55 protein-coding genes (1 of these 55 running past the window's edge) are annotated in these 57,671 nt (G+C 42.3%); 29 read left to right on the plus strand and 26 right to left on the minus strand.

The window, feature by feature from the left end; all coding sequences use genetic code 11:
• Positions 1-272 precede the first annotated feature (272 nt).
• The 7 genes from WHS38_10110 to WHS38_10140 all read left to right on the plus strand — a co-directional run bounded on the left by WHS38_10110 (position 273) and on the right by WHS38_10140 (position 6,198).
• Positions 273-689, plus strand: coding sequence for a hypothetical protein (locus tag WHS38_10110; GenBank protein MEJ5301329.1), 417 nt, complete (start codon positions 273-275; stop codon positions 687-689).
• Entirely contained in the window at positions 673-1,035 is a 363-nt protein-coding gene (locus WHS38_10115; protein ID MEJ5301330.1) for a hypothetical protein, read from the plus strand. Before WHS38_10110 ends, WHS38_10115 begins: the two co-directional genes overlap by 17 nt.
• On the plus strand, positions 995-1,888 hold the full coding sequence (locus tag WHS38_10120; protein MEJ5301331.1) for a right-handed parallel beta-helix repeat-containing protein: 894 nt from the start codon (positions 995-997) through the stop codon (positions 1,886-1,888). Before WHS38_10115 ends, WHS38_10120 begins: the two co-directional genes overlap by 41 nt.
• Positions 1,889-2,009: 121 nt before the next feature.
• Positions 2,010-3,545 (plus strand): AAA family ATPase, encoded by a 1,536-nt coding sequence (locus WHS38_10125; GenBank protein ID MEJ5301332.1) that lies wholly within the window; start codon positions 2,010-2,012, stop codon positions 3,543-3,545.
• A gap of 20 nt (positions 3,546-3,565) precedes the next feature.
• Positions 3,566-3,877, plus strand: coding sequence for a hypothetical protein (locus tag WHS38_10130; protein ID MEJ5301333.1), 312 nt, complete (start codon positions 3,566-3,568; stop codon positions 3,875-3,877).
• 10 nt (positions 3,878-3,887) lie between these two features.
• Positions 3,888-4,508, plus strand: a complete 621-nt coding sequence (locus tag WHS38_10135) for a hypothetical protein (GenBank protein ID MEJ5301334.1) — start codon at positions 3,888-3,890, stop codon at positions 4,506-4,508.
• A gap of 100 nt (positions 4,509-4,608) precedes the next feature.
• Positions 4,609-6,198: a mucoidy inhibitor MuiA family protein gene (locus tag WHS38_10140; protein MEJ5301335.1), complete on the plus strand. Its 1,590-nt coding sequence runs from the start codon at positions 4,609-4,611 to the stop codon at positions 6,196-6,198.
• Here WHS38_10140 and WHS38_10145 read toward each other — a convergent pair.
• From WHS38_10145 to mqnB, 17 genes are all read right to left on the minus strand, one after another.
• Positions 6,195-6,524, minus strand: a complete 330-nt coding sequence (locus WHS38_10145) for a YbjQ family protein (GenBank protein MEJ5301336.1) — start codon at positions 6,522-6,524, stop codon at positions 6,195-6,197. The genes WHS38_10140 and WHS38_10145 overlap by 4 nt on opposite strands.
• 45 nt (positions 6,525-6,569) lie before the next feature.
• Positions 6,570-7,430 (minus strand): 3-keto-5-aminohexanoate cleavage protein, encoded by an 861-nt coding sequence (locus tag WHS38_10150; GenBank protein ID MEJ5301337.1) that lies wholly within the window; start codon positions 7,428-7,430, stop codon positions 6,570-6,572.
• Position 7,431: 1 nt separating this feature from the next.
• Entirely contained in the window at positions 7,432-9,492 is a 2,061-nt protein-coding gene (locus tag WHS38_10155; protein ID MEJ5301338.1) for a TRAP transporter permease, read from the minus strand.
• A gap of 61 nt (positions 9,493-9,553) precedes the next feature.
• Entirely contained in the window at positions 9,554-10,537 is a 984-nt protein-coding gene (locus WHS38_10160) for a TAXI family TRAP transporter solute-binding subunit (GenBank protein ID MEJ5301339.1), read from the minus strand.
• A gap of 31 nt (positions 10,538-10,568) precedes the next feature.
• The gene (locus WHS38_10165; protein MEJ5301340.1) at positions 10,569-11,903 is read right to left on the minus strand and encodes an aspartate aminotransferase family protein; all 1,335 of its coding nucleotides are present in this window, start codon (positions 11,901-11,903) and stop codon (positions 10,569-10,571) included.
• A gap of 273 nt (positions 11,904-12,176) precedes the next feature.
• The gene (gene gspD, locus WHS38_10170; protein MEJ5301341.1) at positions 12,177-14,537 is read right to left on the minus strand and encodes a type II secretion system secretin GspD; all 2,361 of its coding nucleotides are present in this window, start codon (positions 14,535-14,537) and stop codon (positions 12,177-12,179) included.
• Positions 14,538-14,541: 4 nt separating this feature from the next.
• Positions 14,542-15,168 (minus strand): hypothetical protein, encoded by a 627-nt coding sequence (locus WHS38_10175; protein ID MEJ5301342.1) that lies wholly within the window; start codon positions 15,166-15,168, stop codon positions 14,542-14,544.
• Positions 15,165-16,583, minus strand: coding sequence for a PilN domain-containing protein (locus WHS38_10180; GenBank protein MEJ5301343.1), 1,419 nt, complete (start codon positions 16,581-16,583; stop codon positions 15,165-15,167). Before WHS38_10180 ends, WHS38_10175 begins: the two co-directional genes overlap by 4 nt.
• Positions 16,584-17,441 (minus strand): hypothetical protein, encoded by an 858-nt coding sequence (locus WHS38_10185; protein MEJ5301344.1) that lies wholly within the window; start codon positions 17,439-17,441, stop codon positions 16,584-16,586.
• Positions 17,441-18,133 carry a prepilin-type N-terminal cleavage/methylation domain-containing protein gene (locus tag WHS38_10190; protein MEJ5301345.1) on the minus strand — a complete coding sequence of 231 codons (693 nt, stop codon included), beginning with the start codon at positions 18,131-18,133 and terminating at the stop codon, positions 17,441-17,443. The genes WHS38_10185 and WHS38_10190 overlap by 1 nt, the downstream gene beginning before the upstream one ends.
• Positions 18,090-18,482, minus strand: a complete 393-nt coding sequence (locus WHS38_10195) for a prepilin-type N-terminal cleavage/methylation domain-containing protein (GenBank protein ID MEJ5301346.1) — start codon at positions 18,480-18,482, stop codon at positions 18,090-18,092. The genes WHS38_10190 and WHS38_10195 overlap by 44 nt, the downstream gene beginning before the upstream one ends.
• A complete protein-coding gene (locus WHS38_10200) occupies positions 18,466-18,927 on the minus strand; it encodes a type II secretion system protein (protein ID MEJ5301347.1) in 462 nt (153 codons plus the stop codon). Before WHS38_10200 ends, WHS38_10195 begins: the two co-directional genes overlap by 17 nt.
• 11 nt (positions 18,928-18,938) lie before the next feature.
• Positions 18,939-20,129, minus strand: a complete 1,191-nt coding sequence (locus tag WHS38_10205; protein MEJ5301348.1) for a type II secretion system F family protein — start codon at positions 20,127-20,129, stop codon at positions 18,939-18,941.
• 20 nt (positions 20,130-20,149) lie between these two features.
• On the minus strand, positions 20,150-21,856 hold the full coding sequence (locus WHS38_10210) for an ATPase, T2SS/T4P/T4SS family (GenBank protein MEJ5301349.1): 1,707 nt from the start codon (positions 21,854-21,856) through the stop codon (positions 20,150-20,152).
• Positions 21,857-21,880: 24 nt separating this feature from the next.
• A complete protein-coding gene (locus WHS38_10215; GenBank protein MEJ5301350.1) occupies positions 21,881-23,053 on the minus strand; it encodes a hypothetical protein in 1,173 nt (390 codons plus the stop codon).
• Between the two features lie 3 nt (positions 23,054-23,056).
• A complete protein-coding gene (locus WHS38_10220) occupies positions 23,057-23,926 on the minus strand; it encodes a 1,4-dihydroxy-6-naphthoate synthase (protein ID MEJ5301351.1) in 870 nt (289 codons plus the stop codon).
• Positions 23,927-23,978: 52 nt separating this feature from the next.
• Positions 23,979-24,800 carry a futalosine hydrolase gene (gene mqnB, locus WHS38_10225; GenBank protein ID MEJ5301352.1) on the minus strand — a complete coding sequence of 274 codons (822 nt, stop codon included), beginning with the start codon at positions 24,798-24,800 and terminating at the stop codon, positions 23,979-23,981.
• Between the two features lie 94 nt (positions 24,801-24,894).
• On the opposite strand from mqnB, the gene ispH reads away from it, so the two are divergent.
• Together ispH and WHS38_10235 are read left to right on the plus strand one after the other, a co-directional pair.
• Positions 24,895-26,592, plus strand: a complete 1,698-nt coding sequence (gene ispH / locus WHS38_10230; GenBank protein ID MEJ5301353.1) for a 4-hydroxy-3-methylbut-2-enyl diphosphate reductase — start codon at positions 24,895-24,897, stop codon at positions 26,590-26,592.
• 3 nt (positions 26,593-26,595) lie between these two features.
• Positions 26,596-27,480: a glycosyltransferase gene (locus tag WHS38_10235; protein ID MEJ5301354.1), complete on the plus strand. Its 885-nt coding sequence runs from the start codon at positions 26,596-26,598 to the stop codon at positions 27,478-27,480.
• On the opposite strand, the gene der is transcribed toward WHS38_10235, so the two are convergent.
• The 7 genes from der to WHS38_10270 all read right to left on the minus strand — a co-directional run bounded on the left by der (position 27,477) and on the right by WHS38_10270 (position 33,576).
• Positions 27,477-28,835 carry a ribosome biogenesis GTPase Der gene (gene der / locus WHS38_10240; protein MEJ5301355.1) on the minus strand — a complete coding sequence of 453 codons (1,359 nt, stop codon included), beginning with the start codon at positions 28,833-28,835 and terminating at the stop codon, positions 27,477-27,479. The genes WHS38_10235 and der overlap by 4 nt on opposite strands.
• Before the next feature lie 24 nt (positions 28,836-28,859).
• On the minus strand, positions 28,860-30,140 hold the full coding sequence (gene rho, locus WHS38_10245; GenBank protein MEJ5301356.1) for a transcription termination factor Rho: 1,281 nt from the start codon (positions 30,138-30,140) through the stop codon (positions 28,860-28,862).
• 147 nt (positions 30,141-30,287) lie between these two features.
• A complete protein-coding gene (bamD, locus tag WHS38_10250) occupies positions 30,288-31,040 on the minus strand; it encodes an outer membrane protein assembly factor BamD (GenBank protein MEJ5301357.1) in 753 nt (250 codons plus the stop codon).
• 57 nt (positions 31,041-31,097) lie between these two features.
• Positions 31,098-32,021, minus strand: coding sequence for a thioredoxin-disulfide reductase (gene trxB, locus WHS38_10255; GenBank protein MEJ5301358.1), 924 nt, complete (start codon positions 32,019-32,021; stop codon positions 31,098-31,100).
• 70 nt (positions 32,022-32,091) lie between these two features.
• A complete protein-coding gene (gene trxA / locus WHS38_10260) occupies positions 32,092-32,424 on the minus strand; it encodes a thioredoxin (GenBank protein MEJ5301359.1) in 333 nt (110 codons plus the stop codon).
• 174 nt (positions 32,425-32,598) lie between these two features.
• Positions 32,599-33,138 carry a hypothetical protein gene (locus tag WHS38_10265; GenBank protein MEJ5301360.1) on the minus strand — a complete coding sequence of 180 codons (540 nt, stop codon included), beginning with the start codon at positions 33,136-33,138 and terminating at the stop codon, positions 32,599-32,601.
• 240 nt (positions 33,139-33,378) lie between these two features.
• On the minus strand, positions 33,379-33,576 hold the full coding sequence (locus tag WHS38_10270) for a hypothetical protein (GenBank protein ID MEJ5301361.1): 198 nt from the start codon (positions 33,574-33,576) through the stop codon (positions 33,379-33,381).
• Between the two features lie 277 nt (positions 33,577-33,853).
• On the opposite strand from WHS38_10270, the gene WHS38_10275 reads away from it, so the two are divergent.
• The 20 genes from WHS38_10275 to WHS38_10370 all read left to right on the plus strand — a co-directional run bounded on the left by WHS38_10275 (position 33,854) and on the right by WHS38_10370 (position 57,011).
• Positions 33,854-35,119, plus strand: a complete 1,266-nt coding sequence (locus tag WHS38_10275; GenBank protein ID MEJ5301362.1) for a CoB--CoM heterodisulfide reductase iron-sulfur subunit A family protein — start codon at positions 33,854-33,856, stop codon at positions 35,117-35,119.
• 4 nt (positions 35,120-35,123) lie between these two features.
• Positions 35,124-37,331, plus strand: coding sequence for an FAD-dependent oxidoreductase (locus tag WHS38_10280; protein ID MEJ5301363.1), 2,208 nt, complete (start codon positions 35,124-35,126; stop codon positions 37,329-37,331).
• A gap of 88 nt (positions 37,332-37,419) precedes the next feature.
• Entirely contained in the window at positions 37,420-38,574 is a 1,155-nt protein-coding gene (locus WHS38_10285; GenBank protein MEJ5301364.1) for a 4Fe-4S dicluster domain-containing protein, read from the plus strand.
• A 151-nt stretch (positions 38,575-38,725) separates the two neighbouring features.
• On the plus strand, positions 38,726-39,982 hold the full coding sequence (gene sat / locus WHS38_10290; protein ID MEJ5301365.1) for a sulfate adenylyltransferase: 1,257 nt from the start codon (positions 38,726-38,728) through the stop codon (positions 39,980-39,982).
• A gap of 17 nt (positions 39,983-39,999) precedes the next feature.
• On the plus strand, positions 40,000-40,299 hold the full coding sequence (locus WHS38_10295; GenBank protein ID MEJ5301366.1) for a hypothetical protein: 300 nt from the start codon (positions 40,000-40,002) through the stop codon (positions 40,297-40,299).
• A 258-nt stretch (positions 40,300-40,557) separates the two neighbouring features.
• Complete coding sequence (locus WHS38_10300; GenBank protein MEJ5301367.1) at positions 40,558-40,914, plus strand: NADH-quinone oxidoreductase subunit A; 357 nt, start codon at positions 40,558-40,560, stop codon at positions 40,912-40,914.
• Positions 40,905-41,387 (plus strand): NADH-quinone oxidoreductase subunit B family protein, encoded by a 483-nt coding sequence (locus WHS38_10305; GenBank protein MEJ5301368.1) that lies wholly within the window; start codon positions 40,905-40,907, stop codon positions 41,385-41,387. Before WHS38_10300 ends, WHS38_10305 begins: the two co-directional genes overlap by 10 nt.
• A gap of 9 nt (positions 41,388-41,396) precedes the next feature.
• Positions 41,397-41,858 carry an NADH-quinone oxidoreductase subunit C gene (locus WHS38_10310; protein MEJ5301369.1) on the plus strand — a complete coding sequence of 154 codons (462 nt, stop codon included), beginning with the start codon at positions 41,397-41,399 and terminating at the stop codon, positions 41,856-41,858.
• Between the two features lie 4 nt (positions 41,859-41,862).
• Positions 41,863-43,050, plus strand: coding sequence for an NADH dehydrogenase (quinone) subunit D (nuoD, locus tag WHS38_10315; protein ID MEJ5301370.1), 1,188 nt, complete (start codon positions 41,863-41,865; stop codon positions 43,048-43,050).
• A gap of 35 nt (positions 43,051-43,085) precedes the next feature.
• On the plus strand, positions 43,086-45,029 hold the full coding sequence (locus WHS38_10320) for an FAD-dependent oxidoreductase (protein ID MEJ5301371.1): 1,944 nt from the start codon (positions 43,086-43,088) through the stop codon (positions 45,027-45,029).
• 47 nt (positions 45,030-45,076) lie between these two features.
• Entirely contained in the window at positions 45,077-47,773 is a 2,697-nt protein-coding gene (gene fdhF, locus WHS38_10325; protein ID MEJ5301372.1) for a formate dehydrogenase subunit alpha, read from the plus strand.
• 3 nt (positions 47,774-47,776) lie between these two features.
• Positions 47,777-48,772 (plus strand): NADH-quinone oxidoreductase subunit NuoH, encoded by a 996-nt coding sequence (gene nuoH, locus WHS38_10330; protein MEJ5301373.1) that lies wholly within the window; start codon positions 47,777-47,779, stop codon positions 48,770-48,772.
• 15 nt (positions 48,773-48,787) lie between these two features.
• Positions 48,788-49,198, plus strand: a complete 411-nt coding sequence (gene nuoI / locus WHS38_10335) for an NADH-quinone oxidoreductase subunit NuoI (protein ID MEJ5301374.1) — start codon at positions 48,788-48,790, stop codon at positions 49,196-49,198.
• Positions 49,195-49,752 carry an NADH-quinone oxidoreductase subunit J gene (locus WHS38_10340; protein MEJ5301375.1) on the plus strand — a complete coding sequence of 186 codons (558 nt, stop codon included), beginning with the start codon at positions 49,195-49,197 and terminating at the stop codon, positions 49,750-49,752. The genes nuoI and WHS38_10340 overlap by 4 nt, the downstream gene beginning before the upstream one ends.
• A gap of 21 nt (positions 49,753-49,773) precedes the next feature.
• Entirely contained in the window at positions 49,774-50,079 is a 306-nt protein-coding gene (gene nuoK, locus WHS38_10345) for an NADH-quinone oxidoreductase subunit NuoK (GenBank protein ID MEJ5301376.1), read from the plus strand.
• A 13-nt stretch (positions 50,080-50,092) separates the two neighbouring features.
• A complete protein-coding gene (gene nuoL, locus WHS38_10350; protein ID MEJ5301377.1) occupies positions 50,093-52,162 on the plus strand; it encodes an NADH-quinone oxidoreductase subunit L in 2,070 nt (689 codons plus the stop codon).
• A 10-nt stretch (positions 52,163-52,172) separates the two neighbouring features.
• The gene (locus WHS38_10355; protein MEJ5301378.1) at positions 52,173-53,717 is read left to right on the plus strand and encodes an NADH-quinone oxidoreductase subunit M; all 1,545 of its coding nucleotides are present in this window, start codon (positions 52,173-52,175) and stop codon (positions 53,715-53,717) included.
• Positions 53,717-55,159: an NADH-quinone oxidoreductase subunit N gene (locus WHS38_10360; GenBank protein MEJ5301379.1), complete on the plus strand. Its 1,443-nt coding sequence runs from the start codon at positions 53,717-53,719 to the stop codon at positions 55,157-55,159. The genes WHS38_10355 and WHS38_10360 overlap by 1 nt, the downstream gene beginning before the upstream one ends.
• 101 nt (positions 55,160-55,260) lie before the next feature.
• Positions 55,261-56,562 carry a phenylacetate--CoA ligase PaaK gene (paaK, locus tag WHS38_10365; GenBank protein MEJ5301380.1) on the plus strand — a complete coding sequence of 434 codons (1,302 nt, stop codon included), beginning with the start codon at positions 55,261-55,263 and terminating at the stop codon, positions 56,560-56,562.
• 17 nt (positions 56,563-56,579) lie between these two features.
• Complete coding sequence (locus WHS38_10370; protein MEJ5301381.1) at positions 56,580-57,011, plus strand: ACT domain-containing protein; 432 nt, start codon at positions 56,580-56,582, stop codon at positions 57,009-57,011.
• A gap of 72 nt (positions 57,012-57,083) precedes the next feature.
• On the opposite strand, the gene mce is transcribed toward WHS38_10370, so the two are convergent.
• Complete coding sequence (gene mce, locus WHS38_10375; protein MEJ5301382.1) at positions 57,084-57,488, minus strand: methylmalonyl-CoA epimerase; 405 nt, start codon at positions 57,486-57,488, stop codon at positions 57,084-57,086.
• A gap of 16 nt (positions 57,489-57,504) precedes the next feature.
• Positions 57,505-57,671, minus strand: the 3' portion of a protein-coding gene (locus WHS38_10380; GenBank protein MEJ5301383.1) for a cobalamin B12-binding domain-containing protein. The gene runs 238 nt beyond the window's last position; 167 of the gene's 405 nt are visible here — the last part of the coding sequence; its start codon lies off the right edge, out of view; it ends in the stop codon at positions 57,505-57,507.

The raw sequence follows: 57,671 nt of genomic DNA on the forward strand, positions 1-57,671 counted from the left end.
CGTAGCAGAGCGAGCGGGCAATTGTCTGCGAAGCTCTCGTGATCAAGGCGAAGTGGCGTAAATTCGACTCAACTTCTCGAACCGCCCGGTGCGGACCCGCAGCCGGGTGGTGTGGGAGGGGATCGGTCAAACTGACCGCCTCTATCCCAATTATTACGGAGTTTTTAGAGCACCTTCTTACTCAAACTTGACACAAATAATGGCTTCTTACTATAATGCCGGTAAAATCACTGGCTTGAGCATGATAAAACTCATCAGTATGGGGGACGGAAATGGGACGTTTTATGGTTCCTCTTAAATTCAGCGATGGTGAGCTTGTCAAAAATACTGAACAACTCAAGAAAAAATACAACTCTTGCTACATCGATATAATTAAATTCATAGAAAGCGGGGAATTTGAAAGATTCTTTTACGGGCTTGCAAAGGATCAGATAAAAGATCAGATTGCCTCTATGAAGCAGTCCGGTATAAGTAGTGCAGAGATTGCTAAAAGTATCGCCGAAGCATTGGAAATACAGTTAAGTGATGATATAGAAAAAGACTTTGTTCTTAATTGCAAGGAGTCCATTGTAAGATCTATTGATGATCTTAAATCGGTATTAGAGGGCGGTAATGAAGATTTAATATTTCCAACGGACCTTTACAGAGAAAAAAGCGAAATTGTTATTAAACGTGGTAAAAAAAATTAAAGGCTCTGGACAGGATAAGACTGCGTTTTTCATAAACTCGTTAATAATAGACATTCCAGAGGAAGAAGTCGTTGAGATTGAATCAGTTACTTTCAAAAAAGTTGAAGATCTTGATACAAAAGGAACCATCATAATTCGTGGCGGCAAAGCGGTTTTTAGAAATACTATTTTTGAAGGAATTCAACTGATCGCTGAAAATAAAGGCAGTATTAAGGTTGAAAATACGTTATTCTCACTATTAGCCACTGATCCTGCTATTGCAATAAATGATAATGCAGAAATTCAAATTAGCAAACCGGTAAAGTTTGAAAAGGTTGGATGTCCACTTTTTAATTGGTTCGGTTAGCATCACAAATGTTGAGAATTATATAAAGGACAATGAGTTTTTGTTTTCGAGAAAAAATCCTGTTGCTTTAATTAAATATAATCTTATTGAATTTTCAGACTGTCTTACCCTTGTAAAAAATATGAAACTTTCGGGGGAGTTTGAGCTAAACAAGACTGTAGAGATAAATGGTGATTCGTTTTCTATTGAAGGTGAAGGAGAGCTTGTCATAAAGTCAAAGGTAGCAAACGCATTTAGAGTAACCAATGGGGGCTCGTTGGAGTTAAAAAATGTGAAGCTTTCCTATTTGGGGGATAAGGTAGATAGTGAAGATCCTTTCATATTTGTGGAAGGATCAAAATTAATAGCTGATGGTTCTGAGTTAAAGGGTAGTATATCAGATTGCATAAAAGCTATAAGGTCTGAAATAAAATTAGGCAATAGCTCTATTATAGGGATAGGCGGCAGTGGTGTTTATCTCATATCTTCCAGAGGGATTATCCAAAAAAGCAAAGTTACAGGTAACACAGGAAATGGAATTAATATTCAAGACCAATCCCATCTTGAAGTGAGTCAGTGTGAGATAAGAGGAAATGGAACAGAAGGAGAGGGTTATCCTCAAATATGGGTGAAAAAATCTGAACTATCCTTGATAGATTCTATAGTAGCTGATTCAGTGGGTGTCTGTGGTATTGTTCTTATATCTTACTCTATTGGAGTAATATCAAATTGTAAGTTAGATGAAATATATGTTGCTGATAACTCTGTTAAGTGCCTAATTCAGAATTCTATAGTGATGAGCAAGGCATATATAGGATCTAGCAATGTTAAAGTTGTTGATAGTTATATAGAAGGAGGTATTAAGCGTATATGATGAATACCCAAATGTTCGGCTGTCAGAGGAATTCTTTTTCCGGGTATTTCTGATTCAGGTTTAACGATTTCAGGTGGAGCTTTTTACGATAAACCATAACCTGAGCAATAAGGTGACTGTCATGATTACTCAACATAGAAAAAAGTTAGTCGAAGAAATAAGCACTTATGTGGCGGCTGACTATAAACTGCTTTATCTATATACTTCAGAAGAACTCAAGACTATGGAAATATTGAATGAAGTCGCTCGAGAAACAGAAACGCAGATGATATATACCTATGATGCCGTAAAGGGCTTGCAGTGTGATAATGATAAAAGACTCAAGTATAGGAAAAACGAGGAAAAAAACGATATTTACTGGGCGCTTGAATACATTGAAAATAACATAGATAAAAAATCCTTTGTTGTCTTTAAGGACATCCACGGTCTGTTCTCAATAGATCAAAAACTCGCAAGAGGATTCAAAAACTGTATTAACTACACACTGCTTAACCATATGCCTGTGAATTTATTTATCATATCGCCCATAATGTATATACCCCCGGAAATTGAAAAAGAAGTGGTTGTCCTGGATATTCCTCTACCTTCCAGGGAAGAAATAAAGGATATGCTGAATGATTTTCTAAATGACATAGGATTTGCCGGAGTAAGTGAAGGATTAAAAGAAAGATTAATTGAAGCGCTCAACGGACTAACAGAGATAGAGATAGCAAATATCTTGAAATTTTGTGTCCAGGACGGGGAGATTAACGAAGAAGACATAGACACAATAATTTCTCATAAACAACAGTTGATTAAAAAAAGTGGGGTGCTTGAGTTCGTAAAATCTCAAGAAAACATAGACAGCATAGGAGGACTTCAAAGGCTTAAAAACTGGCTGGAGCAAAAAAAGAAGATATTCGACCACATGGAAAAGGCAAAAAAGTCTGGAGTTGACATACCAAAAGGTCTGCTGCTGTTTGGAATGCCTGGATGCGGAAAATCGCTGTCGGCAAAGGTTATTGCAAGACATTTTGAAATGCCAATGCTCAGGCTCGATATGGGAATGATACTGGGTCCTTATGTGGGGCAGTCTGAAGAAAATATAAGGAAGGCAATAAAATTAGCCGAGGCGACGGCACCATCGGTTCTGTGGATTGACGAGCTTGAAAAAGCCTTTGCGGGAATAAGAGGCGGCGGTTCAAGTTCGTCCGAAATCTCTGCAAGAATATTCGGAACAATTCTTACATGGATGCAGGAAAAAACAAAACCTGTTTTTGTTGTTGCTACGGCAAATAGTATAAAAGGGATGCCGCCAGAGTTTTTAAGAAAAGGGAGATTTGACGAGATATTTTTCGTGGATTTCCCAAAAGGAGACGAAATAGAGCAGATTCTTAAAGTCCATTTGAAAAAACGAGGAAAGGAGCACTGGATCGGAAAAATTGACTTCGGGTCCATAGTTAAAGATATTGAAAACAGGAAGTTTTCCGGTGCTGATATAGAGGCGCTGGTAAAGGAAGTCATTGAAGAGGCTTTCATAGAAGGAAATGACTCCATATCGACAGAAAAATTCACAAACAAGCTGGACAGCTTCAAGACTATTGCGGAAACAATGAAAGAGGAGATCGAAGAAATGAGAAATAATGCTGAAAAGTATGGCTTTACACCAGCAAGTTGAAGATAAAAAGGGAGGCGTGGATGAGCACCAATCTAATTATGGATTTTATAAAAGAAATAATGGAAGATTATGAAAAACACGGCCAGGGAAAACCTCTTATGGAATGGTTCAGGGAAGCAATAAAAAGACATATAATTGATATTTCTGATGACGAGGTTGAAAATATATTAAGCGGAATAATAAAAGGAATAAAAGCCTACAGAGAAGAAAAGGCGAAGTTGAAAGAACATGGAAGTTCCGGAATTGAACATCCTGAAATAAATGAGGAAATCAATCTGATGGTAGAAAGCGTGCTGGACGATCTGGAAAGCGCAGTAAAATCGAACGAATGAGGAGAAAAATATGGAAGATGAACGATCTGATAAAGGAAAATTCAATAAAGGTCTTGAAAGAGAATCTTATAAGGAATTTGAACAGGGACAGTTGCTTGATAATACAAATCAAATAGATAGGGAGACGAATATAACATATGAAGAAGAACCTTATGAAAAATTTGATGATGCACCTGCCGTAGAGTTTGCAGAAGAGCCTGTTGAGGAGTTTGAACGGGAAGAAAGGTCTCTTGATCTTATAAATTCGCTGGCGGTTTATAAGGCAAAGGAAGCGGGTTTTTTCGGTAGAGAGAACATTGATGCGGAAGATGCTGGGATCATTGGAGCAACAGTCACAGAGTTTCAGAAAACCACCACGCAACTGGTTTCAGGAGAAATATCACGGGAACAGGCTAAGAGTGAGCTGGAAGAGGTCATAAGCACATCGGTTAAGTGTTTTATAAACAGAGTGGCAGGTGCGGTACTGGATGTAGCGGCTACGGTTATAAAGAACAGGATCCCAATTTTAGGCAAGGTTATTGATGGTGTAAAAGAATTTGTTAAAACAAAGGTTGTTGGCTATGTAGCTGATAAAGTGGCAACCGCAGCTAAGAAAGTATTTGGTTTCTTCAAAAAATTGTTTGATATTTAGAGATTCCAATCAATGGCAACTCTTGTAATTGGGATATATAAAAATGTGTAATAAGTGATGAAAAATTTTCCTGGACAGTAACCAATCTAAGGAGCGAATAATGAGGAACCTGGGCAAGATATTTATTTTGCTGGCTGTATTATTATCATATTGGGACTTTCCAGCCTGGGCTGAAAATATTTATTCCTCAATAAAACGGGTAACCGTGTTTTCTAACAATGCTTTAGTCACGAGAGAAGCAGTTGTTTCTGTCAGAAAAGGAGAAAACATCCTTAGAATTGCGGATCTTACGCCTTACATGGATGACAATTCCATACAGGTTGAACCAGAGTTAGATTTTGTGAAAATCGTGGATGTCAGGGTTGAAAAGAGCTTTCTTGAGAAAAAAGTTCAGGAAAGAGTTAATGAATTAAAGTCTAGGCTTAAGACTATAGATAATGAAATTAAAACGCTCGAAAACGAAGTAACAGGGCAAAAGGAATATGTTGACTTTATCAAAAGGCAAAAAACACCCCAGACACAATTTGAAGATTTTTCAAAGTTTATTAAGAACGCCATAAAATCTAGCTACAACAGGATTTCAGAAGCAGAGATAAAGATAGACAGGTTGAAAGAAGAGAAGGAGACTATTGAAAAAGAGCTGTCGCATATTTCATCTCCTGACAGCGAAAGTAAAATTGTCACGGTGACTTTACTTGCAGAACAAGATGGGGAAGCTACTATATTGCTATCTTATCTTGCTTCAAACGCCAGTTGGGTTCCTCAGTATGATCTGCTGGTTGACACTCAGAACGAGACTATCGAAATAGAATATACAGCAGTTGTTGTTCAAAAAACTAACGAGGACTGGAATAATGTGCTTGTCGAGCTATCAACGGCTAAACCACGATTTGGGGCTCTTCCTGAAATGAATCCCTGGTTTCTCGATGTGCGAAGGGCAAGAAAAATGGCTCTGGGTGCTGGTGTAGAAGACAAGGCAATGATGAAGGCTATGCCAGAAGGAGCAGCGCCTGAGATGGCAGAATCGCCAGCCCCAATGGAGACTGAGATAAAGGAAAGTAGAATATCTTTTGAATTTGCGGTTCCATACAGGGTTAACATACCTGCTGATAATCAGCCATACAGGATACTGCTCACTTCGATTAAGGTTCCCAAGGAAGAAACCCATATTCACTATAGTTCCATTCCGAAGCTTTCTCCTTTTGTGTATCTGGTTGGAAAGTTCAAAAATCCTTACAGTTTTCCTATGCTTCCTGGTAAGTTCAAAGTCTTTCTCGATAAAAAATTTGTGGGTTCAAATGCCGTCGCCAAAGTTATTGCTCCTGGTGAAGAACTTGCTGTCCCGCTTGGCGTTGATGAGTCCATAAAAGTTGAGAGAAAGTTAAAGGAAAAATTTACGGATCATCCCGGCATTATGTCGGATAAGGTAAGAACTAAATACAGTTATGAATTTAAGGTTATAAACGGCAAATCCAGAGATATAGCTCTGGACGTAATAGATGCCTTTCCAGTTCCAAGAGATGAACGGATTAAAGTTGTTCGGGAAGCCCCTGCAGGATCTGATGCTGAAATATCCCAGGACGGGATTATTACATGGAAACTTCGCCTGGGAAGCAAAGAAAGCAAAACTCTGACCCTGGGATTTACGGTTGAATATCCTAAAGATATTCAAGTAGTGGGTCTTGATTAGGGCTGAGCTATAACAGCCGTCCCTGTAGCAGTCACCAGGAGCATTCCCGACTTGCCCCCTCCTGTTATGGTCTCGTAGTCCAGGTCAACGCCGATAACAGCATTAGCTCCCAGGGATCGAGCCTGCTCAATCATCTCGCTTATGGCTACATCTCTTGCTTTTCTAAGTTCTTTTTCGTAAGCGCCGGATCTTCCGCCTATTATGTCTCTTATACTGGCGAAAAAGTCTCTAAATACATTAACACCTACTACGGCTTCTCCGGAAACAATGCCCAGATATTGAACAATTTTCTTCCCATCGATGACAGATGTAGTTGTGACCAGCATATGATTTCTCCTTTTCTTGCTCCCATGACCGATAATTAAGTTAATTTAACCAGTCTTCAACGCTAGCTTTTCCAGTATTCTGTCTTTCTTGGCCGGGTCAAGGGCAAGAATTCTTCTTGCTTCCTCTGGTGTTGCTATCTCTCTTCCTATTTCTCTTGCTATTCTAACGACTTTTTCCACTAGCTTTGGATTGGTAGCAAGAGATCCATCGGGCAAAAAAAGACTGTCCTCAAGCCCCACTCTTACATGTCCACCCATGGCTATAGCCAATGCGGCTATAGATAATTGAGCTTTACCAATGCCCGTAGCAGACCAGGTGGCACCTGAAGGAATACTTTCTGAAAGAAAAAGCAGATTTTTTGCAGTGGCTCCCATCGCTCCCGGTGCTCCAAGAACAAAATTAAAATGATAGGGAGGATCGAAATAGCCTTTTTTACCTAGAAAAATGGCATTATTTATCATTCCTGCCTCAAAAATCTCGAGTTCGGGTTTTACTCCCGTCTCCTTGAATACTCTTCCTAAAAATTCCAGAAAGGGCGGTGAATTTTCATAAACGATGCCCGGAAGGTTGGTTGAACCTGTTGTAAAAGATGCCATCTCCGGTAGCAGTCTTACAGGACCCGCTCTATCCTCCCAGTCCCTGCCAGCTCTTGCTCCCGTGGAAAGCTGAATTATCACATCCGGAGCCACTTCTTTGATTTTAGCCACGTTCTCGCTATAGTATTTTAGATCCAGAGTAGGTTTTCCCTGGTCATCTCGAGCGTGGACATGAAAAATGGATGCACCAGCATCAGCACACCTTCTAACATCTTCTGCTATTTCCCTGGCTGTCACAGGAAGATAAGGATTCATTTCTTTGGTCGGCACATTTCCTGTAAGGGCAACAGTAATAATGAGTTTTTCCATATTAGTTTTTTTCTCCCTCCCTTCTCAATCGCATTTTCTGGAAAAGATAAACGCTGAAAAAGAGTGCAATGCCTATGATATAAGAAAAGTATCGCTTATCATAGGAAAGGTTGAGGTAGGAAGCGACCATATCAGGTCTCATTAAAAAGAGGGTTGTTGCCAACAAAAAGGGTGTCTCGTAAAAGCGATTTTTCCCGACCATCCATCCTTGAATTGCTGCTACAAAAGCGAAATTTCCAAAGCAAGCCATAACGAATATCAGAATTCCCTGGGGCCAACTGTTTATGTTATGCAAAATCAATTCATGGTTAAATATGAACATGAAAGGTAGAATTGCCGTTCTAATGTCATATGAAAAAGACTGGATGCCTGTCCTTATAGGATCCGATCTTGCTATAGCCGAGGCAGCAAAGGAAGCAAGTCCCACGGGAGGTGTATCGTCAGCGAGAATGCCAAAGAAAAAGCAAAAAAGATGCGCCGCTATAAGAGGCACTGTGAAACCGTAGTTGCCTCCAACTTCAACTATGGCAGGAGCTGTAAGGGATGCCATAACTATGTATGTAGCTGTAGTAGGAAGTCCCATGCCGACAATAAGACTTGCAAAAGCTGTAATAATAAGGAGCAAGTAAATATTGCCGCCTGAAAGAGCTTCAACGGCACTGTTTATCATACCTCCCAGTCCCAGAGCGACCACTCCTACTATAATGCCTGCTGTAGCCGTTGCCATGGCAACATTGAGCATGTTCTTTGCGCCGGTAACAAATGATTCCAGAAGAGTTGCTACACCTTCTTTTAGAGCATGAATTATGGGTTGTCCCATTCTAAGGGATTCAAAAAATTTTTTTAAAATAACGATAACCGCCATTATCATTATAGCGTGAAAAGCCGAAAGTTCCGGTGAATGCCTCAGAACAACCAGTTCAAAAACCAGAGACACAAGTGGAATCAGATAATAAAATCCTTTCTTGAGAGTTCCCAAAAAAGATGGCAGCTCTTCTTTTGGAAGCCCTTTCATTCCTAATTTGGAAGCCTCAAGGTGAACAATGTAAAAGAGAGCAGCGTAAGAGGCAAACGCCGGTATGGCTGCAGCCTTTATTACATCGATGTAGGGGACATTTACATACTCCGCAATAATAAAAGCGGCGGCTCCCATAACAGGTGGAGCAAGCTGACCATCAACGCTCGCTGCTACCTCTATGGCTGCAGCTTTTTCCGGTTTGTATCCGACTTTTTTCATCAAAGGGATGGTGAAAGTTCCCGTCGTTACAACATTAGCAACACTTGATCCCGAAACCATCCCCGTTAACATACTTGATATAATGGCCGCTTTAGCGGGTCCCCCTTTGTAACCCCCGAAAATACTCAAGGAAAGCTCTATGAAAAACTTTCCCGCTCCGGCTTTCTCCAGCATAGCGCCAAACAAAACAAAAAAGAAAACCATGGTAGCGGACACATGGAGGGGGATGCCATAAATGCCCTCTGTTGACATGGTCATTTGACCTATAAAACGATTCAAAGAGACACCCTTAAAAGCCAGAGCTTCAGGCATATAGGGACCCAGAAAAGAATAGGCAATAAAAACTGCTCCTATCACCGAAAGGGTAGGTCCAACTACACGTCTTGATGCTTCCAGAAGGAAGCATATAAGCATTATCCCGAAGAGAACATCAACCTTGGAGGGATTGCCATAACGAAGCATAATGCCTTTATAATCTAAGACTATATACAGAGCCGACAGGGCTGCCAGCAGAGCAAATATCCAATCAATGACAGGTATAGAAGATTTAAGGCTTAGAAATTTCAATTTCTTTTTGGGTTTCTTGAACATTGGATAGCTGAGATAAACAAGGCTTATAGCACAAGCCAGATGAACAGCTCTGGTGTAACTCACATCAACTATAAGCCAGCTTGCAATAGAAAGTTGATAGAGAGTCCAAAAGATACATATTGCTGAAACCAGATGTTTTTGCCATCCAGAAAGCAGTCGTCCATAGCCGCTTTCTTCACTGATAATTTGGCTGAGAATATCTTTGTGGAGAGATTCTTTGAAGCCATTACCCATATCAAACTTTCCTCATAAGCCAGGATGGTGGTTTATTCCACCATCCTGACATGGCTCCGGGCTATTTCACCAGCCCGACTTCCTTATAATATTTCAAGGCTCCTGGATGGATAGGCGCGGAAAGTCCCTCTAACATCTTCTCTTTGGTAAGTTCGGCATAAGCGGGATGGAGGTTCTTGAATTCGTCAAAGTTGTCAAAGACCTCTTTGACAAGAGCATATACGACGTCATCCGGTGTTTTGGCAGATGTAACTATGGTGGCCTTCACACCTAAAGTTACCGCATCTTCTTTGTTGGCAGCGCCTGGATACATACTGGCGGGAATGACGGTTTTTGAATAGTATGGAAATTGCTTGATAACGGCTTCCATCACGGAGTTTTCCACGGATACTATGCGACACTTACGGGCTCCGGCGGTAGCCTCCTTTATCGCTCCACTTGGATGACCCACCGTATAGAAAAAGGCATCAATGCGACCATCCTGGAGAAGGGATGGAGCTTCCGAAGCCTTTGCCTGCTCTGCTTTTATATCCTTTTCCCAGTTAATTCCAGCAGCTGTGAGAATATCTATAGAGTTTTGAAGCTGACCCGAGCCAGGATTGCCGATGTTAACTCTCTTGCCTTTAAGATCAGCCACTGTCTTTATGCCGGCATCTTCTGCCGCTACCAGAGTAACCGCCTCACTGTGAAGACTAAAGACGGCTCTAAGATCCTTTTGAGGTCCCTTTTCCTTCCATTCTGCAAGTCCCTGAAGAGCCTGGTATTGACGGTCTGACTGCGCTATGCCGAAATCGATGTCGCCAGCAAGGACAGCGTTTATGTTGAATACAGACCCGCCAGTGGATTCTACGGTACAGCGAATACCGTAAGTATCCTTTTTCTTATTTAACATCTGGCAAATAGCCCCTCCCGTGGGATAATAAACGCCGGTAATGCCCCCTGTTCCTATAGTAATGAATTTGGTCTTCGGCTGATTTTCGGCTGCACCGGCCACTGTTCCTAAAAGCATCAAAACTGCCACTGCTAAAAATAGTATCCTCTTCATAACCTTCTCCTTTTTTTAAGGGTTCACGTTTTTATAATGAACGACTGACCGCCTCTATAGACTCGTCCAGTATTTCAACGATTTCATCAATCTGTTCGCGGTTTATTATGAATGGGGGAGCAAGAAGAATGTGATCGCCTCTTATTCCATCAGCGCCACCGGATCCAGGATAGGTTATTAGCCCTCTTTTAAAACTTTCTTCTCCTATCCTGGCACTTATTTTCAAAGATGGGTTGAAGGGTTCCCTGGTAGTTTTGTCTCTTACGAACTCAATTCCGACAAATAGTCCCAATCCCCTTATATCACCAACTAAAGGATATTTTTCAAGTTTTTCCAATCGTTCTAAAAAATATTTCCCCATCTCAAAGGATCTATTAACAAGACTATGATCTTCAATATATTTCAACACGGCAGCGCCTACAGCCGCAGAGAGAGGGTTTTGTCCATAAGTATGACCGTGAATAAAATTACCGGATCCGTTTTTTATGGTGTCGTATATTTCTTCCTTAACGATTACAGCTCCAAGGGGAGTATAACCAGAACTCAAACCCTTCGCTACTACTATGATGTCTGGCACCACTCCCCAGTGGTCCAGACAGAAATTCTTTCCCGTCCTTCCTAAGCCCGTCATAACTTCGTCTGCTATAATTTTTACGTCGTATTTATCGCAGATGTCTTTGATTTTCTCCCAGTAGCCGTCCCTTGGAATTAGAACGCCCGCAGTGGCACCGACCACCGGTTCCGCGATAAAAGCCGCTACAGATTCCGGTCCCTCGTATTTTATGGTTCTCTCCAGCTGATCTGCGCACTCCAGATTACAGTTATCAGGCGTCCTGTAGAAGGGACACCTGTAGCAGTAGCAGGGTTCTATGTGGGGAGTGTGCAGGAAAAGGGGCAGGTAAGGGTTCCTTCTACCCGTATGTCCCCCTAAAGAAAGTGCCCCTGTTGTATTTCCGTGAAAACTTATCCATCTGCTTATGATCTTGTATTTTTCGGGTCTGCCCAATTCTACCCAATACTGTCTGACGATTTTTACAGCGGTTTCTACAGCCTCAGATCCTCCCGAGACAAAATAAACCTTGTTAAGAGAACGATCTGGTGCGAACCGACAAAGCCTCTCTGCACAATCTTTTGCAGCTTCGCTTAAGAAATGACTACCGTGGGCAAAAGAGATCTTTTCAGCCTGTTTTTTCATGGCTTCAATTATTTCCTTGACGCCATGACCAATACTGACAACACAGGCTCCACCAGAGCCATCAATGTAGCGTTTTCCCTCTTTATCCCAGACATAAACGCCTTCACCGCGATCCACTACAGGATACTGTTTTCTTAAATTCCTACAGAATACATGATTGTTCCCATCCATGCTAAGAAAACCTCCTCTGATATCAATGGATATGATTGAATGATTCTGAAATACAGTTCCTTTTTAGGTTAACAATAGGAGAACTTCCACAGAAAACTAGGAATTTCAACTCCCTCAAGAAAATATACAATATAGTTTGGTTAGCACGAAACTTCTAATGCTTTCCGAAAATATACCTCAGGGACACTGTTGTGAGAGTCTTGGTTGAAAGATGTTTGTAAAAGGTTTTGCCGATCGTTAGTTACCTCCACAAACATCTTTTGTTTTGTAGAATCATTTTGAGCCGCCTGTTTTCTTTGGTTCTCCGGATGGTTGTTGAGATGAAGCGGGTGGAGGCAATTGACCTGGAGTTGTTGCCTCAGTTCCTGAAGGTGAAGGTTCTGACATAATTGCTCTTAAAAGATTAAGCTTCTGCAGGAATTCAGTTGAAGCATCATTTCCAGCATGATCAATTACATGGGGAGTAATGGCCACCAACAACTCTGTTCGTTCCTTTGACCTGTCTGTAGAAGAAAAAACTGATCCGAAATAAGGGATTTTGCTTAAAATGGGCACTCCCGATCTAGCTGTATTGCTCTTTTCCTGGATGATTCCTCCAATTACAACCGTATTTCCATCCTTTGCTAATAAGTTAGTGGTTATTTTTCGCTCTGTAAAAGCAGGGGAGTCAATTCCTGAGACAGTATTTTTCACAGCATCGCGAATAGTTTGTTCAACTTCCATTCTTACAATTCCGCCAGCATTTATATGAGGGGTGACATTAAGAATAATACCGGTATCTACATACTGCACGGTATTTATGAGGGTTGTGCCGGTTGTTTCAACTGATTGCTGGCTTATGATTGGTGTTTTACCACCTACGGTGATACTGGCCTTCTGGTTATCGGTAGCAAGTATGGTTGGTGCGGATAAGACATTAAAATGGCTAAGGGAAGACAAAAGGTTTATAAGCGAAGCAATATCTCCTCTCAATGTGCCCCAGAAAAAGCTTATACCCTGGGATGTTGCCGTCCCTAGATCAAAGTTTCTGTTAAATTGAGTCCCGTAATTCTGAACCAAACTATATGTTCCTTTCTTTCCTCCTATGTTCATGCCTTTGTTTTTGAGGAACCATTCCACACCATACTGAGTCTCGTCGGTGAGAGTAATCTCGGCGATAAGCATTTCAATCAGAACCGCTCTGGGTAGAATGTCTATTTCTTCAATGACTCGCTTGATCTTGGCGTAGTCCATAGGAGTTGCTTTGACAATGATAGCGTTATTTGTTTCATCAGCCATAATGGATACTTCTCCCGTAAGTTTAATTCCCAGTGACGAAACTCCCCCAGTAGTTGCTGTCTGAGTCTGTTGCTCCTGTGTGGTGCCTGATTTCCCAGAAGCAGGTTTTTCTTCAGCAGATACGGCTTTTTGAGGCAGATGCTGGGATGTCGTATCCTTTTTCCCCGTGAACAGCTCCCTCAAGATACTCACAATATTTTTTGCCAGACCATTTTTTACAAAATAAACGTAAAACTGCTCTCCTGAATCTCGCCCTTCAACATCAAGCGATTTTATCCATTCTTTCGCAGTCTTAAGTAAACTAGGATCAGAAGATATGACCATCAGCGAACTTACTCGCTCCAGCGGAAAGACAACCAGGTTTCTGGAAACCATGTCTTTGTAAGCGGGATTAATCTTTTGGATTACCTTGTCAAACGCATCAGTGATTTCCTTTGGACTGAGGTGTTCTAGCTGAATAACTTCAACCCCCATATCTTTCAATATGTTGGTATCCATTGTATGCAGTATGTCAACGATGGTCCTGATGTTGTCCATGGCATCAACAAAAATGACCGTGTTTGTGACCGGATCAGCAATTAAAGGACGATTGGGAGTAAGAAGTGTGCGAATGATATTTTGAGCTCTTTCGGCTGTAAGATATTGCAGCCGATATATACATAATCCTGGCCGAGGTCCACTATCTGACCTTATTTCCTCAGGTCTTAAAAGTCTTGCTCTGGTGGCTGTAGTGCGATTAAACGGTTGTATGTAATATATGCCGTTTCGTTCTAGTACGTCTATACCATGAGCCCAATATACTTCAGTGATAAACCTAAAAAGTTCGTCCAGGCTATATGTTCCTTCGAGATAAAAACTAAGAGGAATTTTAATAGTTGGGTCGAGAACATAGTTCAGCCCCAGATATTGAGCAAAAATCTGCTGAGTTACTTCGGCTATATCGGCTTTGTCGAAATTCAAAACAAGTTTTTGCTTTTCTTCGCCTTTAGGAATACCAACAGGCTGTTTTTGGGGAGCTCCTTTTGGAGCTAATACTCCGTATTTAATTTTTGGCTTTTGTTCGGGGAATTTGATAGTTTCCGCTTCTTTTTGGGCTTCTTGGCGAGATTCCTCGCCCTCCTTAGATTTTTCTGCTAAGCCTTTTCCTGGGATTGTTTCTTGTGATGATGGTTGCGGCTGAGCCGGGAGGGATTGTGAAGGTGAATAGGCTTGTCTTGCGGCATCTCTAAGCCCTTGTGGGATTATGGAAGGAGCTTTTTCTTTTTTGCCCCCCATTGAAGCACATCCTCCAAGAAATCCGAAAGATACCAGGATAATTAGACACATTCCGTATTTGACGTATCTCTTTACAGTCATGGCTCTATCCTTTTTTCTGCATGAGAACAGTTAAATTCAGGTTGATAATTAAATCCGTTGAACTATCTTTACCCCCTTTTGGTGCATAACGAATGTTTACTTCTCCAGCGCGAACCGAAGTGGGATAATTACTTAACCAGCTTAAAAATTGAGACAAGCCATAAATGTTTGCGTCAAGTGAAAAAGAGTATTGCACTTCTTGATAAAGCCCCAGCTCTCTGGATGACGTTATCTGGTAACTTTTTATTACCACATCTTTTCTATCACCAGTGGAAAGTGCTTCCTCAAGTTTTGAAGCAAATTGGTATGGATCATTGCTCGGGAAAAGCTTGCTTTTAATAGCTTCCAATTCTTGATGGCTTTTGGCTAGCCGATCCTTGAGTTGTTCCGATTCTGATAGTTTTTTTCTATATTTTTCAGCTACCTGCCGTTCCTGAGCGAGTCTGGCTCTAAATTCCCTTACTTGCTCTACTATGGGGGAAACAATCAATATATGAACTATAATAAGTCCTAGAATAAAACCTGCTATAACTAAAACGGCCTTCTTGTTACGTCTCCAGAACCGGACGTCTTTAGCAACGCTTAAGTTAAAACCCTTTAGCTTGCTTGTCCACACTCTTGCAGTATTCATTGCGCCTGCTGTGCCTTTCTGAAAGCATCCCAATCTACTGTAATTTCTATGTTAAAAAATTCCTTGTCCGACCCGGAGTCCTTACGCACGGGAGAAATAAACTTGACATTTGTAAATCCCGGTATTTTGGAAAGCTCTCCCATATATTGCACGGCTGACTTGCTGTCCCCACGGAGAATTACTTTGTTTCCCTGAGTCAGTATGAAATTGTTTATCCAAGTGTCTTTAGGGGTTTTTGTGGAAAGAACTTCCATAAATTCTCGTATCGGAATTACCTGAGTTGTTAAGGTCTCGAGATTTTTCTTATCCTGTTCCATTTGCTCCACAGTTTTTATCTGCTGTTCAATGGGCTTCCACTGTTCTTCCAGGGCAATTCTTTCTTTTTTAACCTGAGCTAGTTTGACTCTTAGGTGGTTTTTCTCAAAAATCATATAGCCTGAAAATAGGACGTAGAGCAGAAAAATGGCCAGGAGACCGTAGCACCACCGCGGCACTTTAGGTAGATTTACTCGTAGTGAATGATCAAAACCTCGAACCAGAGAATTATCCAGTATTTTAGAGAGTCCATGGTGGATGATTTCTTCGATAGCAACGGAGGAAAGTTGTGGCTTGCCTGAAACCTTTTCTGGAAAACTCTGCTCTTCAGAGAGTGCGCCTTCTGGATGTTCTTCACTACCGATTTCTTCTCGGTTTCCTATTTCCATAGATATAAGTTTTTCCAGATCGAGCGATTCCGAACAAAATATGATTTGGCTTTTTTGGAGTTTCTTTTTGAGTATCTCCCAGAGAAAGCTTTTTTGAGGGGTTACCGTAATCGATTCTGTGACACCCTGGCCTTTAATAAGGTGGATTGCATGAATGTTTTCGCCATTAGGAAAAAGTCCCCAAAAAGATCCGTTGGGCGATGGAACATAGTCTGCGCTAAAAATTAACCCCTCCGACAGGATTATCGCATCTGGAATTACCAAAAAATCCTCAAATTTTTCGACTTCTTGGGATAGATGTTCCAGCAAAGATTTCTTAACCCAGTAAAGAGCAGCAATAATAGATTCAGCTTCTGTTGCGGCACTTGTCGAAAGGACAGCACAGCCATTTTTGAAGAAAACATGTTCACTCTGATTATAAGCAAGAACTTTATCGATATTATCTTCAAGGTGTTTTGGATAAATCGCTTTTGTAAAAAAGTATTCAGACCTTGGAAGTATGAGCATTAAATAAGTCCGCTGCGGATTAGGCACGCTCGCTATGATCTTGGCGATAAGATCAATCCAGCTTTCTGAAGCTTCTTCATGGCGAGACTCAATGGATGTGATATTCCATTTACGCCTTTTCCTTTCGGCTGTAGTAATTAGTGTTTTGGTGCCGATCGGGTAAATAGCAACCAGGTTTTTCGCAACTTTAAAGGTTCCAAGCATCTACAGCAGTTCCTTCATATATTGAATCTGATAATAAGGATCCTGCCCAGGATTGTATTTTACCACAGTATAAACCACCACTCTACGGTTACCCCCACAATCTGCTCCTGCTACAATTCTGTAAAGCCCCCCCGGTTTCCACACCTGCTCTTCCGCCTTTTTGTCCTTCGCTTCTTCGGTTTCCGCTTCCAGGCCTTTTTTGCTACCATATACCGTGAATAAAGAAAAGAAGGATGTTTGGGATGGCAAGAAGGATGTTTCACTTCCCCTTGGGCCCCAAAATATTTTCCAGGACATGCCTGGCACTAGGAGAACGGTTTCTATGGCAGTAAGATGTTTGTTGTATGGTAAATACCCGAGCCCGGCTTTCTCATAGAAGTCTTTTTCCGCCCCTTGATCTCGCTTGTAATCGTCAGGATCTATAAAATCAAGAATCCTATCGGCAAGTTGAGATACCGAAAGGGATGAAAAATTTTCTATTTTAAGATGCTCTTGAAATATTTTTACCAGATCCTCTGACGAAACCACATTTATGTTTACCTTGTTTAGTTCATCCTCTGCTCTTACTAGCACTCTGCATCGGTCATATTTTATGACGTGGACAGTGCCGTCAGGTTTCCAAGGTTCTACATTCTTGGAGTCGAGAGCCATTTCGGGAGTAGAAGCAGGCATACGGGCAATTACTTCATATATTCCCCCAACGGCTGCGTAAAAACCGATGGTTTTCAAAGCAGAATTGGCACTGTCAGCGAAACGATAGCGAAATAAAAGAGCGGCATTTAGAGAAAGCCATAGCACTAAAGCACATATCCAGAGACAGGCTATAATGATAATCCCTTTGTTATTTCTCGAGACCATTATTTCTTTCCAGATTTAGTTGGTGTTTGATGGGTGGATGCTGGGCTAAGGTTTCCAAAAAGGTTGGGGTAGGAACTTCTAACTAGCATTTTTTCGCCTTCAGATGTTTGCACTTCCACTAGAATTTTGAATGGTATCGAGCCTGGTTTATCCCACTTTTCCAAAGCCTGTCCATCTATCTGCTCAAAATATTTAAGATTAAAAGCTCTTACTGAAGGAATGGTTATCAGAGCTTCAGCATTTTCCTGCATGGCTATGAAATCATCTATCAGGGTTGAACCTTCAGGAATATTCCCGGGAATAATCACCTGACGATAAGTAAGGGTCTGCTTTTCCTCATCAAAACGGTAGTGAACCATGACCGGACAGTTCATGGAGCGTCCAATGGGAGAAAAGTTTGTAGCAAAGAAGATTTCATTCTTCTTTCCCAGGAAAAGCGGTGCATTGCCTCCACGATAGGGTAAAGGTGACTGATTCAGGAAAATGATCTGAGTAGAAAAAAGTTCCATAAGATCATCAAGTTCGTTTTTAAGTGGCTTTTTTGACTGTTCCCAGGTCCGCACCGATAACGAAAGGGCGACAGATAGAATTCCCATAACCATTGCTCCAACGGTGATAGCTATAACAACTTCCATAAGAGTAAAACCTTTAGGGAGTCTGAGCTTTTTCGCTGACAATAATGCTAAAAGCAAGTGTTTCACCTCCGTAGTGAAGAGTGATTCTATATAGTTTGGCAGTTACTGCAGGATCTTCTACTGGTTGGACTTCAACCGAGACAGAGGGTTCACCGGGAAAGTCTTTAAGGATTATAGGAGTCGTAAGAGCTTTGCTAGGATCTCGTATGATTTCCTGAGCAGCAGCATCCAGAATAGGGGAAGCAGTTCTAATTCTGTCCATGTGCCGAACGTTTTTCATTGAAACGCCAACTAAAGCCATAGCACTTCCAATAAGGATCGTGGCAATGAGAAGCGACACAAGCACTTCAATCAGGGTAAAACCCTGGGAGCTAAGTGAACTAACCCGCTTAATCCTGGATTTCATACCAGTAAATGGATCCTGAAATGGGATTCAGTTCAATAAAAATTCTTCTTGAACCGTCAAAGACGACCTCCAGCTTGTGAGCTGAAGATGTGCCATCCGGGAAAAAGGTCAGATAATATCCATCTCCAGTTTCTGTGAGTCCCTGTCCGTATATATCCACATTCCTGGGGATTTCCACCAATTCGGGTTTAAGTATTAACTGGCGGTTTTCGCCATCAAGCCAGATCACAGTTGGGTATCCAGATACCATGGCTCTGGTTCTAGCGCGTTCCAAAAGGCTCTGAACCGTTATGACAAATTCTCGTTCCTGCATCTGACGGCTACCCACAACTATTTTGGGAGCGACTATAGCAATGGCGAGAGAGATAATCAAAAGCACAACAATCAATTCAACGAAGGTGAAGGCTTTTTGATCTCGCGAAGTCCTGGCAAAACTATTTATCATCACAAATAATCCTAGAACTTTATGTCGCTCACACTAACAATAGCAGAAAACATGCTTAACACCATCGCTCCAATAACCAAACCTGTCCCGATAATGACCGCCGGCTCCAATAAAGTTATGAGTCGGCGAAGGATTTTTTCTGTCTCTTGTTCAAAGTATGAACCTAAAGCCAGGAGCGTTTCCCCCAGCTCCCCCTTTTCTTCACCTACTCGTAGCATGGGAGCAATGCGTGAAGGAAAGATCTCTTTACCAGCAAAGACGCTACTTACGGGTTTTCCGGCTTTTACGTTATCGTAAAGCGGGGATAGTTCGGTCTTGATGACTGCATTTTCAACCACGTTGCGAGCCAGAGCGATTGCTCTCAGAAGAGGAACTCCTGCTCGCACCATTGTGCCCATAGCAAGAAAGAATCGGGACAAATTGGTGTAAAGTAGCAATCGTTTTATAAGAGGAATTTTCATGAGCAATCCATCAAGCTGTTTTCTTCCTTCAACGCTTAGATGAAGGCTTCTTACGGCAAAGAATAAGCCAATTAGCGCTATGGGTATAATCCATCCGTAGTGTTCCAGCATTGTCCCGGCCTTTAGAAGAACTCTGGTTACAAATGGCACGCCCTGCTGAAGATCTTCGAAGATCCTAGCAAATCTCGGAATTACATACACAAGGAGCACCACCATAGAAAGGAAGCTCATGCTGAGAAGTAGCAAAGGGTATATAGATGCCGAGAGAAGACTCTGTTTGAAAGCTCTTCTTCGTTCTAAATATTCGCCAAGTCGGCGAAGGACGGCTTCGAGCGCTCCACTTGCTTCGCCTGCTCTTACCATATGTCCGACCAGCGACCCGAAGACATCCTCCTGACTTTCTACAGCATCGGAGAGAGGCTTTCCTTCCTGGACATTTCGACCAATATCCACAAGGATTCTCTTGAATTCTTGATTATGTTCCTGGCCAGCCAGCAAATTTAAGCTACGATCAATTGGAAGTCCTGCCGCAAGTAGATCAGCAAGGTCTCTACAGAATCCTATGATTACTTCATCGGGAATTCTACGGCGGGTTCTGCCTCTACCGACAGGTTCTATCTTTGTCGGATAAAGCCGGTTACTACGGAGCTTTTTAGCCGCTTCTTCTGCCGTTGATGCTTCTATAATTCCCTTTGCAGTTACACCCGACGAATCAATGGCTCTATAGGCAAAAAATCCCATAGCTCTTTTTCTAACGCTCCCTAAAACAGACTTGTAACTCTAAGCACCTCTGATATGGTTGTTACACCATCAAGAACCTTTTGAAATCCGTGAAATATCAAAGGATGGTATCCGTATTTTCTAGCAAGTTTTGCAAGCTGAGTAGCTTCCTGACCCGCCACAATTGCGGATCGTATTTCATCTTTTATGGGAAAGAGTTCGTAAATGCCTTCTCGTCCGCGAAATCCCGTAAAGCCGCATTCTTTGCATCCGACGTGACGCCAGAGAGTAATATCTTCTGAAAGGTTTTCAGTCCATTTGCTTAACGCTTGTATGTCTTCCCTGCTGGCTTTATAGGGCTGTTTACAGTATGGACAAAGCACTCTTACCAATCTCTGAGCCATCACGGCAAGTAGAGAATCTGCTATCAGGAAGGATTCAATCCCTAAATCTCGAAGTCTTGTGATAGCTCCTGGAGCATCATTTGTGTGAAGAGTTGAAAAAACAAGGTGTCCCGTAAGAGCCGACTCGATAGCAATATCTGCCGTTTCATGATCTCGAATTTCCCCGATTAGCAACACATCTGGGTCCTGACGCACGAGAGATCTAAGAGCATTTGCAAAGGTTAGGTTTATCTGCGGCTTAACCTGGATCTGATTAATGCCGTCTATCTGGTATTCCACCGGGTCTTCAACGGTTATAATCTTTTTCGTAGATTTGTTCAGTCTTCTGAGCACAGCGTAAAGAGTGGTGGTTTTTCCAGATCCTGTGGGACCTGTTACTAAAATCATTCCGAAAGGACGTTCTATGAGTTCATATATTACATCCAGATGTTCTTTAGCCATGCCAAGGCGTTCAAGGTCATATTCAACGGCTTCTTGAGAAAGAAGCCTTAAAACCACACTTTCACCGTAAATGGTTGGAGCTGTGGAGACTCGAATGTCCACATCTCTGTAACCAAATCTTAATTTGATTCGCCCATCCTGGGGAAGCCTTCTTTCGGCGATATCCATATTTGCCATGAGCTTAAGGCGACTAATTATAGCCGGTTGCATGTTTTTAGGGGGTGAGTCCAGTTCGTATAAAACGCCGTCTATACGGCATCTTACCTTGAATGCCTTTTCGGTCGGTTCAAAATGAATATCCGATGCGCGCATATCAAGAGCTCTCGTAATGAGAACATTTACAAGCCTCACTACGGGTGCTTCCTGAGCCATCCCGCGGAGCCGTTCCAGATCGTCTTCATAAAGCTCAATCGAATCGCCGACTGTTCCTTCAAGGATTTTTCTTTCTCCGGATTCGGTCATTTCTGATCCGTAAAGGCGATCTATTGCTGTTCTTATTTCATCCCGATGCCCTAGATAATACCGAACGGGAATGTCGGCGAAATATCGTTCGAGTACTTCGAGTGGAGCGAGATCCCAGGGGTCGTTCATAATTATGGCTACGCTAGAATCATCATATGAAAGAGGAATTACTGAGTGATAACGAAGAAAATCAACCGAGATGCCGTCAAAAAGCACAGGTCGTTCGGGATACTCACTGCTTTTAAGAACCTTAAGTCCGTATGCATCTGACAGCATCGATAAAACTGTTTCTTCGTCTCTAATTCCAACTCTTTCTAATGCATCCATAAGAGGCATATTGAAATGGAAAAGATAGGTTGATAGGGTATTGATGGTTTCTTCTGAAAGCCCGAATTTTTTACCAATTATTTGTGCAATATCTTCCATGTATGTAGCTTCCATGCTTTTTGTTCTCCTAACCAGTGCCTAAAGATTTGGCACTTCTTCAAAAACAAGCATAGGTAAAGATTCTGCTTGAGGAAGCCCCTGAGTCTCCATTAGAAATCGATAGCCTGAATCGTCCAGAATTTGCCACGCTTTCAGGATGTCAAAGGTTGGGTGGAATATAACCGATAATTTGAACCTGGATGGGATTGACGGTTTGTCATATGCGACGACTTGATTAAAAATACTGTTTATTCTGGATGCCACATCAATGATCAGTGACTTATGTTCCTGGGGTTGATCAATATAATCCTGCAGAGCCGTCCACAATTCGACAATGTGGCTTCCTACAGAACTGCTGATTTCAGCATATCTTTTGTCTCTTATGCCTTCAAAAATATTAGGAACATCCACAAGGGTTATAATTTCTGGAAACCAGGTAAAACCGCCGCGCTCTTCCTTTGTTCTGACCGGATCTATCAATTCTTCTGCTACATCCCTGGATATGCAAAGCAGTATGGGAAGTTGCTTTCCGAGCTTTGTAATTCTTCCTTCGTCAATGTGACATCGACGGACATAAAAAGAGAGATTGGCAAAATACATTCTTAGCCATTGAACTGTGCGCATTCTGGTGAGATAGCCAAAGTAACTTCTTCTGGGAAGTTCTTCAGCGGCAATGCGAACAGCCTCCTCCACATCTTCAAAATCTTCATCGCTTTCCAAGCCAAGAGATGCCCTGAATTGATCCTCAAGATCTTTTACCTTGAAAAGATCATTATCTACTTCAATGTCTTTTTCATCGAGATCTCGAGCTAGTTCCAAAAAGATTATTGACTCGACAATAAAGTTCCACCCAGGATCTGAAGATCCTGTTTCATAGCCTTTGAGGGCTGAACGTAAGCGAGTTCTTGTTTCAGCTAATTCTTCCTCAACTTTAGCAAGGGAAATTGTTTCCAGGATGTGTTTTTCTCCATGAATTCTGGCGAATTCCTGATATCCTTTGTAAATATTATGAAGAAGATCCATTTTGTGTTGGTCTAACGAAAGAGAATGAACTGAAATCATGCCTTTGTCCCAGGGAGGACAGTAGGGGGGCCTGATAAAACCGAGCACCTGCATAGAAGGAAGAGTTAGTTCAAGAAAGCGGTAGTAAGAATCAGGCAAGTGAGAAAAGGGGAATAGAAAAACCTGTTCCAGCAGAGTTTTTTTCGCCATGTCTTACACCTCACAGTGTCTGTTATCAATTCTTGTTTCATCCCAGAAAAGCGTTGTAGGCTTGCGAATCTTTTTGTTCTTTGTCGCTTCTTCAACAAAGCGATAAACAGCTCGCCTCCCGATGATCCCGAGATCTTCCGAGAATTCATTTACAAAAGCGTCTATGTGTTTATCAACAATATCTTTTCCCATTTCGCTCGCGTATTTTTCTATAAAATGATAAACTTCGCTTCTGTGAGATCTGGCATATAAAATGCTGTTTCTCAGAGCTTCGTTGATTAATTGACCATAGCCTTTGGTTAATAACGTCCGCTTGATAGCAATAATGCCCAGAGGTAAAGGAACTTCAAAGGTTTTATTCCATAGCTCTCCAAGGTCTAAAATTTTTACCAGCCCGTAGGACTGATATGTCCATCGGCCTTCGTGGATAACTACACCAGCATTCACAAAGCCATCTCTAACGGCAGGCATAATGTCGCTAAAGAGCATCTCATGTCTGGGCCCTTCATGCAAATTAAAAATGTCCAGGAGCATAGCGGCTGTTGTGCCTTTTCCGGGAATAGCTATCGATGTATGGCGAAATTCTTCCATGGATAGCGGTTGCTTTGATACAACAATTGGCCCATCCTTCCAGGTTAATGCTCCTCCAGATGTAAGTATGGCGTATTCGTGAGATAGATTAGGGTAAGATGCTACGGATGTTTTCACCACATCGAGCCTTTTATCCTGTGCCATCCTGTTAAGTTGCTCAACGTCTGCAATGACATATTCTATATTAAAGGGCAAATCCGAAATCTTTCCATTTACAAGATCGCAAAATATAAAAGTATCATTAGGGCAGGGCGAGAAACCTATGGCTAGCTTGGTTTTCATCATATCACTCCTTAAATTTCAGTTTCGCTAGATGTTCTCATGGATTTCTCGGTTATTCAAGACCATCATCAGTCAAACCGCTTTGAAGGATTTTTATTACGCAACTACATGCGTTAGAGATAGCTCTATCCATCTGCCACAGTGACTTGTCTCTCTCACCGACTCTGTTGCTTACGCCTCTAATGGCGACAATAGGAATTCCCATTCTTAGCGCAGCCAGAGCAATAGCCGAAACTTCCATTTCCTCAATCCAGGCTCCATAGGTTTTTTGACGAAATAAAGCAACTTCTGGCGACCCGCTTGCAAGCCCCACAGAGCAACTTGATCCATACCAAACCCTGAAAGCCCTAGCTGGTTCTTCCCTTAGATCTAGACGCTCTGTTTTGTCCTGAAGAACTCTTTCCTGGTAATGAATCCCAGATGGAAGCAATTTTACTACTTTTTCAAATTTAAGAGCGATTCTGCCGTAAAGGGCGTCATCTATAGATTCCAGCGGTGAGATGCCGATAGCGTCGTAAGATGACATATAATCTTTTTCGTGCCAGACTCCTTCATCTCCCATTATACATTCTGTAACAATCACTACATCCCCTATCGAGACAGGGGTAGAGTCATAACAGCCTGCGATACCAACGTTTATAATAATTTCAGGATAATCGGATTTTTCAGCTAATGCGCCAACAGTAAAGGAAGCATTTGCTTTTCCAATGCCCGTCGTAGCAAGTAATATAATCCTTCCTTTGGAACACTCCAGCTTCCACAGTTGCTGGCCATGAAAAGGATAAACTTCTCCTTGCTTGCTTTCTATTAAAGGCTTCAGTTCACTTTTAATGCTAGCCAGCACCCACGCAAAAGGTTTTAACTTGCTATTCATTTCGCTCTACGTTTAAAAAATGACCGTTAAAGCTTCTAATCGGTTGCACATTCAAGCAAAGGTATAAACTTTTTAGATCGTGAGGTAAAGACCGGTGAAAGTTATTGTTGCGAAGACGGCTGGTTTTTGTAACGGCGTTCGTTATGCCCTTGATGTAACTCTTGATGCTGTAAAGCGTCGAAAACCTGATGAGATCATCTGCACCTACGGGCCACTGATTCATAACCATCAGGTTCTTGCAATTCTTAAAGAAAAAGGCGTTCGAGAAGTTAATTCTCCTGAAGAATGCGAAGGAAAGACCGTGGTAATAAGAGCTCACGGTATTCCCCCCAACCTTCGCCGCCAGATTTACGAAAGAGCCACCAAGGTTATTAATGCCACCTGTAAGCGGGTTGCTCGAGTTCAAGCCGTAATCCGTCAGCATGCTCGTAAAGGTTACCACACGGTTATTGTGGGAGATGCTGATCATGCCGAAGTGATTGGACTTTTGGGGTATGCTGAAGGAAAGGGCATTGCCATTCAGCACCCTGACGATGTTGAAAAACTCCCAGACGACTGGGAAAAAGTTCTTCTTGTGGCTCAGACAACCCAAAATGAAGAAATCTTTGAAGAAGTTGTTAAACGATTTCGTCAGAAATACCCATCAGGGGTTATAAAGAAAACCATCTGCGGTGCTACTCACGAACGTCAGGAAGAAGTAAGGCAGCTCGCTCGCAAGGTAGATGCTATGGTTATAGTTGGGGGTTACCACAGCGGTAATACTGTGCGATTGGCTCAGGTTGCTCTTATGGAAGGAGTTCCGACCTACCACGTGGAAACTGAAAAGGATCTAAACCCGGAAGAAATGTCACGCTACAGAGTTGTAGGGGTATCAGCCGGAGCTTCAACTCCGCAGTGGATGATTGAAAATGTTGTTCGCTTTCTGGAAACCATTTCACATCGCAAAGCTTCCATAAAGGATTACATTCGTGAACTATACAAAGTTCTTGTTTATTCTCAGGGTATTTCTTTTCTAACGGGTTTCTTTTTTACTTTTGCTGTCGGTCTCCTTTTGGGAATTAGACCAGGTTTCATGGTCGCTTTCCTTGCTGGACTGCTGTGTTTTGCAATGCAAGTTCTTTATTGCTATCTTTCTTACGATGGAGTGCTTTTTAATGATCCCCAATGGACGAATTTTCTCGTAAAACACAGAAAATTTCTTATCGGTCTTGCCGTTACGCTCTCTATGATTTTTTCTGGATGTGTATGGCTTGACCTCTGGGCAATGCCCGGTTTTGCCTTAGCTGTAATTCTCGGAAGCATTCTTCTTATCTCAGGTGACGATCTTCGATCTTTTCTGGGCTTGGGATACTTAGTAAAAGCCCTTTTTTGGACTGCACTGACAGTGCTTATGCCCTTTGGAAGAGAGCTTTTTTCTCACCCTCTGGAATTATTTGTTGTGGGGCTGGTTGCGTTTCTCACCCTTTTTATGAAACATCTCATTCAGGATCTTATTGAAACTCGACGGGATCGTGTTATTGGTCGGGGAACTCTTGTAGGTGTTTGGGGACTGGAAAAGACAAAAAAATACCTTTTCGCTGGAATATTTGCTCTGTTCTTGATGCTCTTTCTGGGACCGTCTATCGGAATACTTAGTCGAGCAGCCTATCTTTTCGTTGTGCCGCTGGGAGTATTGGCCTTTTGTGTTAGTCGGTTTGTTGGCAAAAGAACAATAACCGATTCCACCATGACCGACCTACTTATTGATGGAAGTTTCATTATACCTGGATTTATAGGTCTTTTGTTTCTATAGAGCATGCCATCTATCGTTGTTCCTGTAAGTGTGGTTATTACAACCTTTAACCGCGCCAGGTTTATTGAAGAAGCTGTCCGATCGGTTCTTTCCCAACGAAGGGTAGTTCCACTTGAAGTTATTGTCGTAGATGACGGTTCAACTGATGAAACTCCCAAAATAATGGAAGCTTTTAGGTGCAGAGTAAAGTATGTCTTTCAAAATAATAGGGGTGTGAGTTCTGCTAGAAATCATGGAATTATGTTGTCATCTGGGGAATGGATAGCCTTTTTGGACTCTGACGATCTGTGGCTTCCACATAAACTTTTCCATCACTGGCGGTTTTGTTTAGAAAATCCCCATATTCTGATCTCTCAAACTGATGAACTATGGCTTCGGCGAGGAACTCATTTAAATCCCAGGAAATATCATGAAAAACCCGAAGGATATTGTTTTGACAGGCTTCTTGAACGGTGTCTTATAAGTCCATCGGCTGTCATGATTCATCGATCTATCTTTACTAGCGTGGGGTTCTTTGATGAACGTCTCCCAGCCTGCGAGGACTATGATTTGTGGCTGCGTATTGGTTACCAATATCCTGTAGGGCTGGTTAGGAATAAACTCGTGATCAAACGAGGTGGACACGAAGATCAACTTTCCAGTTCAATAAAGGCGCTTGATAGATTCCGAATCTTTGCGATGGTTAAGCTCCTTTTGCATGAACCGTTATCAACGAATCAGCGGCAGGCTGTAATAAAGGAACTTTCAAATAAGTGCAAAATTTACGCTCTTGGAGCAAAAAAGCGAAGCAAAACCTTACAGTATGAATTTTTTCTAGCCCTTCCAGCACTTGTTCAAGAAGGGCGTATAAGAGACGAAACAGATCTTTTTCCTTACATGATCGATTAAGCACTGAGAATTTTTGAGCTTTCGCCTCGCTTTCTTAAAATGATCTTTATAGGAGTATGACTGAGCTTGAAAGTGTTTCTTATCTGGTTTTCAAGGTATCTTTCATAAGAAAAATGAACATCTTCTGGGCGGTTGCAGAAAATGGCAAAAGTGGGTGGAGCTATGCCGGGCTGAGTAACATAGTAAAATTTTATTTGTCTTCCAGATGAAGCTGGTGGTTGATGCTTTTCAACAATTTTTTCTAAAGCTCGGTTAAGAACTCCAGTTCCTATACGGGTCGTGTATTGTTGATATACCTTTTCGATAGTAGGAAAAAACTTGGCGATATTTTTCCCCGTAAGAGCCGAACAGGGAATTATGGGAGCGTAATCAAGGAATTTGAAATGTTCCTTAACTATAGCGAGAAAATTTTTGATTTCCTGCGGAGACTTGTCCACTAAGGTATCCCATTTGTTGATTCCTATTATGCAACCTTTTCCGGCTCGTTGGATGTAACCTCCTAAATGGGAATCTTGATCCGTGGGACCCTCTTGAGCGTCAATTAAGAGTATGGCTATATCGGAGAGATTGATGCTTTCCAGGGCTTTTCCAACGAAGACCTTTTCAAGCCTTTCTTTAATGCGTCCTTTTCGCCTTATACCCGCTGTATCGACGAAGCAGAAATGACGTCCTCCTCGCTCGAAGCTTACCTCTACCGGATCTTTGGTGGTCCCAGGTTCTGGACTTACATGGACTCGGGGAAACCCAAGAATCTTGTTAAGCATGGTCGATTTTCCAACATTGGGACGCCCAACTATAGTGACTTTTATCGGTTTACTTGTTTCATCATCTTTATATTCAGACGCTTCTTGATAAAAAGGCAAAAATTTAACGATGTCATCCAATAGGTCTTCTGTGCCCGTTCCATGTAAAGCACTTATCGGATAGGGATGATCTATGCCCAAGCTATAAAATTCCGCTAAAATCAGAGACGTCTTGCGGGGATTGTCTATCTTGTTAACCACAAGGAAAAAAGGCTTTCCAGATTTGCGAAGAAGATCGGCGATGAATTGATCTTCCTCATTGAGCCCGCTCTGTCCATCAGTCACGAATAAAATCAGGTTTGCCTCATCTATTGCGAACATGACTTGATTGGTAAGGGTTTCTACCAGGGAAGAATCTTTCAGAATTGAAAGTCCTGCCGTATCTATGATGGTAAATAGATGTCCCTTCCACTGCACTTCACTGTAAAGTCGATCCACTGTTAAACCAGGCTTATCATCAACCACAGCTTTGCGTTTTCCAAGAAGTCTATTAAACAAAGTGGATTTTCCGACATTTGGACGTCCTACAATAGCTACAACTGGAGCGTTCATCTTCGATTAATCCTGCAAAAGATTTTATTGGCTCATAGATGCGAGGAATTCTGCATTGTTTCTGGTTCCTGCCATTTTGTCGAGAAGAAATTCCATTGCATCCACAGGGTTTAGAGGTGAAAGAAGTTTGCGGAGTATCCATATTCTGTTCAGGTCCTTGGGTGGTAACAGGAGTTCTTCCTTTCTGGTTCCAGATTTGTTTATGTCGATTGCAGGGAAGATACGGCGGTCGGCAAGCCTTCTGTCCAGGACAATCTCCATATTACCGGTACCTTTGAATTCTTCAAAAATAACTTCATCCATTCTACTTCCTGTATCGATGAGAGCAGTGGCTACGATGGTTAGGCTTCCACCTTCTTCGATATTACGAGCTGCTCCAAAAAATCGTTTTGGACGATGAAGGGCGTTAGAATCCAAACCTCCCGAAAGAATCTTTCCGCTTGGAGGAACTACCGTATTGTATGCTCTTGCCAGCCTGGTAATGCTATCTAGCAAAATGACCACATCCCGTTTATGTTCCACAAGGCGTTTTGCCTTTTCTATGACCATTTCTGCTACCTGAACGTGGCGCTGAGCAGGTTCATCAAAAGTTGAGCTTACTACTTCCGCTCGAACATTTCTTTCCATATCGGTAACTTCTTCTGGCCTTTCGTCAATCAGAAGGACTATCAAATAAGCTTCTGGGTGATTACGAGCAATAGCATTAGCGATGTTCTGAAGAAGCATTGTTTTTCCTGTCCTGGGGGGAGCAACAATAAGGCCCCTCTGACCAAAACCTATTGGTGTTAACATATCCATAACTCTGGTTGAGAAATTATCAGGAGCGGTTTCAAGCTTGATTTTTTGGTTTGGATATATTGGGGTCAGGTTGTCAAATAGAATTTTTTCTTTTGCCACCTCTGGAGGTTCGTAATTGATCGATTCGACCTTCAATAGAGCAAAGTAGCGTTCATTGTCTTTTGGGGGACGCACTTGACCTGATACAGTATCACCGGTTCTTAAGTTGAATCGTCTTATTTGTGATGGGGAGACGTAAATGTCATCAGGACCAGGAAGGTAATTATAATCCTGAGTTCTTAGAAAACCGAATCCGTCCGTCAAGATTTCCAGCACTCCTTCGCCGTATATAATGCCATTCCTTTCAGCGTGACTTTGAAGGATTGAAAAAATAAGATCTTGCTTTCTCATTGACGATGCGCCTTCGATGCCATACTCCTGAGCAATACGAATGAGACTCTGTATGTTTTTACGTTTAATTTCTGTCAGATTTAAGACTCCACCAGCAGGGGGAGATTCAATAATCATCTCCTGTTCTTGAGCCAATTCGGCATCTTTTTCGTGCTTTGTAATAGCCATGGTTTCCCTCCTCTTTCCATGGGACTAATTTTTTTCGGATAACGCAATGTTTAATCGCTTGGTCCGAAATATGTGGGGACTTAGGATGATAAAACTTTAGAAGCCGATCCGTGTCCAAAAACTTGGTTGTTCAGCTCCTTTGTTTATTTTGTCTCGACATTTTTTAAGCATGTCTTCAGCTTCTTGAATTCTTTTAATTTGAGCCAGTTCAGATGGATAGTTTGCCAGAGCATATTCCAGTCTTTTCTTTGCAGCTGTATATTTTCCACGTTTGTAATAGAATGTAGCTACCTTGAGTTCATAATCCGCTAATTTTTGTTTACAAAGAGAAGCTTGCGTCGCTGCCTTCGCAGCATAGGGCGTTCCAGCGTAGGCTTTAGCAAGTCTTTCGAAAACAGAAAGAGCCTTGTTTAGTTGCTCATGATCTCTGTCAACATCTTCGCCCATCTTAAAGTAACTCATACCAAGTTGATAAAGAGCATAGGGAGCTGCTTCATGACCAGGATGAAGTCTTGCAAATTGCTCGTAAGCAACCGCTGCTTCAGCATATTTTTTATCGAGATAGTAAGCATCGCCCAGTTTTAGTTCTGCCAGGATTACATGTTTGCTGTATGGATACTGTTCTATCAGCTTCTGAAATGCCTTCTGAGCTTCTCCGTATTTTTTCTTTCTAAAGCTTTCAAGCCCCTTCCATGCTAGCTGGTCTGCGGAAGATTCAGTAGATTTTCCAGATTCAAAGAGATCTTCAAAGTAGAATCTTGCTATATCAGTCCCGCAACCGTAAGACATCGTCATAATTATAGCCAAAAGGCTTACCCCTATCCACCCTTTAATTGTAAGTCTTATCATAGTGATCCCTGCAAGTAGTTGCGATCATAAGACATGACCGCATTTATTTTGGAAGGCTTAAGCTAAATGTTCTACATACTGGCTTGCTGAAAAAGCAGCCACAGCTCCGTCACTTACAGCCGTAACAATCTGTCTTAAGGGCTTAGATCTTACATCGCCAGCCGCAAACACTCCTTCAACGGATGTTTGCATCCTATCATCTGTAATAATAAATCCCTGTTCATCAACCCTAATATCCTTAGGAATAAAGGATGTGTTAGGTTCTAATCCTACAAATATGAAAACCCCTCGAGCTTCTAATTCGTAAGTCTTTTGATTTGTTTTGTCAAATAAAGATATTTTCTGAACCCCTTCGCCTCCACCCTTGATTTCGTTCACTGTAGTATTCATGACCGTGATGATTTTATCACTCTCCGATACACGATCCTGAAGAATCTTGGCAGCTCGAAATTGGTCACGTCTGTGAACCAGAAATACCTTGGAAGCGAAGCGAGTTAAATAAAGAGCTTCTTCAAGAGCCGAATCTCCTCCACCTACCACAACAACATCCTGCCCCCGATAAAAAGGTCCATCACAGACTGCACAATATGAAACCCCTTTTCCAGTAAATTCCCTTTCTCCAGGGACGTTTAGCTTTTTTGGGGTTGCCCCTGAAGCAATTATGATGGATTTAGTTTCAATAACACCTGCTGATGTTACGACCCTTTTTATCTTTTCCTGTATATTTTCGATTCCTTCCAGTGTTGCGGTTATCCTTTCTACACCAAAAATTTCCATATGTTTTGCAAATCTCTCAGATAACTCAAAAGTCTCTATTCCTTCTGCAAATCCAGGGTAATTTTCAACTTTGGAATAGTTAAGAAGTTGTCCTCCGGGGGAAAGCCGCTCTATTACAACCGCCCGGAGGCGAGCTCTCCCTGCATACATGCCAGCGGCACAACCCGCAGGTCCGGCTCCAACAATTGCCACATCATAAATCATCTTTAAATTTCCTCCACTTGGGTGAAAAGCCTAGGGAGCAGGGAAGGCTCTAAATTTGCGTATTCTCATCTCACGAAATAATTCTATCAATTACCGCGGCTATTTGAGACTTTGCCACGGCTCCAGTAATTTGCTCAACTACCGATCCATTTTTGAAAAAAATCAGAGTAGGAATGGCCCTAATGCCATATCTAGAAGGCGTAATCGGATTTTCATCAACATTGCATTTGCCAACTTTGATTTTTCCAGCATATTCATTTGCCAGCTCGTCTATTACTGGAGCAATGGCACGACAGGGACCACACCAAGCAGCCCAAAAATCGACCAGCACTGGGATGTCAGATTTGCTTACTTCCTGTTCAAAGTTCTTATCCGTAATTTCCACAACGTTTTTTCCAGCCATGGCAAATCTCCTTACGATTCTGATGAAATTTCCTTTTGAAACGATGTCAGCCTTGTAACAATGCAAGCCGCTTTCTTATAACGATCTTTCAAAGATATGTCAATCTTGGACAGAGTTTTGCGACCTAAAAAACTTTTTGATTTTTGAGATAACCATAAAAATTAGGGATTAGCACTATGAACCATCGAGATAACTTTGGCCACCTGGACCTATAATCTGAGCAATCAGGGCTTTAAGTTGCTTCATTCTTGGTTGGAAGAGCCATAACCCGAAGAAGCTTATAATTAGAAGAATTGTTACGGAGTTTTTGTCGGCTCCTACTAACCCCAAAATTAAGGCATAAAAGGAAACAGAAAGGGCCATAGATGCAGGAACAAGATGTGCCTGCGCATATAATTTTGCGATAAGAGAAAAAATTTTATCCTTCTCGGTTGTTTCCACTTTTTGCGCTGATTGAAGAAAGCGATTTTTAACCCAGGCGCCAATCAAGATTTCAATAACGCCCAGTCCTATGAGGATGTTTCGGAGTTGGGAAATTTGATTTGTCGGGACCCCCTTTAAAATGGGATCTTTTCCATCTCCAGTAATGATCCATGTAACAACAGCGGTAACAATGCCTATTATGAGAAATCCAATCCACAGCATAGAAACGGAGATGAATATACGACGAAGGATTTGCAGTAAGCCCGTTTTTTGTCCCTGTTGGTTATCCATGATAATTTTCCTTAGAATGGCATTTTACACAGAACGCCAATGGCTTTCTTTTTTCTATGCCAAAACCCAATATTGCAAGCTAGTGACATTTTGGCTTCGGCCGTAGTAAGTTAAAAAATTGTTCTATAGAAAAAATCACCCCTTTATTTCTTATCCGCCGCTGTCATCCCGCTTTTATGAAAAGCAAGACTTCACGCGGCGGATTTTATGATTTTTTTATTTATCTTGCCCGACAGGGACTCAAGAAAGAAACTTCTTCTTAAGATCGTCCCAGGGCGCAAAAGCCATGATCAATCCAGCGGTTATCAAATAGAAGGCAAACATAGAAGCCGGGAAGGTTAGGTAGAAAAAGGCATAAACAGGAAAAGCAGCCACGCACGAAAGAACGAACTTAATTACCCATTCCGTCCACTTCTTTTGATCTTTTTTCTCACTCATGATTGTTCTCCATCCTTTTCGTCATTCGTCCTGGTTATTTCCATCTTTGTGTTCTTTTTCTCACACATTTTTTCTTTCCACTCTTTTTCCAATCTGTCAAGCTTCTATCACACACTTTTTGTTTGCGTCCTTGAATTTGTTTGTGTATATAAGCACATGATAGTTGTTTCAAGTTTGTGTATAGCCTCAAAGGAAAAGGTTGTTGCTACAGTGTCTTGGATAAAACCAAATATATGTCTAGGATTTCGTGTGTTGAGCTAATTCGAGGAGGGAAATGATGAGTGGCCCGACAAACCAAAGTATTCTTGTTGTAGGCGGCGGAATGAGCGGAATGACAGCCGCTATTGAAGCCGCAGAAGCAGGCTACGAAGTGTATCTTGTAGAGAAAAATCCATACCTTGGGGGAAGAGTGGCTCAGCTTAACCAGTATTTTCCAAAACTCTGTCCCCCTTACTGTGGTCTGGAAATTAACTTCCGCCGCATTAAACAAAATCCCCGGATTCACGTTTTTACTTTGGCTCAGGTAGAATCTATTGCGGGGGAAGAAGGTAATTTTGATGTTACCGTGCTTATTAAGCCCCGCTACGTTAACGAAAAATGCACTTGTTGTGGAAAATGTGCCGAAGCTACCACGCTTGAAATCGACAACCCATTCAACTACGGTATGGACAAAATAAAAGCAGCCTATTTGCCACATGATCTGGCCTTCCCTATGAGATATGTGATCGATCCCATTCTTGTTCAAAGCTCTGAAGCTCAGAAAGTGAAAGAGTCATGCCCCTACGATGCAATTGATCTTACTATGGAGCCAAAAACGATTAAACTTTCAGTCGGTTCTGTCGTCTGGGCTACCGGGTGGAATCCTTATGATGCTAAAAAGCTTGATACCTATGGATTCGGCGTCTATCCTGACGTAATTACCAATGTCATGATGGAACGGATGGCCGCAAATAACGGACCTACCCAGGGCCGTATAGTTCGACCCTCTACGGGACAACCTCCAAAAAATGTCGCTTTTATACAATGTGCGGGATCTAGAGACGAAAACCACTTGCCTTTCTGTTCAAGTATTTGCTGCCTTGCTTCGATGAAACAGGCCACCTACGTTAGAGAACAAATCCCAGACGCTACTATTTACATATTCTATATCGATATCCGCGCAACGGATCGTTATGAAGATTTTTACCTCAGGGTTAAAAAGGATGATAAGGTCATATTCTTCAAGGGTAAGGTGGCAAAGATCTTTCCGAGCGAAACATCCGATCAACTTATCCTTCGAGTTGAAAACACTATGACGGAAGAACTCGTTGAAATGCCTTTTGACCTGGTTGTTTTAGCAACGGGTATGGAACCTAGCACTTCTGTAGAACCGATGCCTCTTCCCGTGGCTTATGATGATTATCAATTCCTGCCAGGTTCAGTTGTGCAACCGGGTATTTACGCTGCCGGGTGTGTGAGAAGTCCTCTAAATGTTGCTGAATCCGTTCAGGATGGAACTTCAGCGGCTATACGAGCCATAAAGTCGATTGCAAGAAGGAGGTAGTCCCATGGAAAAAAAGGTTGGTGTTTATATATGTTCGGGATGTGGCATCGGAGAGGCCATAAATGTTGAGCAGTTGGCGAGTGTGGCAAGCGAAAATAACGCTGCCGTTTGCCGAAGCCACGGAGTGCTCTGTAGTAAGGAAGGCGTTCAAGTTATAAAAAACGATATTGAACAGGAAGGGGTCAATGCGATTGTTATTGCAGCTTGTTCACCTAGAGTCATGTATGATGTTTTTTCCTTTGATGGATGTATTGTCGACCGAGTGAACATTAGAGAGCAGGTTGCCTGGAGTCAGCCGCCAGGTGATGAAAACACCCAAATGATGGCTGAAGATTATCTCCGAATGGGATTGACTAAGGTGGGCAGGATGGAACTTCCTGAGCCTTATAAACCCGATACAGAAATGTCCAAAGATGTTTTGGTTGTAGGCGGTGGAGTATCAGGACTTTCAGCAGCGTTAGCCGCAGCAGATGCTGGATATAAGGTTACGTTGGTAGAAAAGTCGGCAGAACTTGGTGGATTTCAGAAAAAAGTCAAAAATATCGCTACCTTTCCTTACAAGAGAGGACTTCAGAGCAACCCCGTTGACGATATAATCCAAAAGGTCCAGAATAACGAAAACATCACGGTTTATACAGAAGCAAAAATTGGAAGCACCGTCGGCGGTCCAGGATTGTTTGATGTGACAATATTAAAGGATGGTTCCACTATAGATCATCGTTTTGGAGCCATAGTTCTGGCTACGGGATGGGTGCCTTACGATCCCACAAAACTTAACGCTAAGTTGGGATATGGTCTTCCTAATGTGGTGACAGGTGTAGAATTTGAAGAAATGATAGCTCAGGGAGCGATAAAACGCCCGAAAGATGGTGGCGAAGTTCAGAATGTAGCTTTTATCCTTTGCGCCGGTTCTAGAGATCCTGAGCATCTTCCCTATTGTTCCACTGTTTGCTGTATAGCTTCACTTAAACAAGCACTCGAAGTAAAACGTCAAAACTCTGATGCTAATGTTTTCATTGTTTATAAGGAAATGAGAACACCAGGGCAGTCCGAGGATCTCTATCGTAAAGCTCAGGAAGAGGGAGTTATTTTTGTAAGGTGCCAGAACCCGGAAGTGGGCAAGGGAGTTCAGGGGCTTACGGTTAAAGGTTTTGAGGACTTAGTAGGTGATGAAGTTATCATTGATGATCTGGATCTTGTGGTTCTGGCTACCGGCATGGTGCCCACAACATCCTTTGGTGAAAATGTCTTGGCAGCGGAAAAGAAAGAGGGAGAAGAAGAGGCTGTTCCGACTGATGTCATCCTTAGCTCGGACATTCTTAATCTTCAGTATCGCCAGGGACCCGAAGTTCCCATCCTAAAATATGGCTTTCCCGATTCTCATTTTATTTGTTTCCCCTACGAAAGCAGACGAACCGGTATTTATCCGACAGGCTGTGTAAGAAGGCCCATGGGCGTTGCTTCGGCCATTGAAGATGGAGCCGGAGCGGCTATGAAAGCTATCCAGTGTATTGAACTTGTTCATAAAGGGATGGCAGTTCATCCCAGAGCTGGAGATACCTCTTTTCCCGAATTCTTTATGCAAAGATGTACTCAGTGTAAGCGATGCACGGTCGAATGTCCCTTTGGAGCGATCAATGAAGATGAGAAAGCTAATCCTCTTCCTCAGCCAACAAGATGTAGGCGTTGCGGAATCTGTATGGGTGCCTGTCCAGAACGTATCATCTCCTTTAAGAACTACTCTGTGGGTATGATCGGTGATATGGTTAAAGCCATCAACGTGCCTGATGAATATGAGGAAAAGCCCCGCATTTTAGTGCTTGCCTGCGAAAATGATGCTTATCCGGCACTTGATATGGTTGGAGTTCGCCATATGAAATACAATCCCTGGGTAAGAGTAATTCCTCTTAGGTGTTTGGGATCGATGAACCTTATCTGGATTGCTGATGCCTTGTCCTCTGGTATTGATGGAGTCTTGCTGTTAGGGTGTAAATACGGTGACGATTATCAGTGCCACTTTATAAGAGGAAGTGAGCTGGCGAATATAAGGCTTGGTAAAATAAAGGAAACTCTCGATCGCCTTGCTCTTGAATCAGATAGAGTCCGTTTCGAAACGGTTTCTATCTCCGATTATGACAGGTTACCCAAGATCTTGGATGAATTTGCTGAAAGAATTCAAGAAATTGGACCTAATCCTTATAAGGGCTTCTAAGTAAACAACGGTGCAAGGGTGCAAGATATTGTGCCCTTGCGCTTATGAAAATGAGAAGCGACTCGATTTATTTAAGGAGGAAATTGGCATGAGCGTTAAAGTTGACCCGAACTTAATGAAAGAGCTTCAGAGCTTTGGGCTAAAAGATGCCAGCAAGTGTTTTCACTGCGGGAATTGCACTGCTGTGTGTCCCCTTTCAGAAGGTAAAACCCCTTTTCCTAGGAAGCTCGTGAAGTATGTTCAGCTTGGGCTTAAAGATAAGATTCTAAAAAGCCCGGAACCATGGCTTTGCTATTACTGTGGAACCTGTTCTGAAAAATGCCCCAGAGGAGCAGATCCTGGGGAAACGATGATGGTCATGAGACGTTATCTTACGTCTCAGTATGACTGGACGGGTTTTTCCAAGAAGTTTTACACCTCAGAACGGTTTGAAATTACGGCTATAGTTATCGTGGCGCTTCTGGTAGGGATAGGTCTTTTAATTTTCAACACTGGAAAACCTGACTGGGAGCATGCGAGGATAAATTCTCTTTGGCCCAAGGAAAAGATAGAAATAGCTGACCTTATTATGGCAGCAATTCTTTCTTTTCTGCTTCTTAGCAATGCCTACCGATGCATAAAGTTTATAATGGGAGATCTTTTAGGAAAGATACCCTTTAGATATTACAAAGAACAATTTAGGGAATTGATCGTTCACTTCTTGACCCAGAAGCAATTTTCAAAGTGTGAAGACAAGAAACAATGGCTCGTTCACTTACTAATAATGACAGGATACAGCACGGCTTTTCTGCTCGTCGTTGGTCTGATAAGACTTTTCCAGAGAGATCACATCGAATATGAGCTTCTCCATCCCATACGTCTACTTGGTTATTATTCTACAGCGGCTATACTTTATGGATGCACCTATGCGATAATTGGACGTTTGAAGAAGAGTAAACCGCCTTATAAAAACTCCCATCCTACAGACTGGATGTTCTTGATACTACTTGAATTGACAACCCTTACGGGTATTTTCATTCACTTTGCAAGACTTCTTGACTGGCCCTTCGCTACCTATGCTCTTTATGTGATCCATCTCATGGTGGCGGTGCCCATGCTGGTTTTGGAAGTTCCCTTTGCGAAATGGGCTCATTTGGCCTACAGACCTATTGTAATCTTTCTCATGAGAGTTAAGGAGACTTATCTGAAAGATCAGAGCGCGGAAACAACTGAAGTAAAGGTTGGTGAAGAAGTAGCGGCATAAATTAGAAAGCTGTTGACAGAATTGGAAATTGTGATAAGTTACACAATAATTTGTAAATCTAGGATTTTATCCTGCCCCCTAAAGGGTGGGAATTGTGCGATAGGTTGTTATGTTGGTTAAACTGGAAATCTTAGGTTAGGAGGAGAAAGGCATGGCAGAAATAGGGCATGGTGGTAAAGAAATTGTCGAAAGGATCATGGATCCTGCTCAGGCTAAGGAGAAAATTAAAGGACTCAAGCAAATTCCAATTAGAAGCCAGATAGCAAATGAGGTCATCGGAATTGCTTACGGGTTCTTCTCTCCTCTTGAAGGCTTTATGGGCAAGGCGGATGTTGACGGGATATGCAAGGACATGCATCTTGCAAACGGAGTGCTCTGGAGTATTCCGATAGTTTTTGACCTCTCTGATGCAGAAATTTCCGATTACGGAATTAAAGTGGGAGATTCCGTGGTTCTTACCTACCAGGGAAATCCCATGGCTCTTTTTGAAATTGAGGAAATTTACGAATACGACAAAAAAACCATCTGTCAGGCGGTCTATGGAACAACGGACGATAAGCATCCTGGATGCGCAAGGACTTATGCTTACAAAGATAAGTTTGTAGGCGGGAAGATTACTCTTATAAATCGTCCGAAGATTAACCCGCCTTTTGAACCTTACTTCATACCCCCTCTTGAGATGAGAAAGCGTTTTAAGGAAAAAGGATGGGTTCGTGTTGTGGCCCACCAGACAAGAAACGTGCCTCACACGGGTCATGAATGGCTTATGAAGGGAGCCTGGCTCCAGACCTATGGGGAACTTTCCATTGAGAAACCTATTGTTGGAGTTCTTGTAAATGCTATTATCGGTGAAAAGAGGAAGGGTGACTATATCGACGAAGCGATTATTCTCTGCCAAGACGAACTTAGAAAATCAGGTTACTTTGGCGATCACAACCACCTCACCTCTCTTACTTTCTGGGATATGAGATACGCCGGACCAAAGGAAGCTATATTCCATGCTATTCTCCGCACCAATCTTGGACTAACTCATCATATGTATGGCCGGGATCATGCTGGTGTGGGAACCTACTATGGACCCTATGATGCTCATTACTTGCTTGAAAGTGTAAAGAATGAGCTAAACATTACCCCAGTTTATTCTATGAACTGGCTCTATTGTCCGCACTGTGGTGAAGTGACTTCAGAAGGACTGTGTAATCACAAGAAAGAATGGCAGAAATTCAGCGGAACGGTTATAAGAAGTATTATTCTCGACGGAGTTAAGCCGCCAAGATTGATCTTCCGACCAGAAGTGTTTGATCTGGTAATGGAATGTGCTGAAAAGTATGGGTTTGGATCACCCTTCGTAACAGATGAATATCTTCAGAACAGAACACCGGTATTTACAATACCACCACTGGGATAATTAAGGAGGAGATAACCATGGCAGAGGAAAAATATCCAATTAACATCTGGATTAACGAAGAACGTTATGAAAAACTTAAAGCCGTTGGACTTGCCAACCTTTGCGAAGAAATGCTTGCCGGGCTAAAAGTTCTTAGAGTGTATGCAAACGATGCTCAGAAAGATAAGATTCTTAAAGTATTTCCAACGGCAAAATTTGACTCCGCCACAACAAAAAGTATCGAACTTCTTCCTAGAGACGTAAAAGATAAGATGTTTGATCTGGTTATTGAAAAGAAAAGCGTTGATATTATGGATGAATTTCTCAGCAAATATTAAAATTTGAAACACTTAAGGGGGCTCCCGATCCGGGAGATCCCCCTTTGTTAGTTGTTTTGCTTGTTAACACAAGGTCTAATTTTGTCAAATTTATAGATAGCAAGATTTTAGGGGTCGGGTAAAACTTGCCAAAGAAGCAAGAGATTTTTTTCACAGTTATAACTTGACAAGAACAGCATGGTTTCAGTAAATGATGTCTTGGCTATAGTGCTACGGGGTGTCGCAGAATTAAATCTTTGGGATTAAGTCGAGGTCGCCATGCTTGAAAGCTATGTTCCGATTTTAATTCTTGGGGTTATATCGGTTGGTTTTGCTTTTGTCACTCTCCTTCTATCTCACCTTATAGGAGAGCAAAAACCATCCGATACTAAACTTATGCCCTATGAATGTGGTAACATTCCCATAGGGCATGCTAGAGAACGATTCCCTGTTAAGTTTTACATCATTGCTATGCTTTTTATTATCTTCGATGTGGAAGTGGCTTTTATGTTTCCTTGGGCGGTTCTGTATGAACATCTTGGGATGTTGGGTCTGGTGGAAATGCTTATCTTTGTGATAATCCTCATGCTAGGGCTTGCCTATGTGTGGGGAAAGGGGGGGCTGGAATGGGAATAGAAAAAAATCTTGCCAATCTTGGTATTGTAACAACCTGCCTCGATAAGGTCCTCAATTGGTCAAGAAAAAATTCCCTCTGGCCCATGACCTTCGGTCTTGCCTGTTGTGCTCTAGAAATGATGGTAACTGTTTCGGCTCGACATGACATCGCTCGTTTTGGAGCTGAGGTATATCGAGGTTCACCCAGACAGGCTGATCTTCTCATTGTTCCTGGCACCTTAACCAAGAAGATGCTTCCCATGGTTCTAAGACTTTATGAACAAATGCCTGAACCCAAGTGGGTGATCGCTTATGGAAATTGTGCATGCACGGGGGGTGTCTTCAGGACCTATAACGTGGTTCAGGGGATAGATCAGTATATACCTGTCGATGTTTATATGGCAGGGTGTCCACCAAAACCGGAGTCCCTTCTTACGGCAATAATGATGTTGAGGGATAAAATAGACAAGGAATCATTAAAAAATAGAGGATAGAAGCTGATTATGAATCGGCAGGAAATCATAGACAGGATCCAGGGGAAGGTTTCATCCCTTATCGCGGGCACTTCTCAAGGCATAGATTATCCTGTGGTGTATGTAAATAAGGAGCATCTTATTGAATTTATGAAATTCCTTAAGGAGGATGAGGAGTTATCCTTTGATCTAATTTCCGATGTTACGGCAGTAGATTATCCGGATCGGAATCCCAGGTTTGATGTGGTTTACCACATATTTTCTATAAAAAACGGTCAAAGAATTCGAGTAAAGGTGCCCGTAGGTGATGGGGAAGGTGTAGAAAGCGTTACGTCTGTATGGCGAGGAGCAGAATGGCTTGAAAGAGAAGTATATGATATGTTTGGCATAACCTTTTATAACCATCCGGATCTTAGAAGGATACTGATGGAAGAGGACTTTAAGTATTATCCTCTTAGGAAAGACTTCCCACTAGAAGGAATTGAGGAATAGCAAAATGACAGTAGAAGGGAATGAAACCAGAAAAGAAATGATTCTAAACATGGGACCTCAGCACCCCGCGACTCACGGGGTATTGAGGCTTTTGTTACACCTTGAAGGGGAAGTAGTTAAAAAAACCATTCCCATAATTGGCTATCTACACCGTGGTGTAGAGAAACTTGGGGAAAATAGGACTTACATACAAAACATTGTCTTTACAGATCGCTTAGATTATACCGCCTCAATGAGCAATAATTTGTCCTATGCGCTTGCCGTGGAAAAGCTCTGTGGGATTGAAGTTCCTGAACGCGCTAGAGTTATTCGGGTAATAATGACGGAACTTCAACGAATTGCGGCGCATCTCCTGTGGTTAGGAACTTACGCTTTGGATATCGGAGCGATGAGTGTTTTCTTTTATTGTTTTCGGGAACGTGAAAAAATTCTTGATATGTTTGAGATGGTTTCGGGGCAAAGGTTAACTCCTTCCTACATCTGTATTGGTGGTGTAAGACGGGATATTGATGATAAGTTTCTGGAAGCTCTTAAGGTTTTCTGTGATACTTTTAACGACTACGTCAAAGACTACGAAAATCTCCTAACTAAAAACCCCATCTGGATTGAGCGACTCAAAGATGTGGCAGTGCTTTCAGCAGAGGATGCCATCAACTGGGGAGTCACGGGTCCTGTGCTTAGAGCCTCTGGAGTAAAGTTCGATTTTAGAAGAGCAACCCCCTATTGCGGATACGAAAATTACGAGTTTGACATTCCTGTTGGAACTAAAGGTGATTGCTATGATAGATATCTGGTAAGAGTTGAAGAAATGCGCCAGTCCAACAGGATCTTGAAACAGGCAATGAAAGACATTCCCGATGGCCCCATTATGGCTGACGTGCCCTTCATAGCTTTTCCCCCTAAGGACCAGGTCATGAATAATATTGAAGCTCTGATTAAACACTTTAAGATCGCATCCGGAACTTTTCAAATTCCAAAAGGAGAAGTTTATAGTTCTATCGAAAATCCAAAAGGGGAACTTGGCTTCTACATTGTTTCGGATGGTTCGTCCAAGCCTTACCGTATGAGAATAAAATCGTCCTGTTTTGTAAACCTTTCGGCTTTGCCTTTTATGACTCAGGGATGCCTTGTTGCCGACCTTATCGCGGCACTTGGTAGTATTGATATCGTTCTTGGTGAAATTGATCGCTAAAGTAAATTGAACCCAAGAGATGGTGAGAGTAAGCGATGATACTCTTTAGCTCATGGCAAGGAGAAATTGTAGATAATAGAGGTGTAAAGAAGGCTAAGAAACCAAAAGCGATAGCTCTGCCGGAAGAATTTAAGCCGGGAGAAAAAATTAAAGCCTTCTTTGGATGGGACGGGATTGTGGTATGCGACGATTCTGTTGATCTCATCGATATGGCTTTAAATTATGCAGATGCGATGCTTAAAGAATCCTGTGGAAAGTGCACTCCCTGTGGCCAGGGATCTCGCTTTATGCGGTCTTTTCTAGAGAAGTTGGCTAAGGGAGAAGCTACAAAGGACGACGTAGATGCGCTCCGGTCTCTTGCAGTTCTTATAAAATCCACTTCAAAATGCTCTATAGGACAGACTGCTCCAGTGCCTATATTGCATGTTCTTGAGTATTTTTCAGATGAGGTTGAAAAAAGAATTGCGTCGAAGAAGCCGGCTCAGGCTGGAAATTACCGCTACTCTGTTACAGCTCCATGTAAAAATGCCTGTCCAAGCAATCTGGATATTCCTCGGTATGTTGAGGAGATTAGAGATGTGCGGTTTGAGGAATCTCTGTCAATCATACGGGAGATGACCTGTCTTCCTGGAACTCTTGGGCGAGTATGTGTCCGTCCCTGTGAATCTAATTGTCGTCGAGCCCTTGTGGAAGGATCGGTATCAATAAAATGGTTAAAAAGGTTTGCCGCCGATTTTGAATTTGAACATAGAAAAAAACCCCGGATAACTAAAGTTCCTGCTACCACAGGAAAGCGAGTTGCTATCGTGGGAGCTGGGCCTGCGGGGCTTTCATGCGCTTTTTACCTTGCTCTCAAAGGCCACAGTGTAACTATTTTCGAAAAATCGAAAGAACCTGGTGGAATGGCTACATATGGAATTCCTGATTATCGATTACCTCCAGACGTTCTTAGACGACATGAGGTTGATATCATTAAAGGTTTAGGCGTTGAAATTCGTTATGGTGTTGAAGTTGGTAAAGACGTAATGATCATGGATCTTCACAGGGACTACGATGCCGTCTTTATAGGTGTTGGTGCTCAGACCAGTGCTAAAATGGGTATAGAAGGTGAAGATAAAGGATACAGGGGGTTCATTCCAGGTGTTAGATACCTTTACGACATAAACAATGGTATTGATCCTTATCCTGAAGGAAAGCGTGTAGTGGTTGTTGGCGGTGGTAATGTGGCGATGGACTGTGTGCGATGTTCCTTCAGAGTGGGTAAAACTGATGTGCATCTTGTTTATAGACGTTCTCGAGCCGAAATGCCGGCGGATCCAGAGGAAATTCACGATGCAGAAGAGGAAGGGGTGATCTTTCACTTCCTTTGTAATCCCACAAGAATTATCGAACAGGATGGTAAAGTAGTTGGAGTTGAACTCATTAAGATGGAACTCGGAGAGCCGGATCAAAGCGGAAGAAGACGACCGGTTCCAGTTCCAGGATCAGAGTTCATCCTGGAAACCGATATTCTGATCCCTGCTATAGGTCAGGCTGTTGACCTTTCTTTTTTGGCTGGCTGTAAAGATATAAAACTTACCAAATGGAAAACCATAGATGCTAATCCGGACACCTTTGAGACTTCAGTTAAGGGAATTTTCGCCGCGGGAGATTGCGTGACGGGACCTGATGTGCTGGTTAGAGCCGCTGGTGGAGGAAGAAAAGCTGCCGATAGGATTGATCAATATCTCAGAGGTATTGAACCTGGTCCCGATGAAGAGGAACTCTTCGATAAGTTGTTTTCAACCATTAAGGTTTTCAACAAGAATGAAAAGATAGAAGTTCCGGACGGTATGGAAAGAAAGGAACTTCAAAAGCTGGATCCAGAAAAGAGAAAATGGACCTTTGAAGAAGTAGAAAAAGGTTACACACCGTCTGAAGCAATATATGAGGCGCAGAGATGCCTTAGGTGTTATCGTATAGGAATGATAGCCTGTTAAGGGTATCTTTTTGAGAAGCAAATATAAAAGGGGATTGGATGCCAGCTATGATAACTGTAACGATAGATGGGAGAGAAATTCGAACTGAAGCGGGGAAGACGATCCTTGAGGTGGCGAGAGCTAATGGGATTCATATCCCTACTCTGTGCTTTCTCGAGGGGCTTCTCCCAATAGGAGCTTGCAGGCTTTGCATTGTAGAAATTGACGGATACGATCAGCCCCAGCCTTCCTGTGTCCAAGTGGTTACAGATGGAATGAACATTAGAACCGATACGGATAATCTCCGCCAGATGAGGCGAGATATCCTCAAGCTACTTCTTCTTGAACATCCACTGGATTGTCCTATCTGCGATAAGGCAGGGGAATGCACACTGCAGGATCTGGTTTACGAGCTAGGTTATGATACCAAGATAGTGGAAGGGGCTGCTGGAGTGCCAATGCTTCATAAGCCTCCAGAGGCATGGTCCACAATTGGTATCAAATACTTTCCCAGTCGCTGTGTTGTCTGTCAACGTTGCGTGCATGTCTGTTTGGAAAAGGTAGGGCAGGGAGTTCTTGAAGTTAACAAAGATGGTTCTGTGCCTCGGATTGTTCCTAGTCATCCGGAAAAATGCATATCCTGTGGGGAATGTCTTGCAGTATGTCCTGTGGGGGCTCTTACTGAAGATGTTAGTGCTCTTAAAGCTAGACCTTGGGAAAAAACCAAAACCCGCACAGTTTGTCCTTACTGTGGTGTTGGATGTAATCTAGAACTCAACGTGGCAAGTGATCAGGTTATTAAGGTTACTGTGGATGAAACTGTTCCGCCAAATTATGGGGTTTTATGCGCAAAGGGAAGGTTCGGCTTTGAATTTATAAACAGCGAAAAAAGGCTTCAAAAGCCACTTGTGAGAAATGGCAATTCCTTTAAGGAAGTTTCTTGGGATGAAGCTCTGAACTATGTGGCAAAGAAGCTTAAAGAAATTAAAGATCAATATGGATCTTCAGCCATAGCTGGTCTTTGCTCGGCAAGGTGCACGAACGAAGACAATTATATTTTCCAAAAATTCATGCGTGCGGTGATCGGAACCAATAATGTCGATCACTGCGCGCGTCTCTGTCACGCTTCAACGGTGGCCGGTCTGGCCACCACGCTTGGTTCCGGTGCCATGACCAATTCTATCGAGGACATCGAAGATGCGGAAGTTGTTCTTGTGATTGGTAGTAATACCACCGAGAACCATCCTGTCTTTGGCATGAAGCTTAAAAAACTCGCTCGTATGAAAGGCACAAAAATCGTGGTCATAGATCCTCGTAGAATTGATCTAGTGGATGATGCGGTAATGCATCTGCCTTTGCGAGCTGGAACTGATATAGCTCTAGTCAATGCGATGTTGAACGTGATCATTCGAGAAGAATTATATGACAAGAAGTTTGTGGAAGAGCATACAGAGGGATTTGAAGAGCTAGTTAAGGTGGTAGAATCCTATACTCCCGAGAGAGCCGAAGAAATAACAGGGGTTCCGAAGGAAGATATTATTGAAGTTGCTAGAACTTATGCTAGGGCTCAAAGGGCGGCTATCGTATATTGCATGGGTGTAACCCAGCATACTAAAGGGACAGATAACGTCAAGAGCCTATCAAATCTTGCTCTTGTTTGTGGCCATATTGGTAAACCAGGGACGGGTGTTAATCCCTTGAGAGGCCAGAATAACGTTCAAGGTGCCTGCGATATGGGAGGATTGCCTGTCTTCTATCCTGGTTACCAGAGAGTTGACGTTGAGGATGTGAAAAGAAAATTTGAAAAGCTGTGGAATGTTAAGCAACTTTCGACAGAACCGGGATTAACTGTAGTGGAGATGGGACATGCTGCATTGGAAGGGAAAATTAAAGCTCTTTACATCATGGGAGAAAATCCCATTCTGACCGATCCTGATCTTCATCATCTTGAGGAAGCTCTTGAGAAGCTCGAGCTGTTAATTGTTCAGGATATTTTCTTCACAGATACCTGTAAATTTGCTCATGTTGTCCTGCCTTCTAGCTCTTTTGCAGAAAAAGATGGGACATTCACCAATACCGAGCGGCGAGTGCAGCGGGTTAGAAAAGCTCTTAAGCCAAAAGGTGATGTGAAGGATGATTGGAGAATCATAGCGGAACTGTCAGAAAGACTTGGATATCCGATGCCTTATAGAAACACAGAGGAGATATTTGAAGAGATTCGTAAGGCAACGCCTCAATATGCAGGTATAACCTATCGGCGTATTGAAAAAGTGGGAATTCAATGGCCCTGTCCAACAGAGGATCATCCTGGCACGCCTATCCTTCATGTGGGCAAGATCGCTAGAGGCAAGGGGTTATTGGTGCCGGTTGAATATAAGCCTCCAAAGGAACAACCAGATAGGGAGTATCCCTTTGTTCTGGTTACAGGTAGAAACTATTACCAGTATCATACCGGAACAATGTCTAGAAAGTGCAAAGTTCTTAACTATGGAGCACCCGAGCCTGTGTTAGAGATGCATCCTATGGATGCTCATGTGCTTGGGGTTTCTCCTGATGATATCGTGAAACTTACCAGTAGGAGGGGAAGTATAGAGCTGAAGGTAAGAGTAAGTGAAAGGGTCAAGCGAGGGGAAGTATTTTCGACATTCCACTTCAGTGAGGCAAGGGTAAACATTCTTACGGGAAGTGAGCTTGATCCCGTAGCGAAAATTCCAGAATTAAAGGTCACAGCTGTTCGTATTGAAAAGGTTGGAAAAGGGGAATAGACTATGAGCCCTAACGTGATAGTGTTTCTGTTAGTAAAGATCATAGTAATCTTTGCTCTGGTCATGCTTGTGGTAGCATACCTGACGCTTTTAGAGCGGAAGGTGCTTGGTCACATGCAAATCCGTCTGGGTCCCATGTTCGCTGGTTGGCATGGGATATTACAACCCATTGCAGATGGTATTAAGCTGTTTTTCAAAGAAGATATTATTACGAAAGAAGCAGATAAGTTATTTTATTTCCTGTCTCCAGCTCTTAGTATTATTCCAACCATAATGATATTCGCTGTTATCCCCTTTGGTGATGAGACAACACTTTGGGGATTGCTTAAAGAGCCGGTAAAGTTAAGTATTACAGAACTAAATATCGGGATACTTTATGTCTTTGCGATGGGTGGGTTAGCGACCTACGGAGTAGTTTTTGGTGGTTGGGCCCAGAACAATAAATATTCTCTTTTGGGCGGAGTAAGAGCTGCTGCTCAGCTTATAAGTTATGAAGTTGCTTTTACTCTATCGGTTTTTGGAGTTATCCTGCTGGCGGGATCTCTAAATCTTGTTGAGATTGTAAATAAACAGAAAAATATGTGGTATATTGTTTATCAGCCTGTAGGTTTTCTATTGTTCCTCATTGCTTCAGTGGCAGAATTGAAAAGAACCCCCTTTGACTTACCCGAAGCAGAAAGTGAGTTGGTAGCCGGTTTCCACGCTGATTACAGTAGTATGAAGTTTGCGATGTTCTTTATGGCTGAGTATGCGAGTATCATTGTTTGTGCTTGTATAGGGACGGTTCTGTTTTTAGGAGGATGGCATGGTCCCTCCTTCCTGCCACCTTTCGTATGGTACATGCTTAAGGTTTTTGTATTGATGTATATTATTATATGGTTGCGTGCCACATATCCTCGCCTAAGGTATGACCAGCTTATGAAATTCGGCTGGAAGGTTATGATACCTTTAGGTTTCGTTAATATATTTGCAACGGCTATTGTTTTGATCTTGGTCTAAAAGGTGGAGTGAACCATGATTACGCCGCTTCTTAAAGGTTTGTGGGTAACATTTAAGCACTTTATTTCTAAACCAATTACGGTGCAGTATCCAAAAGAACGGGTAGGATCCTTTGATGGTTATAGAGGACTTCAGGCGATTAGAAGAAATCCAGATGGAAGTATAAAATGTGTCGCCTGTGGTTTGTGTGAAGCTGTATGTCCAGCTCTTGCTATCAAAATAGAAATAGGAGAGCACGAAGGTCGACGTTTTCCTCTTACCTATGTGCTTGATGGTTTTAGATGTATCTATTGTGGACTCTGCGAAGATGTTTGTCCGGTAAACGCTATATACCTAACTAAAGAATATGAAAATGTTCGGTATACAAAAGAAGAACTGATGCTAGACAAAAACACACTCCTTAAAAGAGGAGAGATGGCAAAATGATTCAGGAATATCTAGGATATGGGTTTTCATTTTTAGCTGTAGCACTGGCAATTTCTACTATTCTTCAAAAAAACCCCATTTACAGTGCGGCATCGCTTATTGGTGTTATGCTGATGTTGGCATGTAACTATGTTCTTCTTAACGCTGAATTCATTGCGGCTATTCAGGTGATCGTTTACGCTGGAGCCATAATGGTGCTTTTCGTGTTCGTTATCATGTTGATAAACATTGAATATGTAAAACGGGAAAAATTGTATTACCGGGGAAGGATTTTCGGCGTGATTATTGGTATGGCACTTTTGCTCAAGTTGCTGATAGTTGGGTATTCTCTTGCTATTAAGGTTCAGGAAGGCGACCTTCCAATACCAAAAGACATGGATTCCACGAAAGTTATTGGTAAGTATCTATTTTCAAATTACATCCTTCCCTTCGAAGTTATTTCAGTTGTGTTACTGATTGGAATAATTGGAGCAGTTGTTTTAGGTAAGAAAGAGCGAAATGGCGAGATAGAAAGGGAAACAACAATAAAAGCGGTGCGACACGTCGATATGTAGTTCTGTAAAGGGGGGATGTTAATGATAAACCAAATGAATTTCTTTCTTATGATAGGGCTTCTGATATTCGGTATAGGAGCCATAGGATTACTGGTCAGAAGAAACCTTATTATCTGCTTTATGAGTATTGAGCTGATGCTTAACGGAGTCAATTTGATATTCGTGACGTTTTCGCATTATCTTCAGTCGGCTGTGGGAGTGCTTTACGTGTTGTTTATTATGGCTCTTGCTGCAGCAGAAGTGGCAATAGGGTTAGCAATAATTCTTCTGATCTATAGGTTAAAAGGCACAGTGGATATGGATAGCCTAAACACCATGAAGGGATAGAAGAGGTGGTAATATGTTTGATTTTATAGTTCTTATTCCGCTTTTTCCGCTCTTTGGCGCATTCCTTAACGGAATATATGGTGTATTCCGTGATAAGTGGGCTAATAAACCTTCCCACACAATAGGAGTTGCCGCTATAGGGCTCGCCTTCGGTTTGATGCTACTTATAGTCTACAAAATGTTAAGTGTTCCAATTATATTGCTAGCTCTCGTGCCAGCTCTGGGTGCTTTTTTGAATTTTATCTTTGGGTATCGCTGGAGTGATAAGCTTGTTAGCATAATTGGAGTTGGTTCAATAGGTATATCTTTCTTGCTATCGTCGTTAGCACTTTGGAAGCTTATTCACCTTGAACCAGAAGCCAGATTTATTGAGGTAGTATTTTACAAATGGATGGTTTCAGGAGATTTATCTCTGGATGTGGCTTTCCTGCTAGATCCTCTTAGTGCTGTAATGATAATGGTGGTTACCGGTGTAGGATTTCTCATCCATGCATATTCTATCGGTTATATGCACAACGATCCATCTTATCCAAGATTCTTTTCTTACCTTAATCTTTTCGTGTTCTTCATGCTTATCCTGGTTATGGCTAATAATTTCCCCCTGATGTTTGTAGGTTGGGAAGGTGTAGGACTTTGTTCATACCTTCTTATCGGTTTTTGGTTTGAGGATGATTACAATGCCTACGCTGGTAATAAAGCCTTTATTGTTAACAGAATAGGGGATTTTGGCTTTATTCTTGCCATATTCCTCATTTTCGTAAATTTTGGAACGCTTAACTATAAGGATGTTTTTGAGACAGCCAGTAGAGTCCTACCTTATAATGGATTTACCGTTACAGCGATCACGCTTCTCCTTTTTGTAGGTGCTACTGGAAAATCGTCCCAGATTCCCCTTTATGTTTGGCTTCCTGACGCTATGGCTGGTCCCACACCTGTTTCAGCCTTGATCCATGCCGCCACGATGGTCACGGCTGGAGTATATATGGTTGCTAGATGTAATGCTCTATACACTCTTGCTCCTGTATCCCTGGCTGTTGTGGCAACAATTGGAGCCCTCACAGCGATGTTTGCTGCAAGTATGGGATTTGCTCAAAGGGATATTAAGCGTATTCTCGCATATTCAACAATCAGTCAGCTTGGGTATATGTTCTTGGGAGTGGGAGTAGCAGCCTTTTCGGCTGGTATCTTCCACTTGGTAACACATGCCTTTTTTAAGGCTCTACTGTTCTTGAGCGCCGGTAGCGTAATACATGCTATGGGCGGAGAACAGGACGTAATGAAGATGGGGGGACTTAAAGGTTATATTCGCAAAACCTTTATGGTGTCCCTTGTAGGAACTCTTGCTATCGCTGGTATGCCCGGTTTGTCGGGCTTTTTCAGTAAGGATGAGATATTGTGGCAGGCTTATTCCAGCCCCTATGGTAGCAAATTTCTGTGGGCTATAGGGGTAATTACGGCAGGAATGACGGCTTTCTACATGTTCCGATGGCTATTCCTTATCTTCTTCGGTGAAGAGCGAATGGATCACGATACAAAGCATCATATACATGAATCACCAAATTCTATGCTTGTACCTCTTTATGTGTTGGCTTTTCTTTCCATCTTTGGAGGTTACATAGGACTTCCGGAATCTCTAGGGGGTAAAAACCATTTCCACCATTTTCTCGAACCTGTTACTATGTATGCATACAAAGTCGAATGGCCTCATTATTCTCACGCTCTAGAATATACATTGATGATAGTCTCTATAGCCGTTGCTTTTGCCGGTTTTGCTCTAGCTTACATCTGCTACGTTAAGGATCCCTCAATTCCGGTCAAATTTGCCGAGAAATATAAAGCCTTATACAGATGGGTTTATAACAAATACTTTGTGGACGAATTTTACGGGTTCCTTTTTGTCACTGGCACTTTGAAAACCTGCCTGGGGATGAAGGCTTTTGACGAAAAGGGTATTGATGGAGCTGTAAACGGCACAGGTAAAAGTCTGTATTGGTCAAGTATTTTGACCAGTAAGCTTCAGACCGGATATATCTATCACTATGTATGGGGCATTGTATTGGGTCTTCTTATCCTACTATTGTAAGAGGTAAGCGATGGAAGGGATTCAAATTTTAAGCATAGTTACGTTTTTCCCTTTGATTGGAGTGATTGCTCTGTTTTTCATAGACAGGGAGAATGAGGTTCTTCAGAAAACCGTTACGCTTATCGTAACGACTGTGACCTTTATTCTGTCCCTTTATCTGCTCATTTATTTCGATCCATCAAATCCTGGTTTTCAATTTGTGGAACGTTATAAATGGATAGAGTCTATAGGGGCTAATTACATTCTGGGAATTGATGGCATTTCGCTGTTCCTTTATCTCCTTACAACATTCATCTGTCCTATATGTATTCTCTCAGCCTGGAATTACATAGACAAATATGTTAAAGAATTTCTCATTTGTATGCTCGTGTTAGAAGTGGGAATGCTCGGAACCTTCTGTGCTCTCGATTTGCTTCTTTTCTATGTCTTCTGGGAACTCATGCTGATACCCATGTACTTCATAATAGGTGTATGGGGTGGGCCACGCAGAGTTTACGCAGCCATAAAATTCGTTCTCTATACTCTCTTCGGTAGCGTGCTCATGCTAGTTGGTATTATCTTTTACTACCTTTTTGTGGCATCCAAAACTGGCGAATACACTTTCGATCTTCTCAAGTGGTATCAGGTGCTGCCACCCTTCAGTATGCAGGTATGGCTATTTGCTGCCTTTGCCCTGTCCTTTGCCATTAAGGTTCCCATGTTTCCGTTCCATACATGGTTGCCAGATGCGCATGTGGAAGCTCCAACACCTGGAAGTGTGATCCTTGCCGGAATCTTGCTTAAGATGGGAACATACGGTTTCATTCGGTTTGCTATAGGGCTCTTCCCACATGCAGCTTATTTCATGACACCTCTTATGGTGACTCTGGCTATTATAGGAATAATTTATGGAGCGATGGTCTCCATTGTGCAACCCGACGTTAAAAAGCTAGTGGCTTTCTCGTCGGTTAGCCACCTTGGAGCCGTCATGCTTGGCATTTTTGCCATGAACATCCAGGGGCTAGAGGGAGCCATGTATATAATGTTAGGTCATGGCTTGAGCACTGGGGCACTGTTTATCATCGTTGGTATGCTCTACGAGAGGAAGCATAGCCGGCTTATTGCGGATTTTGGAGGCGTGGCCAAGGCTATGCCAATAATGGCGGCTTTCTTTAGCGTGACAGTGCTTTCTTCGGTTGGCTTGCCTGGGCTTAATGGCTTTGTGGGAGAATTTTTAGTCTTCCTCGGAGCTTTCAAAGTAAAGCCTCTGTGGACAATCCTTTCCGCAACATGCGTGATTTTGGCGGCTGTTTATTTGCTGTGGATGTATAAACGAGTCATGTTCGGTCCCATTAGAGAAGAAAACAAATATTTGCCTGATATGGACCTGAGAGAAGTATTGCTTATGACCCCGATAGTTATCCTATACGTGGTCATGGGCATATGTCCAAACTATTTCCTTGGCAAAATGCATACATCAATCAATGCCTTTTTGCAGGGATATGAAAAGCGTATTGCAATGAATGTGTATGAGGAAAAGGTTCAACCTCTGGCTCTAATAAGAGGGGGTAAGTAATGGCAAATTTTGACATGTTATCCATTTCTCCTGATTTAGTGCTAATAGCTTTTGCTTTGTTGTTTCTCTTGATGGGGGCTTTTTCCAGGACCCCGAAAGTTCACAAATATGACATGTTGTCTATCATTGCCTTTTCCCTGGCGATCCTCCTTAATCTATTCATCTTCGGTAGTAAACGCTTCGGTTTCTACGACATGATGCTTTACGATGATCTGGCGGGTATCTTCAGGTTTATCTTTTACGGTATAGGTATCCTTGTCTCCCTTATGTCTGATCCATACATAGAAGGCAAAGTGCGACATAAGGGAGAATATTACGCTTTGATTGTGCTTTCAGTGGTTGGCATGAGTTTTATAGCTACCTCTTACGATTTGATCATGCTGGTGCTCGGTGTGGAAGCCATGTCTCTTTCTGTATATATTCTGGCTGGTATGTTTAAACATGATGAAGCATCTGCCGAAGCATCAATAAAGTATTTCCTTCTTGGAGCCTTTTCGACCGCTATCATGCTCCTAGGCATCGCCTTCATCTATGGAACGGTGGGAACAACAAATTACAATTTGATCATTGAAAACTACAACAAATATCTCCATAGCGGGCTTCAGGTTGGGATTTTCATGCTTGGAGTTTCAGCCGTTCTTGCGGGAGTGCTCTTTAAGATAGCGGCTGTTCCTTTCCATATGTGGACGCCCGATGTTTACGAAGGAGCTCCAACTTCTGTAACGGCTTTCATGATTTCGGGTGTCAAGGCGGCTTCCTTCTTTATGTTGCTTCGAGTTTTTCTTGTTGCGCTCAAGGTCACAGTATTCAACCTTGTAGGCATTATGGTTTTCATTTCGATTATTACAATGACCTTAGGCAATATTGCTGCTCTGACTCAGAAAAGCATAAAACGTATGCTCGCTTATTCCAGTATAGCTCACGCCGGCTATATGTTGATAGGTTTTGTTGCTCTTAATAAAACAGGCCTTGCGGCGATCGTTTTCTATCTCATTGCTTATGCTCTCATGAATATTGGAGCCTTTGCTGTTCTGGTGCTGCTTGAGGAAAAGGGTAAAAATCTCGAGAATGTTTCAGGCTGTGGTTTCCTTTATCCTTTCCTTGGGCTTATGATGACAATCTTTATGTTTTCTATGGTTGGGCTTCCACCAACTGGCGGATTTATGGGTAAGTTCTACATCTTCAAAGGTGCTCTCGAAGCAGGATATCTCTGGCTCGTTATTATTGCAGTTCTTAATTCTGCGATATCTGCCTACTTCTATCTGAGAGTTTTGGTTTACATGTTTTTTGAAAAGCCCTTAGATACTGGTGGAGTCCTTCAGGCAAGTTCGCCAGCAGTGACCACAGCTCTTGTTATAACCTCCCTCGGTGTGCTGGTTTTGGGTATATTCCCGCAGTATTTCTTCGAGCTTACAACTAAGTATATGACTTATCTTCCCTAGATAGTTGTTCAATTGACAGCATAAAGAGATATTTGATAACACAAGCCACGGACCTTTTGGTTCTGTGGCTTTTTTGTTAAGATTTATAAGGGGGTGAAGATATGATCTACAACATGGAATTTGAAACTCTTCCGAGAGAGGCGCTTGAAGCCATACAGCTTCGCCGTCTTAAACAAACGGTAGAAAGAGTTTATGCAACAGTTCCTTTTTATAGAAAACAATTTGATAAGGTCGGTGTGAAACCAGACGACATCAAAAGCCTTGATGATCTACGCCGACTACCTTTTACAACGAAGCAAGACCTGAGAGATAATTATCCTTTTGGGCTTTTCGCTGTTCCCATGGAAAACGTAGTGAGAATTCACGCATCCTCTGGGACTACAGGTAAACCTACCGTCGTAGGTTACACAGCTCGAGACATTCAAACCTGGGCAGAGCTAATGGCTAGAGCTCTTTCCGCTGCCGGTGCTACCCGGGGTGACATCATTCATAATGCCTATGGGTATGGATTATTTACGGGAGGCTTGGGAGTTCACTACGGTGCGGAAAAACTGGGAGCATCCGTTATCCCAATATCGGGCGGGAATACTAAACGTCAAATCATGATAATGAAAGATTTTGGAGCGACGGTTTTAACTTGCACACCTTCCTATGCTCTCCATCTATCAGAAGTTGCAATGGAAATGGGGGTCGATCCTAAGACGTTAAAGCTAAAAGTGGGGGTTTTTGGAGCAGAACCGTGGTCTGAAAAAATGAGGGAAGAAATTGAGCAGAAACTCTACCTAACTGCTATTGATATATATGGTCTCAGCGAAATTATAGGACCGGGTGTTTCTGTTGAATGTATAGAAGCTAAGAAGGGCCTTCACATATTTGAAGATCATTTTATTCCCGAAATTATAGATCCCGAAACTGGTGAAAATCTCAAGCCAGGAGAGGTGGGTGAGCTGGTGATTACGACAATCACCAAAGAAGCTTTCCCTGTGATCAGATATAGAACCCGTGACATTACTTTCTTAAATCCTGAGCCTTGCATCTGCGGTAGAACTCATACGCGAATGGGAAGAGTGATGGGTAGATCTGACGATATGCTCATTATAAGAGGTGTAAATGTTTTTCCATCCCAGATCGAAAGTGTTTTAATGGAAATTGATGAGGTAGAACCTCATTACCAGCTGATTGTGGACAGAGAAGGAAGCCTGGATATTCTTACTGTGCTTGTTGAGGTGGGTGAACATGCTTTTTCTGATGAAGTCAGAAAACTTCAGGAATTAGAACGAAAAATAGAGAAAAACATTAAAGAATACCTTGGTATTTCAGCTAAGGTTAAGTTAGTTGAACCAAAAACCATTGCAAGAAGTGAAGGAAAGGCTCAAAGAGTGATAGACAAGCGTAAGATTTAATGGCGGGGGGTAAAGCCATGAAGGTTGAACAAATATCTATATTTCTCGAAAACAAAGCCGGAAGATTGGCTGAAGTTACAAAAGTGCTCGCAAGTGCCGGTATCAACATACGAGCTCTTTCTTTAGCCGATACTTCAGATTTTGGGATTTTAAGATTGATCGTTAATGATACTGAACTGGCTAAGAAAGTTCTTAAGGAGAATGGATTTACCGTAGGTAAAACCCAGGTTGTGGCTGTGGAAGTGGAAGATCGCCCCGGGGGACTTAATAAGATTCTAGATATCTTGAGAGCGGCAAATATCAACGTTGAATATATGTATGCCTTTGTTCAACAAAGCGGCAATAATGCTGTAATTATATTCCGGTTTGATAATACTGACGAAGCTATCAAGACGCTTTTGGAAAACGGCGTGAAGGTTATTGAAGGAGAACGGCTCTACGCTATGTAGCACTGAAAGAATACCCCCTCTTTCTTCCTGCACAAACCTTGGAATGGAAGGCAAGAGGGGGCATGATAGGCCTTATTTACGTTCACAAAGTTCTATAAGAACTCCACCGGTCGCTTTCGGATGGAGAAAAGCAATTTTAGCTCCACCAGCTCCAATTCTTGGTTTTTCGTCTATTAGCTGAATTCCTTGCTTTTTTAACTCCTCTAGAGCTTCTTCGATGTTGTCCACACGAAAAGCGATATGCTGGATACCTTCTCCCCGCTTTTCAATGAATTTTGCTATTGGTCCGTCCGGATCGGTAGATTCAAGTAATTCTATTTCAGTATCTCCAATTGGGAAAAATGCTGTCGTGACCTTCTGTTCAGCTACCGTCTCGGAACCTTCATACTTAAGCCCCAGGAGACCTTCATACAATTTACGTGCCTGTTCAATACTTTTTACGGCTATTCCAATGTGATCGATTTTTAGGGTTTTCATAGCTCTCTCTCCTACTTTAACGTTTTCGGCAATGAGTCTTTATGTATTCCACAATCTCATAGGTAGGTGTGCCAGGTCCAAAGATCTCAGCGACACCCGATTGTTTAAGAAATGGTATGTCATCAGGAGGTATAATTCCACCTCCTATTACCAGCACGTCATCCAATCCCTTTTCCCGAAGCA

The sequence above is a fragment of the Thermodesulforhabdaceae bacterium genome (genome assembly GCA_037482015.1).
In the GTDB taxonomy this organism is placed as follows: Bacteria; Desulfobacterota; Syntrophobacteria; order Syntrophobacterales; family Thermodesulforhabdaceae; genus JAOACS01.

Excerpts from the sequence above, each read along its gene's own strand:
- WHS38_10195 (MEJ5301346.1), bottom strand. The coding sequence starts at position 18,482 with ATGAAATCCAGGATTAAGCGGGTTAGTTCACTTAGCTCCCAGGGTTTT.
- WHS38_10155 (MEJ5301338.1), bottom strand. The coding sequence starts at position 9,492 with ATGGGTAATGGCTTCAAAGAATCTCTCCACAAAGATATTCTCAGCCAA.
- paaK (MEJ5301380.1), top strand. The coding sequence starts at position 55,261 with ATGATCTACAACATGGAATTTGAAACTCTTCCGAGAGAGGCGCTTGAA.
- bamD (MEJ5301357.1), bottom strand. The coding sequence starts at position 31,040 with ATGATAAGACTTACAATTAAAGGGTGGATAGGGGTAAGCCTTTTGGCT.
- mqnB (MEJ5301352.1), bottom strand. The coding sequence starts at position 24,800 with ATGAATAGCAAGTTAAAACCTTTTGCGTGGGTGCTGGCTAGCATTAAA.
- WHS38_10355 (MEJ5301378.1), top strand. The coding sequence starts at position 52,173 with ATGGAAGGGATTCAAATTTTAAGCATAGTTACGTTTTTCCCTTTGATT.
- WHS38_10150 (MEJ5301337.1), bottom strand. The coding sequence starts at position 7,430 with ATGGAAAAACTCATTATTACTGTTGCCCTTACAGGAAATGTGCCGACC.
- WHS38_10370 (MEJ5301381.1), top strand. The coding sequence starts at position 56,580 with ATGAAGGTTGAACAAATATCTATATTTCTCGAAAACAAAGCCGGAAGA.
- WHS38_10280 (MEJ5301363.1), top strand. The coding sequence starts at position 35,124 with ATGGAAAAAAAGGTTGGTGTTTATATATGTTCGGGATGTGGCATCGGA.
- WHS38_10270 (MEJ5301361.1), bottom strand. The coding sequence starts at position 33,576 with ATGAGTGAGAAAAAAGATCAAAAGAAGTGGACGGAATGGGTAATTAAG.
- WHS38_10285 (MEJ5301364.1), top strand. The coding sequence starts at position 37,420 with ATGAGCGTTAAAGTTGACCCGAACTTAATGAAAGAGCTTCAGAGCTTT.
- sat (MEJ5301365.1), top strand. The coding sequence starts at position 38,726 with ATGGCAGAAATAGGGCATGGTGGTAAAGAAATTGTCGAAAGGATCATG.
- WHS38_10305 (MEJ5301368.1), top strand. The coding sequence starts at position 40,905 with ATGGGAATAGAAAAAAATCTTGCCAATCTTGGTATTGTAACAACCTGC.
- trxB (MEJ5301358.1), bottom strand. The coding sequence starts at position 32,021 with ATGATTTATGATGTGGCAATTGTTGGAGCCGGACCTGCGGGTTGTGCC.
- nuoL (MEJ5301377.1), top strand. The coding sequence starts at position 50,093 with ATGTTTGATTTTATAGTTCTTATTCCGCTTTTTCCGCTCTTTGGCGCA.
- fdhF (MEJ5301372.1), top strand. The coding sequence starts at position 45,077 with ATGATAACTGTAACGATAGATGGGAGAGAAATTCGAACTGAAGCGGGG.
- WHS38_10140 (MEJ5301335.1), top strand. The coding sequence starts at position 4,609 with ATGAGGAACCTGGGCAAGATATTTATTTTGCTGGCTGTATTATTATCA.
- nuoI (MEJ5301374.1), top strand. The coding sequence starts at position 48,788 with ATGATTACGCCGCTTCTTAAAGGTTTGTGGGTAACATTTAAGCACTTT.
- WHS38_10175 (MEJ5301342.1), bottom strand. The coding sequence starts at position 15,168 with ATGAATACTGCAAGAGTGTGGACAAGCAAGCTAAAGGGTTTTAACTTA.
- WHS38_10110 (MEJ5301329.1), top strand. The coding sequence starts at position 273 with ATGGGACGTTTTATGGTTCCTCTTAAATTCAGCGATGGTGAGCTTGTC.
- rho (MEJ5301356.1), bottom strand. The coding sequence starts at position 30,140 with ATGATTATTGAATCTCCCCCTGCTGGTGGAGTCTTAAATCTGACAGAA.
- trxA (MEJ5301359.1), bottom strand. The coding sequence starts at position 32,424 with ATGGCTGGAAAAAACGTTGTGGAAATTACGGATAAGAACTTTGAACAG.
- WHS38_10265 (MEJ5301360.1), bottom strand. The coding sequence starts at position 33,138 with ATGGATAACCAACAGGGACAAAAAACGGGCTTACTGCAAATCCTTCGT.
- WHS38_10180 (MEJ5301343.1), bottom strand. The coding sequence starts at position 16,583 with ATGCTTGGAACCTTTAAAGTTGCGAAAAACCTGGTTGCTATTTACCCG.
- WHS38_10310 (MEJ5301369.1), top strand. The coding sequence starts at position 41,397 with ATGAATCGGCAGGAAATCATAGACAGGATCCAGGGGAAGGTTTCATCC.
- WHS38_10200 (MEJ5301347.1), bottom strand. The coding sequence starts at position 18,927 with ATGATAAATAGTTTTGCCAGGACTTCGCGAGATCAAAAAGCCTTCACC.
- WHS38_10340 (MEJ5301375.1), top strand. The coding sequence starts at position 49,195 with ATGATTCAGGAATATCTAGGATATGGGTTTTCATTTTTAGCTGTAGCA.
- nuoK (MEJ5301376.1), top strand. The coding sequence starts at position 49,774 with ATGATAAACCAAATGAATTTCTTTCTTATGATAGGGCTTCTGATATTC.
- WHS38_10185 (MEJ5301344.1), bottom strand. The coding sequence starts at position 17,441 with ATGGTCTCGAGAAATAACAAAGGGATTATCATTATAGCCTGTCTCTGG.
- WHS38_10275 (MEJ5301362.1), top strand. The coding sequence starts at position 33,854 with ATGAGTGGCCCGACAAACCAAAGTATTCTTGTTGTAGGCGGCGGAATG.
- WHS38_10215 (MEJ5301350.1), bottom strand. The coding sequence starts at position 23,053 with ATGGCGAAAAAAACTCTGCTGGAACAGGTTTTTCTATTCCCCTTTTCT.
- WHS38_10135 (MEJ5301334.1), top strand. The coding sequence starts at position 3,888 with ATGGAAGATGAACGATCTGATAAAGGAAAATTCAATAAAGGTCTTGAA.
- WHS38_10125 (MEJ5301332.1), top strand. The coding sequence starts at position 2,010 with ATGATTACTCAACATAGAAAAAAGTTAGTCGAAGAAATAAGCACTTAT.
- WHS38_10145 (MEJ5301336.1), bottom strand. The coding sequence starts at position 6,524 with ATGCTGGTCACAACTACATCTGTCATCGATGGGAAGAAAATTGTTCAA.
- WHS38_10130 (MEJ5301333.1), top strand. The coding sequence starts at position 3,566 with ATGAGCACCAATCTAATTATGGATTTTATAAAAGAAATAATGGAAGAT.
- WHS38_10360 (MEJ5301379.1), top strand. The coding sequence starts at position 53,717 with ATGGCAAATTTTGACATGTTATCCATTTCTCCTGATTTAGTGCTAATA.
- mce (MEJ5301382.1), bottom strand. The coding sequence starts at position 57,488 with ATGAAAACCCTAAAAATCGATCACATTGGAATAGCCGTAAAAAGTATT.
- der (MEJ5301355.1), bottom strand. The coding sequence starts at position 28,835 with ATGAACGCTCCAGTTGTAGCTATTGTAGGACGTCCAAATGTCGGAAAA.
- WHS38_10235 (MEJ5301354.1), top strand. The coding sequence starts at position 26,596 with ATGCCATCTATCGTTGTTCCTGTAAGTGTGGTTATTACAACCTTTAAC.
- WHS38_10160 (MEJ5301339.1), bottom strand. The coding sequence starts at position 10,537 with ATGAAGAGGATACTATTTTTAGCAGTGGCAGTTTTGATGCTTTTAGGA.
- WHS38_10210 (MEJ5301349.1), bottom strand. The coding sequence starts at position 21,856 with ATGGAAGCTACATACATGGAAGATATTGCACAAATAATTGGTAAAAAA.
- WHS38_10205 (MEJ5301348.1), bottom strand. The coding sequence starts at position 20,129 with ATGGGATTTTTTGCCTATAGAGCCATTGATTCGTCGGGTGTAACTGCA.
- WHS38_10220 (MEJ5301351.1), bottom strand. The coding sequence starts at position 23,926 with ATGAAAACCAAGCTAGCCATAGGTTTCTCGCCCTGCCCTAATGATACT.
- nuoD (MEJ5301370.1), top strand. The coding sequence starts at position 41,863 with ATGACAGTAGAAGGGAATGAAACCAGAAAAGAAATGATTCTAAACATG.
- nuoH (MEJ5301373.1), top strand. The coding sequence starts at position 47,777 with ATGAGCCCTAACGTGATAGTGTTTCTGTTAGTAAAGATCATAGTAATC.
- WHS38_10300 (MEJ5301367.1), top strand. The coding sequence starts at position 40,558 with ATGCTTGAAAGCTATGTTCCGATTTTAATTCTTGGGGTTATATCGGTT.
- WHS38_10165 (MEJ5301340.1), bottom strand. The coding sequence starts at position 11,903 with ATGGATGGGAACAATCATGTATTCTGTAGGAATTTAAGAAAACAGTAT.
- WHS38_10320 (MEJ5301371.1), top strand. The coding sequence starts at position 43,086 with ATGATACTCTTTAGCTCATGGCAAGGAGAAATTGTAGATAATAGAGGT.
- WHS38_10295 (MEJ5301366.1), top strand. The coding sequence starts at position 40,000 with ATGGCAGAGGAAAAATATCCAATTAACATCTGGATTAACGAAGAACGT.
- gspD (MEJ5301341.1), bottom strand. The coding sequence starts at position 14,537 with ATGACTGTAAAGAGATACGTCAAATACGGAATGTGTCTAATTATCCTG.